Annotated in this window: 53 protein-coding genes and 1 riboswitch (1 of these 54 running past the window's edge); of the genes, 17 read left to right on the top strand and 36 right to left on the bottom strand. The window is 68.6% G+C overall.

The window, feature by feature from the left end; translation table 11 throughout:
• The 13 genes from QTI68_RS38375 to QTI68_RS38315 form a co-directional block, all read right to left on the bottom strand.
• On the bottom strand, positions 1-1,170 hold the 5' portion of the coding sequence (locus QTI68_RS38375) for an MFS transporter (RefSeq protein ID WP_286529546.1). It extends 522 nt beyond the left edge of the window; the window shows 1,170 of its 1,692 coding nt (coding positions 1-1,170); its start codon is at positions 1,168-1,170; the stop codon falls past the left edge of the window.
• Between the two features lie 144 nt (positions 1,171-1,314).
• Positions 1,315-1,959, bottom strand: a complete 645-nt coding sequence (locus QTI68_RS38370; RefSeq protein ID WP_286529545.1) for a 2-hydroxychromene-2-carboxylate isomerase — start codon at positions 1,957-1,959, stop codon at positions 1,315-1,317.
• Entirely contained in the window at positions 1,956-2,156 is a 201-nt protein-coding gene (locus tag QTI68_RS38365) for a DUF1289 domain-containing protein (protein WP_286529562.1), read from the bottom strand. Before QTI68_RS38365 ends, QTI68_RS38370 begins: the two co-directional genes overlap by 4 nt.
• Before the next feature lie 50 nt (positions 2,157-2,206).
• Positions 2,207-2,695, bottom strand: coding sequence for a YbaK/EbsC family protein (locus QTI68_RS38360; protein WP_286529544.1), 489 nt, complete (start codon positions 2,693-2,695; stop codon positions 2,207-2,209).
• Between the two features lie 89 nt (positions 2,696-2,784).
• Entirely contained in the window at positions 2,785-3,705 is a 921-nt protein-coding gene (locus QTI68_RS38355) for a hydroxymethylglutaryl-CoA lyase (RefSeq protein ID WP_286529543.1), read from the bottom strand.
• Positions 3,706-3,841: 136 nt separating this feature from the next.
• The gene (locus QTI68_RS38350) at positions 3,842-4,771 is read right to left on the bottom strand and encodes a 2-hydroxyacid dehydrogenase (RefSeq protein WP_286529561.1); all 930 of its coding nucleotides are present in this window, start codon (positions 4,769-4,771) and stop codon (positions 3,842-3,844) included.
• A 24-nt stretch (positions 4,772-4,795) separates the two neighbouring features.
• Complete coding sequence (locus QTI68_RS38345; protein WP_286529542.1) at positions 4,796-6,790, bottom strand: acetyl/propionyl/methylcrotonyl-CoA carboxylase subunit alpha; 1,995 nt, start codon at positions 6,788-6,790, stop codon at positions 4,796-4,798.
• The gene (locus QTI68_RS38340; RefSeq protein ID WP_286529541.1) at positions 6,783-7,454 is read right to left on the bottom strand and encodes a DUF4126 domain-containing protein; all 672 of its coding nucleotides are present in this window, start codon (positions 7,452-7,454) and stop codon (positions 6,783-6,785) included. The genes QTI68_RS38345 and QTI68_RS38340 overlap by 8 nt, the downstream gene beginning before the upstream one ends.
• A complete protein-coding gene (locus tag QTI68_RS38335; protein ID WP_286529540.1) occupies positions 7,451-8,245 on the bottom strand; it encodes an enoyl-CoA hydratase/isomerase family protein in 795 nt (264 codons plus the stop codon). Before QTI68_RS38335 ends, QTI68_RS38340 begins: the two co-directional genes overlap by 4 nt.
• Positions 8,242-8,754, bottom strand: a complete 513-nt coding sequence (locus QTI68_RS38330; protein ID WP_286529537.1) for a DinB family protein — start codon at positions 8,752-8,754, stop codon at positions 8,242-8,244. The genes QTI68_RS38335 and QTI68_RS38330 overlap by 4 nt, the downstream gene beginning before the upstream one ends.
• 5 nt (positions 8,755-8,759) lie before the next feature.
• On the bottom strand, positions 8,760-10,370 hold the full coding sequence (locus QTI68_RS38325) for a carboxyl transferase domain-containing protein (RefSeq protein ID WP_286529535.1): 1,611 nt from the start codon (positions 10,368-10,370) through the stop codon (positions 8,760-8,762).
• Positions 10,367-12,070, bottom strand: coding sequence for an AMP-binding protein (locus QTI68_RS38320; protein ID WP_286529533.1), 1,704 nt, complete (start codon positions 12,068-12,070; stop codon positions 10,367-10,369). Before QTI68_RS38320 ends, QTI68_RS38325 begins: the two co-directional genes overlap by 4 nt.
• A gap of 10 nt (positions 12,071-12,080) precedes the next feature.
• Positions 12,081-13,253 (bottom strand): isovaleryl-CoA dehydrogenase, encoded by a 1,173-nt coding sequence (locus QTI68_RS38315; RefSeq protein ID WP_286370134.1) that lies wholly within the window; start codon positions 13,251-13,253, stop codon positions 12,081-12,083.
• 130 nt (positions 13,254-13,383) lie between these two features.
• Between QTI68_RS38315 and QTI68_RS38310 the strand changes: the two genes are divergently transcribed.
• Complete coding sequence (locus QTI68_RS38310; RefSeq protein WP_286529531.1) at positions 13,384-14,436, top strand: AraC family transcriptional regulator; 1,053 nt, start codon at positions 13,384-13,386, stop codon at positions 14,434-14,436.
• A gap of 74 nt (positions 14,437-14,510) precedes the next feature.
• Entirely contained in the window at positions 14,511-14,714 is a 204-nt protein-coding gene (locus QTI68_RS38305) for a hypothetical protein (RefSeq protein WP_286529529.1), read from the top strand.
• Positions 14,715-14,717: 3 nt separating this feature from the next.
• Here the strand turns inward: QTI68_RS38305 and QTI68_RS38300 are convergent, their stop codons facing one another.
• The 12 genes from QTI68_RS38300 to QTI68_RS38245 form a co-directional block, all read right to left on the bottom strand.
• Positions 14,718-16,094 carry a patatin-like phospholipase family protein gene (locus tag QTI68_RS38300; RefSeq protein WP_286529527.1) on the bottom strand — a complete coding sequence of 459 codons (1,377 nt, stop codon included), beginning with the start codon at positions 16,092-16,094 and terminating at the stop codon, positions 14,718-14,720.
• 9 nt (positions 16,095-16,103) lie between these two features.
• A complete protein-coding gene (locus QTI68_RS38295; RefSeq protein WP_286529525.1) occupies positions 16,104-16,796 on the bottom strand; it encodes an HAD family hydrolase in 693 nt (230 codons plus the stop codon).
• A gap of 42 nt (positions 16,797-16,838) precedes the next feature.
• On the bottom strand, positions 16,839-18,719 hold the full coding sequence (thiC, locus tag QTI68_RS38290) for a phosphomethylpyrimidine synthase ThiC (protein ID WP_286529524.1): 1,881 nt from the start codon (positions 18,717-18,719) through the stop codon (positions 16,839-16,841).
• An 82-nt stretch (positions 18,720-18,801) separates the two neighbouring features.
• Positions 18,802-18,907, bottom strand: a riboswitch (TPP riboswitch).
• A 27-nt stretch (positions 18,908-18,934) separates the two neighbouring features.
• Positions 18,935-19,900, bottom strand: a complete 966-nt coding sequence (locus tag QTI68_RS38285) for a VTT domain-containing protein (RefSeq protein WP_286529523.1) — start codon at positions 19,898-19,900, stop codon at positions 18,935-18,937.
• Between the two features lie 35 nt (positions 19,901-19,935).
• Positions 19,936-20,775: a DUF3047 domain-containing protein gene (locus tag QTI68_RS38280; RefSeq protein WP_286529521.1), complete on the bottom strand. Its 840-nt coding sequence runs from the start codon at positions 20,773-20,775 to the stop codon at positions 19,936-19,938.
• A 220-nt stretch (positions 20,776-20,995) separates the two neighbouring features.
• Positions 20,996-21,436 (bottom strand): YchJ family protein, encoded by a 441-nt coding sequence (locus QTI68_RS38275; protein ID WP_286529519.1) that lies wholly within the window; start codon positions 21,434-21,436, stop codon positions 20,996-20,998.
• Positions 21,437-21,547: 111 nt separating this feature from the next.
• Positions 21,548-22,678, bottom strand: a complete 1,131-nt coding sequence (locus QTI68_RS38270) for an acyl-CoA dehydrogenase family protein (protein ID WP_286529517.1) — start codon at positions 22,676-22,678, stop codon at positions 21,548-21,550.
• A 10-nt stretch (positions 22,679-22,688) separates the two neighbouring features.
• Positions 22,689-23,936, bottom strand: a complete 1,248-nt coding sequence (locus QTI68_RS38265; protein ID WP_286529516.1) for a glutamate carboxypeptidase — start codon at positions 23,934-23,936, stop codon at positions 22,689-22,691.
• Positions 23,937-23,983: 47 nt separating this feature from the next.
• On the bottom strand, positions 23,984-25,168 hold the full coding sequence (locus QTI68_RS38260) for an acetyl-CoA C-acyltransferase (RefSeq protein ID WP_286529514.1): 1,185 nt from the start codon (positions 25,166-25,168) through the stop codon (positions 23,984-23,986).
• Positions 25,169-25,201: 33 nt separating this feature from the next.
• Positions 25,202-27,013, bottom strand: a complete 1,812-nt coding sequence (aceK, locus tag QTI68_RS38255) for a bifunctional isocitrate dehydrogenase kinase/phosphatase (RefSeq protein ID WP_286529512.1) — start codon at positions 27,011-27,013, stop codon at positions 25,202-25,204.
• A 15-nt stretch (positions 27,014-27,028) separates the two neighbouring features.
• Positions 27,029-27,730 carry a carbonate dehydratase gene (can, locus tag QTI68_RS38250; protein WP_286529510.1) on the bottom strand — a complete coding sequence of 234 codons (702 nt, stop codon included), beginning with the start codon at positions 27,728-27,730 and terminating at the stop codon, positions 27,029-27,031.
• A 46-nt stretch (positions 27,731-27,776) separates the two neighbouring features.
• A complete protein-coding gene (locus tag QTI68_RS38245) occupies positions 27,777-28,172 on the bottom strand; it encodes a MerR family transcriptional regulator (RefSeq protein ID WP_286529508.1) in 396 nt (131 codons plus the stop codon).
• Between the two features lie 97 nt (positions 28,173-28,269).
• Between QTI68_RS38245 and QTI68_RS38240 the strand changes: the two genes are divergently transcribed.
• The 4 genes from QTI68_RS38240 to QTI68_RS38225 all read left to right on the top strand — a co-directional run bounded on the left by QTI68_RS38240 (position 28,270) and on the right by QTI68_RS38225 (position 32,417).
• Entirely contained in the window at positions 28,270-29,331 is a 1,062-nt protein-coding gene (locus QTI68_RS38240; protein ID WP_286529506.1) for an MBL fold metallo-hydrolase, read from the top strand.
• The gene (locus tag QTI68_RS38235; protein WP_286529504.1) at positions 29,328-30,644 is read left to right on the top strand and encodes a leucine-rich repeat-containing protein kinase family protein; all 1,317 of its coding nucleotides are present in this window, start codon (positions 29,328-29,330) and stop codon (positions 30,642-30,644) included. The genes QTI68_RS38240 and QTI68_RS38235 overlap by 4 nt, the downstream gene beginning before the upstream one ends.
• A gap of 1 nt (position 30,645) precedes the next feature.
• The gene (locus tag QTI68_RS38230) at positions 30,646-31,548 is read left to right on the top strand and encodes a pseudouridine synthase (RefSeq protein ID WP_286529502.1); all 903 of its coding nucleotides are present in this window, start codon (positions 30,646-30,648) and stop codon (positions 31,546-31,548) included.
• 98 nt (positions 31,549-31,646) lie between these two features.
• Positions 31,647-32,417, top strand: a complete 771-nt coding sequence (locus QTI68_RS38225) for an SDR family oxidoreductase (protein ID WP_286529501.1) — start codon at positions 31,647-31,649, stop codon at positions 32,415-32,417.
• A 12-nt stretch (positions 32,418-32,429) separates the two neighbouring features.
• Here the strand turns inward: QTI68_RS38225 and QTI68_RS38220 are convergent, their stop codons facing one another.
• The 6 genes from QTI68_RS38220 to QTI68_RS38195 all read right to left on the bottom strand — a co-directional run bounded on the left by QTI68_RS38220 (position 32,430) and on the right by QTI68_RS38195 (position 39,008).
• Positions 32,430-33,311 (bottom strand): M48 family metallopeptidase, encoded by an 882-nt coding sequence (locus QTI68_RS38220; RefSeq protein ID WP_286529500.1) that lies wholly within the window; start codon positions 33,309-33,311, stop codon positions 32,430-32,432.
• A gap of 10 nt (positions 33,312-33,321) precedes the next feature.
• A complete protein-coding gene (locus QTI68_RS38215; RefSeq protein ID WP_286529499.1) occupies positions 33,322-34,089 on the bottom strand; it encodes a lysophospholipid acyltransferase family protein in 768 nt (255 codons plus the stop codon).
• On the bottom strand, positions 34,089-34,664 hold the full coding sequence (gmhB, locus tag QTI68_RS38210) for a D-glycero-beta-D-manno-heptose 1,7-bisphosphate 7-phosphatase (protein WP_286529498.1): 576 nt from the start codon (positions 34,662-34,664) through the stop codon (positions 34,089-34,091). The genes QTI68_RS38215 and gmhB overlap by 1 nt, the downstream gene beginning before the upstream one ends.
• A 12-nt stretch (positions 34,665-34,676) precedes the next feature.
• Positions 34,677-36,818 (bottom strand): glycine--tRNA ligase subunit beta, encoded by a 2,142-nt coding sequence (gene glyS, locus QTI68_RS38205; protein WP_286529496.1) that lies wholly within the window; start codon positions 36,816-36,818, stop codon positions 34,677-34,679.
• A gap of 3 nt (positions 36,819-36,821) precedes the next feature.
• Positions 36,822-37,727, bottom strand: a complete 906-nt coding sequence (gene glyQ, locus QTI68_RS38200) for a glycine--tRNA ligase subunit alpha (RefSeq protein ID WP_286529495.1) — start codon at positions 37,725-37,727, stop codon at positions 36,822-36,824.
• A gap of 213 nt (positions 37,728-37,940) precedes the next feature.
• A complete protein-coding gene (locus QTI68_RS38195; protein WP_286529493.1) occupies positions 37,941-39,008 on the bottom strand; it encodes an asparaginase in 1,068 nt (355 codons plus the stop codon).
• Between the two features lie 174 nt (positions 39,009-39,182).
• Between QTI68_RS38195 and QTI68_RS38190 the strand changes: the two genes are divergently transcribed.
• The 7 genes from QTI68_RS38190 to QTI68_RS38160 all read left to right on the top strand — a co-directional run bounded on the left by QTI68_RS38190 (position 39,183) and on the right by QTI68_RS38160 (position 45,639).
• Complete coding sequence (locus QTI68_RS38190) at positions 39,183-39,863, top strand: TetR family transcriptional regulator C-terminal domain-containing protein (protein ID WP_286529492.1); 681 nt, start codon at positions 39,183-39,185, stop codon at positions 39,861-39,863.
• A gap of 105 nt (positions 39,864-39,968) precedes the next feature.
• Positions 39,969-40,556: an NAD(P)H-dependent oxidoreductase gene (locus QTI68_RS38185; RefSeq protein ID WP_286529490.1), complete on the top strand. Its 588-nt coding sequence runs from the start codon at positions 39,969-39,971 to the stop codon at positions 40,554-40,556.
• A 23-nt stretch (positions 40,557-40,579) separates the two neighbouring features.
• Positions 40,580-41,446 carry a creatininase family protein gene (locus QTI68_RS38180; RefSeq protein ID WP_286529489.1) on the top strand — a complete coding sequence of 289 codons (867 nt, stop codon included), beginning with the start codon at positions 40,580-40,582 and terminating at the stop codon, positions 41,444-41,446.
• Between the two features lie 58 nt (positions 41,447-41,504).
• Positions 41,505-42,494: an ABC transporter substrate-binding protein gene (locus tag QTI68_RS38175; RefSeq protein ID WP_286529487.1), complete on the top strand. Its 990-nt coding sequence runs from the start codon at positions 41,505-41,507 to the stop codon at positions 42,492-42,494.
• A 39-nt stretch (positions 42,495-42,533) separates the two neighbouring features.
• Positions 42,534-43,370, top strand: coding sequence for an ABC transporter ATP-binding protein (locus QTI68_RS38170; protein ID WP_286529485.1), 837 nt, complete (start codon positions 42,534-42,536; stop codon positions 43,368-43,370).
• Between the two features lie 38 nt (positions 43,371-43,408).
• Entirely contained in the window at positions 43,409-44,275 is an 867-nt protein-coding gene (locus tag QTI68_RS38165; protein WP_503011807.1) for an ABC transporter permease, read from the top strand.
• A 5-nt stretch (positions 44,276-44,280) separates the two neighbouring features.
• Positions 44,281-45,639, top strand: a complete 1,359-nt coding sequence (locus QTI68_RS38160) for an FAD-binding oxidoreductase (protein ID WP_286529484.1) — start codon at positions 44,281-44,283, stop codon at positions 45,637-45,639.
• Here QTI68_RS38160 and lnt read toward each other — a convergent pair.
• The 4 genes from lnt to QTI68_RS38140 form a co-directional block, all read right to left on the bottom strand.
• On the bottom strand, positions 45,636-47,147 hold the full coding sequence (gene lnt / locus QTI68_RS38155) for an apolipoprotein N-acyltransferase (protein WP_286529559.1): 1,512 nt from the start codon (positions 47,145-47,147) through the stop codon (positions 45,636-45,638). The genes QTI68_RS38160 and lnt overlap by 4 nt on opposite strands.
• A 56-nt stretch (positions 47,148-47,203) precedes the next feature.
• Entirely contained in the window at positions 47,204-48,082 is an 879-nt protein-coding gene (locus QTI68_RS38150) for a CorC family transporter (RefSeq protein WP_286529482.1), read from the bottom strand.
• A gap of 81 nt (positions 48,083-48,163) precedes the next feature.
• Complete coding sequence (locus QTI68_RS38145) at positions 48,164-48,889, bottom strand: GNAT family N-acetyltransferase (protein ID WP_286529480.1); 726 nt, start codon at positions 48,887-48,889, stop codon at positions 48,164-48,166.
• 108 nt (positions 48,890-48,997) lie between these two features.
• Positions 48,998-49,471 carry an Lrp/AsnC family transcriptional regulator gene (locus QTI68_RS38140; RefSeq protein WP_286529479.1) on the bottom strand — a complete coding sequence of 158 codons (474 nt, stop codon included), beginning with the start codon at positions 49,469-49,471 and terminating at the stop codon, positions 48,998-49,000.
• A gap of 142 nt (positions 49,472-49,613) precedes the next feature.
• Here QTI68_RS38140 and hppD point away from each other — a divergent pair, with 142 nt between their 5' ends.
• Together hppD and QTI68_RS38130 are read left to right on the top strand one after the other, a co-directional pair.
• Complete coding sequence (gene hppD / locus QTI68_RS38135) at positions 49,614-50,741, top strand: 4-hydroxyphenylpyruvate dioxygenase (RefSeq protein WP_286505782.1); 1,128 nt, start codon at positions 49,614-49,616, stop codon at positions 50,739-50,741.
• A gap of 25 nt (positions 50,742-50,766) precedes the next feature.
• Positions 50,767-51,573: a transporter substrate-binding domain-containing protein gene (locus tag QTI68_RS38130; RefSeq protein WP_286529477.1), complete on the top strand. Its 807-nt coding sequence runs from the start codon at positions 50,767-50,769 to the stop codon at positions 51,571-51,573.
• Here QTI68_RS38130 and QTI68_RS38125 read toward each other — a convergent pair.
• Positions 51,566-52,453, bottom strand: a complete 888-nt coding sequence (locus QTI68_RS38125) for an esterase/lipase family protein (protein WP_286529475.1) — start codon at positions 52,451-52,453, stop codon at positions 51,566-51,568. The two genes, QTI68_RS38130 and QTI68_RS38125, sit on opposite strands and share 8 nt — an antisense overlap.
• Before the next feature lie 95 nt (positions 52,454-52,548).
• Here QTI68_RS38125 and QTI68_RS38120 point away from each other — a divergent pair, with 95 nt between their 5' ends.
• Positions 52,549-54,240: an AMP-binding protein gene (locus QTI68_RS38120; protein ID WP_286529473.1), complete on the top strand. Its 1,692-nt coding sequence runs from the start codon at positions 52,549-52,551 to the stop codon at positions 54,238-54,240.
• A complete protein-coding gene (locus QTI68_RS38115; protein ID WP_286529471.1) occupies positions 54,237-55,163 on the top strand; it encodes an MBL fold metallo-hydrolase in 927 nt (308 codons plus the stop codon). Before QTI68_RS38120 ends, QTI68_RS38115 begins: the two co-directional genes overlap by 4 nt.
• Positions 55,164-55,289: the final 126 nt, after the last annotated feature.

Here is a 55,289-nt window from a genome sequence, read left to right as displayed (position 1 = left end):
CTGCACCAGGTAGCGCTTGGCGATGTCGCAGGAGCTGCTGAAGTCGATCTCGCGCGCCACCGGATTGCCCTGGAACGAGCAGGAGCGGGGATCGGCCGTCACGACCACGCCGGCCGTCGCCTGGGCGCGGGCCAGCGCCGGGTTGGCGTTCTCGGTCAGCATCTTGAAGACCGGGAAGTAGGTCACCACGGCCAGCAGGCAGCCGGCCATGATGATCGGCTTGCGGCCGATCTTGTCGGACAGGGTGCCGAAGACGACGAAGAAGGGCGTGCCGATCAGGAGGGCGGCCGCGATCATCAGGTTGGCCGTCGTGGCGTCGACCTTGAGCTGCTGCGTCAGGAAGAAGAGCGCGTAGAACTGCCCCGAATACCAGACCACGGCCTGGCCGGCGGTCAGGCCGATCAGCGCCAGGATCACGATCTTGAGGTTCTTCCACTCGCCGAAGGACTCGGACAGCGGCGCCTTCGAGGTCTTGCCCTCGGCCTTCATCTTCTGGAAGGCCGGCGACTCCGACAGCGACAGCCGGATCCACACCGAGATGCCGAGCAGCAGGATCGAGACCAGGAACGGAACGCGCCAGGCCCATTCGGCGAAGGCGGCCTCGCCCACGCCTTCACGCACGCCCAGGATCACCAGCAGGCTCAGGAACAGGCCGAGCGTGGCGGTGGTCTGGATCCACGAGGTGTAGGCGCCGCGCTTGCCGTGCGGCGAATGCTCGGCCACGTAGGTGGCGGCACCGCCGTACTCGCCGCCGAGCGCCAGGCCCTGCAGCATCCGCAGCGCGATCAGGATCACCGGCGCCGCGACGCCGATGGTCGCGTAGCTGGGCAGCAGGCCGACGATGAAGGTCGACAGGCCCATGATCAGGATCGTGACCAGGAAGGTGTACTTGCGGCCGATCATGTCGCCGAGGCGGCCGAACACGATGGCGCCGAACGGGCGCACCAGGAAACCGGCCGCAAAGGCCAGCAGCGCGAAGATGAAGGCGGCGCCGGCATCGAGGCCGCTGAAGAACTGGCGCGCGATCACGGGCGCGAGCGACCCGTAGAGGTAGAAGTCGTACCACTCGAACACGGTCCCCAGCGACGAGGCGAAGATAACCTTCTTCTCCTCCTGGGTCATGGGCCGGGGCGCGTGCGACGCTCCTCGTGAATCTAGTGTGGCTGACATGTCGTCTCCTGTAGAAATTTCCGCCCACGGCGTGGGACGTATCGCATTCTTGGAGGGGCGACTGACCCGAGGCTGTCGCGAAACTGAACGTCGGCTGACGGTTTAAGGTGCAACCCGCGCCAGGCGTTTCAGATCATGGAAAAACTACGATTTGCTGCGCAGCAGCATGGAAGGACGCTGGTCGGCGGCGTCCCAATCGGGGCCGTCGAACCAGGGCTCGCCGTGCAGGTAGGCGCGCAGCATCGCCAGGCCGTCGAAGCCCCAGAACAGCCGGTCGTCGACCTCGAAGGCCGGCACCCCGAAGACGCCGCGCGCGATCGCCGCGTCGGTGTTGGCCTTGAGCTCGGCCTTGACCGCTTCGCCGCCGGGGTCGCGCTGCGGCCGCAAGGTGGCCGACAGCGCCGCCAGGCGCGCCGGGTCGCCGGGCTCGCCGCCGCTGCGCCAGACTTCGCGGAACAGGGTCTCGGCCACGTAGCGGCTGATGTCGCCGTCGGCGCTGGTCGCCAGCGCCAGCCGCAGGTGCGGCAAGGGGTTGTAGGGATGGGTGGCGGGCATCTGGATCGGGATGCCGTGGGCATGGCCGAGCCACAGCACATGGCGGTAGGTCCAGCTGCGCTTGGCCGGGATCTCGGCCGGGCCGAGCTGGCCGTGGTGCTTGAGCAGCGCGCCGAGCAGCACCGGCCGATACACCACGCTGTAGCTCAGGCCTTCGAGCGCCTGCGGCAGGTGCTCGAAGGCCAGGTAGCCATAGGGCGAGATGAAATCCAGGTGGCAGGTGAGGTGCTTCATGGCGTGTCTCCGGCGGCGACGCCGAAGCCGGCTTCGGCACGCAGCTCGATCGCGCGCCAGACGCTGCGCTTGCCGGCGTCGTCCATCCGGCTCCAGGCCGCGATCTCGGCGATGGTGCGCAGGCAGCCTTCGCAAAAGCCCGTGGCCGGCACCATCCGGCAGATCGAGATGCAGGGCGACGGCAGGTCGCTGGCCATGGCGCGCGCGGCCGCGGCGCGCGCCGGCAGGGTCGACAACGAAGCGACGCTCACACCACGTCCGCGACCGGCGCGCCGGTCAGGCCTTCGAGTTCGCGCGGATGCAGCCGAACCACCGCATGCGGATGGCCGGCCGCGGCCCAGATCTCCTCGAAGCGGAACAGCTCGCGGTCGATCAGCATTACCGGCGCCACGGCATGTGCGAACGGCGAGACACCGCCGATCGAGAAACCGGTCTTCGACTTGACGAACTCGGCATCGGCGCGGCCCAGCTTGCCGACCAGCGCCTCGACCTTCTTCTCGTCGACCCGCTTGTCGCCCGAGGTCACGACCAGCACCGCGGCGTCGTCCGACTTGCGGCGAAAGACGATGCTCTTGGCGATCTGCGCCACCTCGATGCCCAGGGCATCGGCCGCCTGCTGCGCGGTGCGCGCGGCGTCGTCGAGCATCTGCGGCGCGTGCGCGTGGCCCTTGTCCTGAAGGAGACGGGCGACGCGCTGCACGCCCTCCGGCAATGAAGTCAGCTCGGCACCGCACATGTCAGTGCCCGCCCGGCCGCCCGAAGGGCACTGAGCGCCCCCTCGGGGGGCAGCGATACGCGAAGCGATGAGCGTGGGGGCATTTCATGTCAGTTGGCCCGCTTGGTGCGGATCGCCTTGGAGGCCCGCGAGTTCGGCTCGCGCCCGAGCGCCTCGCTGATGTAGACGCCGGCGTCGATCAGCTTGTCGAGGTCGATGCCGGTCTCGATGCCCATGCCGTGCAGCATGTAGACCACGTCCTCGGTCGCGACGTTGCCGGTCGCGCCCTTGGCATAGGGACAGCCGCCGAGCCCGGCGGACGAGGTGTCGTACTGCCAGACGCCCATCTCGAGGCTGGCCAATGTGTTGCCCAGCGCCTGGCCGTAGGTGTCGTGGTAGTGGCCCGAGATGTCGTCGACGCCGTAGTGCTTCCGCGTGGCCTCGATGGCGCGCTGCACCTTCAGCGGCGTGCCGACGCCGATGGTGTCGGCCACGCCCACGTGCTGCACGCCGATCTCCTTCATGAGGCCGGCCAGCATGTCGACGCGCGAGGGCGCGATCTCGCCTTCGTAGGGACAGCCCACGGTGCAGGACATCGCGCCGCGCACGTAGATGCCGTGCTCGCGCGCCGCCGCCACCACGGGCCGGAAGCGCTCGATGCTCTCGGCGATCGAGCAATTGATGTTGCGCTGGCTGAAGGCCTCGCTGGCGGCGCCGAAGACCACGATCTCGTCGGGCCATTCTTCGCGCGGCGCGGCGATCGCGGCCTCGAAGCCCTTCATGTTGGGCGTCAGCACCGAATAGCGCACGCCGGGCTTGCGACGGATGCCGTGCATCACCTCGGCGTTGTCGGCCATCTGCGGCACCCATTTGGGCGAGACGAAGCTGGTGACCTCGATCTCCTTGAGGCCGGCGTCCTGCAGGCGGTGCACCAGACCGATCTTGATCTCGGCCGACACCGGTTGCTTCTCGTTCTGGAGGCCGTCGCGCGGGCCGACGTCGACGATCTTGACTTTGGAAGGGAGGTTCATGGGGCGCTCGTGGTCGGTGAGGAAGGTGCAGCAGCCATTTTCTCCGCATCCGGATCGGCATGGCGCTCGGTGGGATTTGGGTAGGCTATGGCCTTCTCCGTGGACAGGCGTGGATCATCTGCTGGCCGAGCAATGTTCAATACCCCCGCCCCGCGTCCACCACCCCCGCCACCGCCTCCCCCCGCTCCATCGCCCGGATCTTCCCAGCGATCTGCCTGATCGAGGTGTCGCGCTCGGTCCGCGCCGAGCCGTGCGGGGTCACCGTGATCTTCGGGTGCGACCAGAACGGATGCCTCGCCGGCAGCGGCTCGACGTTGAAGACGTCGAGCATGGCGCCCGCGAGCTGGCCGCTGTCGAGCAGCCGGATCAGGTCGTCGTCGACCAGATGGGCGCCGCGCGCCACGTTGATCAGGTAGCCGCCGGGGCGGCCGCTGTTCAACTTCGACAGCGTGTCGCGGTTCAGGATGCCGCGCGTCTCCGGGGTCAGGGGCAGCAGGTTCACGAGCACGCGGCTGGCGCCGAGGAAGTCGTCGAACCCGGATTCGCCGGCGAAGCAGCCGACCCCATGGATCTGCTTCGGCGAGCGGCTCCAGCCGTTGACCGGAAACTCGAACTGCGCCACGGCCTTGGCCACGCGCTCGCCGAGCACGCCGAGCCCCATCACGCCGACCGCGAAATCCTTGCGCTCGCGCGGCTTGCGATAGCTCCAGCGGCCGGCTCGCGCTTCGGCCTCGTAGGCGTCGAACTCGCGGAAATGCCGGATCAGCGCATGGCAGACGTACTCGGCCATCTGCACCGACATGCCGGCATCGTCGAGCCGGACCACCTGGGTCTGCGGCGCCACCTTGAGCTTGAGCAGCGCATCGACACCGGCGCCGATGTTGAACAGCCCGCGCAGTGCCGGCTGCTCGTCGAGGAATTGCTGCGGCGGCGCCCAGACCACGGCATGGTCGGCGGGTGCGGCGCCGGGGGTCCAGTTCTCCACCACGGCTTCAGGCAGGGCGGCGCGGAGGCCCTCGATCCAGGGATCGGGGCGGTTGTCGGTCAGGCAGACGGTGATTCGGATCGGGGAGGAAGTCATCGCCGGAGCTTAAACCGCGATGCGCAGCAACTCGGCCCCCTCGGCCACCTGATCCCCCGGCACGTACAGCAGCTCCTCGACAGTGCCATCCGCCGGCGCCGCGATCGTGTGCTCCATCTTCATCGCCTCCATCACGGCCAGCGGCTGGCCGCGGCTGACCTTGTCACCGGCCTTGACCGCGAAGGACACGACCTTGCCGGGCATCGGCGCAGTCAGCCGGCCGCCTTCGGCATGGGTCTCGCCCGCATGCGCGAGCCGGTCGATGGCGAGGATCCGGGTCGCGCCCTCGGCGCCGAAGACATAGGCCGTGTCCTCGTCCTGGTAGACGTTGAGGGTATGGCGCTGGCCGCCGAACTGCAGCTCGAGCTCGCCCGAGGGAAAGCTGCCGATCAGCAACGGGCCGGCCACGTCGCCGACCTGCAGCCACAGCGCGCCATCGTGCAGGTAGCGCAGCGTGGCGCTCTTCGGCTCGCCGCGGAACTCGAATTCGAAGGGCCGCGTCGCCACGCCGTGCGACTGCCAGCCATCGCGCCGGCTGAACGGATCGCCATTGGCACTCGCCGCTTCGGCCAGCAGCGTGCGCGCGATCGACGCCGCGGCCGCCAGCGGCAGGCCCAGCGGCTCCTGGTCGAACAGCACCGCACGCTCGCGCTCGATCAGCGCGGTGTCGAGTCGGGCATTGGCGAACGAATCGGTGCGCAGGATGCCGCGCAGGAACTGCACGTTGGTCGACACGCCGACGATGTGCGTCTGCGCCAGCGCCAGGTCGAGCCGCGCCAGCGCTTCCTCGCGCGTGGCGCCGTGCACGATCAGCTTGGCGATCATCGAATCGTAGAAGGGCGAGATCACGCCGCCTTCACGCACGCCGTCGTCGATGCGCACGCGGCTGCGCTGGAAGGCCGTGGCCTGCGGCTTGCGATAGACCCGCAAGGTGCCGGTGGCGGGCAGGAAATTGTTGTCGGGGTTCTCGGCGCAGATGCGCGCCTCGATCGCGTGGCCGTGGATCTGCAGCTGCTCCTGCTTCAACGGCAATGCTTCGCCCGAAGCCACGCGCAGCTGCCACTCGACGAGGTCGAGCCCCGTGATCGCCTCGGTCACCGGATGCTCCACCTGCAGCCGGGTGTTCATCTCCATGAAAAAGAAATTCATCTCTGCATCGCCGCGCTGCTCGACGATGAATTCCACCGTGCCTGCGCCGACGTAGTTCACGGCCCGCGCCGCCGCCACCGCCGCCTCGCCCATCTGCTTGCGCATCGCCTCGGTCATGCCGGGCGCGGGCGCTTCCTCGAGCACCTTCTGGTGGCGCCGCTGCACCGAACAGTCGCGCTCGAACAGGTAGACGTAGTTGCCTTGCGTGTCGCCGAAGACCTGGATCTCGATGTGGCGCGGCCGCTGCACGTACTTCTCGATCAGCACCGCGTCGTCGCCGAAGCTGTTGATCGCCTCGCGCTGGCACGAGGCCAGCGCGCCAGCAAAGTCGCCGGCCTTCTCGACCACCCGCATGCCCTTGCCGCCGCCGCCCGCGCTGGCCTTGATCAGCACCGGGTAGCCGATGCGGTCGGCCTCGCGCTGCAGCAGTGCCGGGTCCTGGTCGCTGCCGTGGTAGCCCGGCACCAGCGGCACACGGGCCTTCTCCATGAGCTGCTTCGATTCCGCCTTGAGGCCCATGGCCTTGATCGCCGACGGCGGCGGGCCGATGAAGACCAGGCCGGCATCGGCGCAGGCCTGCGCGAACTCCTCGTTCTCGCTCAGGAAGCCGTAGCCCGGGTGCACCGCCTCGGCACCCGTGGCCTTGGCGGCCTCGAGGATCTTCTCCCAGCGCAGGTAGCTGTCCTTGGGCGCGCTGCCGCCCAGGTACACCGACTCGTCGCAGGCGCGCACGTGGTTGGCGTGGGCGTCGGCGTCGGAGTACACCGCCACCGTCCGGATGGCCATGCGGCGCGCCGTCGAGGCCACTCGGCAAGCGATCTCGCCACGGTTGGCGATCAGGATCTTCTTAAACATTCGATGAGTCTCCAGGAGGATTTTTCTTGAACTGGAAGGCGGGCACCACGCCGGGATCGGACCGGCCGCTGAAGATCCGCGCCACACGGCCGAACAAGGACTTGAGGAAGCGCCAGCTCTTGCGGATCAGCCAGACGCTGAGCACCAGCACGGCGATGAACAGCAGCCCGAACACCAGCGGATGCGCCACCGCCAGCCACAGGCCGACCGGCACCGCGGTGTCCTCGACCAGCGAGGCGCCCACGTTGGTGAAGGGCTCGGGCGAGGTGTTGATCGCGGCCCGCGTGGTGGCCTTGGCCGCATGCGCGGTGGCCGCGAAGCCGCCGCCAAGCAGGGCCGCCACCAGCGCCATCGCGGCATGGTCGGCACCGAAGACGCCCGCCGCCAGCGCTGCCCCAGCCGGAATGCGGATCGCCGTATGAACCATGTCCCAGATCGAATCGAGGCCCGGGATCTTGTCGGCGAAGAACTCGACGAAGACCATGAAGCCGCTGGCCGCCAGCACCACCGGGTGCGCCAGAAGCTGCAGGCCGCTCGGCAAGGGAATCCAGCCCAGATAGCCGGCCAAGCCGGTCAGCAACACCACCAGGTACAGGCGCACGCCGCTGGCCCACCCCAGCGCAGCGGCCAGCGCGAGCAGTTGCGGCATGTCGAGCGAGTTCATGGATTCAACCAGGAAGGCTTGCGCTTCTGCAGGAACGACTGCACGCCCTCGCGCCCCTCGTCGCTGGCGCGGATGTCGGCGATGCCCTCGACCGTCTTCGCGATCAGCGCATCGTCGATCTCCCGGCCGGCGACATCGGCGATCAGCGTCTTGCAGGCCCGCACCGCGGCCGGGCTGGCACCGGTCAGCGCCTTCACAAGCTCGGCCACCTTGGCATCGAGCGCGTCGGCGGCCACCACCTCGTGCACCAGGCCGATGCGGTGTGCCTCGGCGGCCGCGAAGCGCTCGGCCGTGAGGAACCAGCGCTGCGCCGCCCGCGTGCCCATCGCGCGCAGCACGTAGGGGCTGATGGTCGCCGGCACCAGGCCGATCTTGACCTCGCTCAGGCAGTACCAGGCGCTGTCGACGCTGACCGCGATGTCGCAGGCGGCGACCAGGCCCATGCCGCCGGCATAGACGTCGCCCTGCACGCGCGCGATGGTGGGCTTGGGACAGTCGGCTATGGTGCGCAGCATCTCGGCCAGCTTGCCGGCGTCGGCGATGTTCTCGTCGCGCGTGTAGTCGGCCATGCGCCGCATCCAGTTGAGGTTGGCGCCGGCGCAGAAGGCCGGGCCGTTGGCGCCGAGCACGATCGCCCTGACCTGCGGCGCGGCACCGGCCTCGGTGAAGGCCTGCGTCAGCTCGGCGATCACGATGTCGTCGAAGGCATTGCGCGCCTCGGGCTGGTCGAGCCAGATGCGCGCGACCGCGCCGTCGATCGACAGCTTCAGCTTGGTGAAGGACGTGCTCATGAGGATTTCGCTTCCTGTTGCAGCAGATAGACCCAGTCGAGCTCGGGGCCGGGCCGGGCCATGGCGGTCAGCGCGGCGCTGAGCTGGCCGCGATGATGCGTCGCGTGGTTGAAGACATGGCCGAGCGCCGGTGCGAATGGAATGCGCACCGCGTCGCCGTTGTTGCGGGTGTAGGCGAGATCGCCGTCGAAACGCTCGGGCGCCTGCTCCGCCAGCCAGGGGCTCCATCGCTGCACGGCCTGACCCAGCGCATGGCAGGCCTCGCCGCGGTCCGCATGCATCTCGGTGTCCAGCGGCAGCCGCAGCGACCGGCCTTCGGCGAAACGAGCGAACCAGATGTCGTCGGTCACCAGAAGATGGTTGACGGTGCGGTGCACCGAGCGAAAGTAGAGACCGCATTCGCGGTGCCAGTCCGCATCGGACAGGCCCGCCAGGTTCGCCCCGATCAGCCGCTCGGTCGCCCACACGTGGTAGCGCGCGAGGCTGGCGAAGTAGTTCGCGAGCGTCATGGCGCTCACATGCGGAAGATGCCGAACTTCGGCTCGGGGATCGGCGCATTGCGCGACGCCGCCAGGCCCAGCGCCAGCACGCGCCGCGTGTCGGCCGGGTCGATGATGCCGTCGTCCCACAGCCGCGCGGTGGCGTAGTAGGGATGGCCCTGCACCTCGTACTGCTGGCGGATCGGCGACTTGAAGGCTTCTTCTTCGTCGGCGCTCCACTGCCCGCCCTTGGCCTCGATGCCGTCGCGCTTGACCGTGGCCAGCACGCTCGCGGCCTGCTCGCCGCCCATCACGCTGATGCGCGCGTTCGGCCACATCCAGAGGAAGCGCGGCGAATAGGCGCGGCCGCACATGCCGTAGTTGCCGGCGCCGAAGCTGCCGCCGATGATGATCGTGAACTTGGGCACGTTGGCAGTGGCCACGGCCGTCACCATCTTGGCGCCGTGGCGCGCGATGCCCTCGTTCTCGTACTTGCGCCCGACCATGAAGCCCGTGATGTTCTGCAGGAACACCAGCGGCGTCTTGCGCTGGCAGCACAGCTCGATGAAGTGGGCGCCCTTCTGCGCCGACTCGCTGAAGAGAATGCCGTTGTTGGCGACGATGCCGACCGGCATGCCCTCGATCTCGGCGAAGCCGCAGACCAGCGTGCTGCCGAAGCGCGACTTGAATTCGTGGAACTCGCTGCCGTCGACGATGCGGGCGATGATCTCGCGCACGTCGAAGGGCTTGCGGGTGTCGGTGGGGATGACGCCATAAAGCTCTTCGACCGGGAAGGCCGGTGCGCGAATCGCAGCCGCCGGCGCCGCCTCGGCAGCCGCCTTGCGAGCGTTCAGGTTGGCCACTGCCGAGCGCGCCAGCGCGAGCGCATGGAGGTCGTTCTGCGCCAGGTGGTCGGCCACGCCCGACAGCCGCGTGTGGACGTCGCCGCCGCCCAGGTCTTCTGCAGTGACGACTTCGCCGGTGGCCGCCTTCACGAGCGGCGGGCCGCCCAGGAAGATGGTGCCCTGGTTCTTGACGATGATGCTCTCGTCGCTCATCGCCGGCACGTAGGCACCGCCGGCGGTGCAGGAGCCCATCACGACCGCGATCTGCGCGATGCCCTGGGCGCTCATCTGCGCCTGGTTGTAGAAGATGCGGCCGAAGTGGTCGCGGTCGGGAAAGACCTCGTCCTGGTTCGGCAGGTTGGCGCCGCCGGAGTCGACCAGGTAGATGCAGGGCAGCCGGTTCTGCTCGGCGATCTCCTGCGCCCGCAGGTGCTTCTTGACCGTGACCGGGTAGTAGGTGCCGCCTTTCACGGTGGCGTCGTTGCAGACGATCATGCAGTCGACGCCGCTGACCCGGCCGATGCCCGCGATCAGGCCCGCGCCGGGCGCCGCGCCGTGGTACATCGCGTGCGCGGCGAGCGGCGCCACTTCGAGAAACGGGGTGCCCGGGTCCAGCAGCTGGGCCACGCGGTCGCGCGGCAGCAGCTTGCCGCGCGCCGTGTGCTTGCTGCGCGCGGCCTCGCCGCCGCCGGCCTCGACCTTGGCGAACTGCACGTGCAGGTCGTCGACCAGCGCGCGCATGGCGGTCGCGTTGGCCTGGAATTCCGCCGAGCGGGCGTTGAGTTGGGTCTCGAGCTTCATGCAGTCTTGTCCTCGTCCAGCCCGAGCTGGTGCTTCATTGCTTCGCGAATCTTGAACTTCTGGATCTTGCCCGTGACCGTCATCGGAAACTCGGTCACGAACTCGATGTAGCGGGGCACCTTGTAGTGCGCGATCTGGCCCTTGCAGAAGTCGCGCACCTCGTCGGCCGTCACGCTCTGGCCCGGCTTGGCGATGATCCAGGCGCAGAGCTCTTCGCCGTACTTCTTGTCGGGCAGGCCGACCACCTGCACGTCCTGCACCTTCGGATGGCGATACAGGAATTCCTCGATCTCGCGCGGGTAGATGTTTTCGCCGCCGCGGATCACCAGGTCCTTGATGCGGCCGACGATGTTGACGTAGCCCTCGGCGTCCATGGTGGCGAGGTCGCCGGTGTGCATCCAGCCCTCGGCGTCGATCGCCTCGCGGGTCTTCTCCGGGTCTTCCCAGTAGCCGTGCATGACCGAGTAGCCGCGGGTGCAGAACTCGCCCGAGCTGCCGCGCGGCACGATGGCGCCGTCGACCGGATCGACGATCTTGATCTCGAGGTGCGGCTGCACCGTGCCGACGGTCGACACCCGCTTCTCGAGCGGCGTGTCGGTCGAGCTCTGGCAGCTCACCGGGCTGGTCTCGGTCATGCCGTAGGCGATCGTGATCTCGCGCAGGTTCATCTGCTCGACCACCCGCTTCATGACCTCGGTCGGGCATGGCGAGCCGGCCATGATGCCGGTGCGCAGGCTGCTGAAGTCGAACTCCTTGAAGCGCGGATGGTCGAGTTCGGCGATGAACATGGTCGGCACGCCGTGCAGCCCGGTGCACTTCTCGTCCTGCACCGTCTGCATCACGGTGAGCGGATCGAAGCCATCGTTCGGATAGACGATGGTCGCGCCGTGCGTCAGGCAGGCCAGGTTGCCCAGCACCATGCCGAAGCAGTGGTAGAGCGGAACGGGGATGCACAGCCGGTCGACCGGCGTCAGCTTCATGCACTCGCCGATGAAGAAGCCGTTGTTGAGGATGTTGCGGTGGGTCAGCGTGGCGCCCTTGGGGAAGCCGGTGGTGCCGCTGGTGAACTGGATGTTGATCGGATCGCCGGCCTTGAGCGTCCTGGCGATCGCGGCGACCTGCGGGTCGTCGGCCCGGCCGCTGTCGTGCAGCGCCGAGAAGCGCAGCAGCCCCGGCAGCTCGCCCTCGTCGCCCGCGGCATCGATCCAGGCCACGGTGCGCAGGTGCGGCAGGCGGGCAGACTTCAAGGCACCGGGTGCCGCGCCAGCCAGCTCGGGCGCCAGTTCGCGCAGCATGCCGACGTAGTCGCTGGTCTTGAAGCGCTTCATCGTGACCAGCGCCTTGCACGCCACCTTGTTGAGCGCGTACTCGAGCTCCGAAGTGCGGTAGGCCGGGTTGATGTTGACCAGCACGATGCCGACCTTGGCCGTCGCCAGCTGCATCAGCACCCAGGGCGCGTTGTTGTGCGACCAGATGCCGACCCGGTCGCCCGGCGCCAGCCCCAGGCCCAGCAGGGCGCTGGCGAGGCGGTCGACTTCGCGCTGGAGTTCGCGGTAGCTGTAGCGCTTGCCCTCGTGCACGCTGACCAGCGCTTCGTGGTCGCCCTGCCGCGCGGCCATGTCGTCGAAGAAGTCGCCGAGGGTCTGTTCGATCAGCGGTGTGTCGGTGGCGCCCTGCGCCATGCTCAGCGTCGGGTTCATCGCGCCTCCGTCAGGCCGTCTCGGCGAACAGCTCGCGGCCGATCAGCATGCGCCGGATCTCGCTGGTGCCGGCGCCGATCTCGTACAGCTTGGCGTCGCGCCAGAGCCGCTCGACCGGGAAGTCCTTGGTGTAGCCCACGCCGCCCAGCGCCTGGATAGCCTCGCCGGCCATCCAGGTCGCCTTCTCGGCCGAGTACAGGATGGCGCCGGCCGCGTCCTTGCGGAAGGTGCGCGCGTGGTCGCTGCGGTCGCAGGCCTTGCCGACCGCGTAAACATAGGCCCGCGTGGCCTGCCAGGTCGAGTACATGTCGGCCAGCTTGCCCTGCATCAGCTGGAATTCGCCGATGCTCTGGCCGAACTGCTGGCGCTCGTGCACGAAGGGCAGCACCGCGTCCATGCAGGCCGCCATGATGCCGAGCGGGCCGCCGGAGAGCACGGCGCGCTCGAAGTCGAGGCCGCTCATCAGCACCTTGGCGCCCATGCCCTCGCCGCCCAGCACGTTTTCTTCGGGTACCTCGCAATTGTCGAAGTAGAGCGGGAAGGTGTTGGAGCCGCGCATGCCGAGCTTGTCGAGCTTGGTGCCGGCCGAGAAGCCCTTGAAGCCCTTCTCGACGATGAAGGCGGTCATGCCGCGGGCGCCCATCTCGGGCTCGGTCTTGGCGTAGATCACCAGCGTGTCGGCATCGCCGCCGTTGGTGATCCACATCTTGCCGCCGTTGAGCACGTAGCGGTCGCCCTTCTTCTCGGCCCTGAGCTTCATGCTGACCACGTCGGAGCCGGCATTGGGCTCGCTCATCGCCAGCGCGCCCACGTGCTCGCCGCTCACCAGCTTGGGCAGGTACTTCTTCTTCTGGGCCTCGCTGCCGTTGCGGTGGATCTGGTTCACGCACAGGTTGGAATGCGCGCCGTAGGACAGCCCGACCGAGGCCGAGGCCCGCGAGACTTCTTCCATCGCGACGATATGCGCCAGGTAGCCGAGCTCGGTGCCGCCGTATTCTTCTTTCACGGTCATGCCATGCAGGCCGAGGTCGCCGAGCTTCTTCCAGAGGTCGGCCGGGAACAGGTTCTCGCGGTCGATGTCGGCGGCGCGCGGCGTGATCTCGTGGGCGGCGAAGTCCTGGATCGCGTCGCGCAGGGAATCGATGGTGTCGCCCAGGTCGAAGTTCAGGCCGGGATCGTGCATGGGTTTGTCTCCTTGGTCGGTCAGGCCCGCGCCGGAAATTTCCGAGGCGGAAGTTCGCAGCTTACGCCGTGTGTCGGCGCATTTGGCGCCACAATGGTTGCAAATCACGCCAGCTGAACCCGACAGCGACATGTCCTCATCCCCGCTCCAGAGCACCCGCCGCGCAGCCACGCCGATGGCCTTCGTGCGAGCGATCGTTAGTGGCTACGAACGCTACGGCGTCGACCCGTCCGAGGCCCTGGCACAGGCACAGATCACGCCGCGCGAACTGGCCGATCCCCAGGCCCGCGTGACCGCGGCGCAATTCGAGGTCCTGTCGGGCTTCGCGATGCAGGAGCTCGACGACGAGGCGCTCGGCTGGTTCCGGCGCAAGCTGCCCTGGGGCAGCTACGGCATGCTGTGCCGGGCCTCCCTGGGCGCGCCCGACCTGGGGGTGGCGATCAAGCGCTGGTGCCGGCACCTGCGGCTCCTGACCGACGACATCACGCTCGAACTGTCGCAGGCCGACGGCCTGGCGACCGTGTCGATCACCGAACACCGGCCGCTGGGCGATTTCCGCGAGTTCTGCCTGGTGTCGAACCTGCGTTTCCTCCACGGCTATGCCTGCTGGGCGATCGATTCGCGGGTGTCCCTCGGCGCCACCGCTTTTCCGTTCGAGGCGCCGCCCCATCGGGAGGCCTATCCGCTGATGTTCGGCGGCAGCTTGCGCTTCGGCGCCGAACGCGCCAGCTACAGCTTCGACCCGCGCTACCTCGCGCTGCCGCTGCGGCGCGACGAGGCAGCGCTGCGCACCATGCTGCGCCGCGCCCTGCCGCTCACGGTGCTGCAGTACCGGCGCGACCGCCTGCTGGGACAGCGGGTGCGTGAACTGCTGCGCACCCGCGCCGCGGAGGCCACGACGGCCGAGGCCCTGGCGGCCCTGTTGAACCTGTCGACCCGCACCCTGCACCGCCAGCTGATGGAAGAAGGCGTGTCGCTGCAGGCCCTCAAGGACGAGATCCGCCATCGGACGGCGGCCGACCAGCTGCGCCGGACCGACCGGCCGATCAAGCAGATCGCGCTGGCGGTCGGATTCCGCAATGAGAAAAGTTTCTCGCGCGCATTCAGGGCTTGGTCAGGCGCCACGCCGGGCGAAGTGAGGCGCAACGGCCTGCCGCCGTCCAGCGGCACGGCGAATCCGTGAAATAGTGCGCTGCCGGGCACCCAATCAGTGCCTGTCCGACGCAAGGGGCACTGGGCTCGGCCTACGATCGCCGCATGCAGCAGACTCCTGACACCGACAGCTCCGCCTTCGCCGACCTGATGGACTTCATCGCGACCTCGGGCCGCACCCGCAACGCCGGTTTCGTGGCCGAGAACGCCGAGCAGCTGGTGTCGAGCATGTGGGCGGACCGGGCCCGGGCGATGGTGGCTTCGCTCACCACGATGGCCACGGCCACGCTGCCGCGCGGCAACGCCTGAGTCTCAATCGGGCGCCGCGCCCAGCGACCGCTTCAAGGCCTGGAAGTCGGGCGAGCGCTGCAGCACGCTGCGCCCCGCCGCGATCAGCCGCGTCACCTCGTCATCGCTGATCGAAAACGCGGTCGGCACCTGCATCAGCCGCTGACGCAGCTCGCCATCGGCGGCATCGCGCAGGTTGACCTGCACCACATGGATCTCGGCGTCGGGCGCGAACGCATCCGAGCCGTCGGCGCTGCGCGACTTGAGGTCCTCCCGCCATTGGCGCGCGGTGTCGAGCAGGAACTCCTGGGTCTCGAGCGTGGCGCGCGCGCCGGCACCGAACAGCAGCGTGTCGGCCACCGCGCGAACACCCGGCACCCGGTCGCTCTGGTCGATGTTGTTGGCCGGATCACGGGCCGAGTTGACGCTGATCACGATCAGCTTTCGCACGCTGCCACGCGGGATGCCGACCTCCTCGAAGCTCTCGCGCAGGCCGCCGCCGACCAGGGCGCGGTCGAGCAGCCGGCGCACCGCCAGGTTGTCGGCCACGCCGCCGTCGACCAGGTGGATGAAAGGGCGGCTCTGCGCATCGAGGTAGCTGTTGGCCTGCATGCGGAACATGCGGGCCCGGTAGTTGCCGCCGCCGCGCGCGGCGAGCCGCGGCACGATGCCGCGATCGCGGCACTCCTGCGAATAGTTCTTGAGCGTCAGCGGGCTCAGCAGGATCGGCACCGCCGACGAGGCCGCGACCGCGAACGACAGCGGCACGCTCTGCAGGTCCGAGCAGATCAGCTCGAACTGGTCGGCCGTGAATTCGAAGGACGTGCCCAGCGACATGTCGGTGGCCGCGATCACCAGCTGCGGATGGCGCGCGTTGCGCTCGATGTCGGCGTAGGTCTTGCCCTCGTAGATCTCGTCGAGCCGGCGCGCCAGCAGGTGGCTGCGGCCATACCAGGGCGAGGTCAGGTCATACAGGCTGCCCGGCCGCAGGGCCTGCAGGATCAGGCTGTTCTGGAAGTTCTGGCGCAGGAAGTCGCGCTCGAAGTCGGGCAGCTTGTCGGCACCGAAAGCCGCGTAGTAGGCCGCGAGGATGCTGCCGCCCGAGACCCCGCTGATCACGTCGGTGGCGTCGAGCAGGTCGGAGTGGCGGCCGTTCAGGTCGAACTTGGTGCGGCGCAGTTCCTCCAGCACGCCATAGCCGAAAGCGGCGGCACGCGCGCCGCCGCCGGAGAGCGTCACGGCGACCAGGATCGTCGGGTCGCGGCCCGACGCCGGCGCCATCAGGCTGGAGGTCGGCGGCGCCCGCTCGACCAGCGGCTCGTTGAGCCATGGCCGGATCGACGAACAGCCCGCCAGGCAGGCGGCGATCAGCAGACCACAGAGCGCGCGCAGGCCGGGCATGCGGTGGGTTCAGGCGAAGGCGGGGCGCCAGTCGGCCAGCAGTCCCGGCAGCTGCGCCATGTCGGTGAAGATCTGTGCCACGCCGACGGCCCGCAGCGCTTCGGGCCCGCTGTGGCCGAGATCGCTCGGGCTGTAGCCGAACACGGTGGCGCCGGCTGCGACGCCGGCCGTGGCCCCGGTGACCGTGTCCTCGACCACCGCGCAGCGCGCCGGGTCGACGCCGAGCGCCGCCGCCGCCGCCAGGTAGACGTCCGGCGCGGGCTTGGAGCGCGGGGTTTCGTGGCCGCTGAAGATCCGGCCTGCGAAGCAGTCCAGGATGCCGATCTTCTCGAGCTGCAGCTCGACCTTGTGACGATCGGCGCCCGAGGCGCAGGCAATGCGGCCGTCCAGCGCCGCGTGCAGCGCGCGCACCGCCAGGGCGGCGTTGGGAATCGCCAGCAAATCGCGCTCCAGCGCCTCGTTGCGGCGGCCGCGGAAGCCGTGCAGCCACTCGGGCGTGATCGCGAAGCCGGTCCTGGCCTCGATCAGCGCGGCTTCGTCCTTGACCGCCTTGCCGGTGAAGATCCGCATCGATTCCTCGGTGCTGATCGCCCAGCCGAGCTCGCCGAGCATCTCGGCGAGCACGCGGTTGGTGATGGGTTCGGAGTCGACCAGGACGCCGTCGCAGTCGAACAGGACGGCGTCGAAGGGAGGAGCTTTCATGGGAGCGATCGTAACAACGTCGCCCCACAGCGGCGTGACGACTCAGGCCGGCTGGATCGGAATGTAGATCTCGCCGCCGGCCGCCTTGAACTCCGCCGACTTGCCGGCCATGCCGTCCTCGACCGCGTCGGTCGCCTCGATGCCGCGCTGGGCGGCGTACTCGCGCACCTCCTGGGTGATCTTCATCGAGCAGAACTTGGGCCCGCACATCGAGCAGAAATGCGCCACCTTGCTGCTGTCCTTGGGCAGGGTCTCGTCGTGGAATTCGCGCGCGGTGTCGGGGTCGAGGCCGAGGTTGAACTGGTCCTGCCAGCGGAACTCGAAGCGCGCCTTCGACAGCGCGTCGTCGCGCGAGCGCGCACCCGGGTGCCCCTTGGCCACGTCGGCCGCGTGCGCCGCGATCTTGTACGCGATGATCCCCTGCTTGACGTCGTCGCGGTCCGGCAGGCCCAGGTGTTCCTTGGGCGTGACGTAGCACAGCATCGCGGTGCCGGCCCAGCCGATCATCGCGGCGCCGATCGCGCTGGCGATGTGGTCGTAGCCCGGCGCGATGTCGATGGTCAGCGGGCCCAGGGTGTAGAACGGCGCCTCGTGGCAGTGCTTCAGCTGCTCGTCCATGTTGGCCTGGATCAGGTGCATCGGCACGTGGCCCGGGCCCTCGATCATGGTCTGGACATCATGCTTCCAGGCGATCTGCGTCAGCTCTCCCAGGGTGCGCAATTCGGCGAACTGGGCCTCGTCATTGGCGTCCGAGGCGCAGCCCGGGCGCAGGCCGTCGCCGAGCGAGAAGCTCACGTCGTAGGCCTTCATGATGTCGCAGATGTCCTCGAAGTGGGTGTAGAGGAAGCTCTCCTTGTGGTGCGAGATGCACCACTTGGCCATGATCGAGCCGCCGCGCGAGACGATGCCGGTGCGCCGATCCGCCGTGAGATGGATGAAAGGCAGCCGCAGCCCGGCATGGATGGTGAAGTAGTCGACGCCCTGCTCGGCCTGCTCGATCAGCGTGTCGCGGTAGATCTCCCAGGTCAGGTCTTCGGCCACGCCGCCGACCTTCTCCAGCGCCTGGTAGATCGGCACCGTGCCGATCGGCACCGGGCTGTTGCGCACGATCCAGTCGCGCGTGGTGTGGATGTTGCGGCCGGTCGACAGGTCCATCACGTTGTCGGCGCCCCAGCGGATCGCCCACACCAGCTTCTCGACCTCTTCCTCGATGCTGGAGGTCACGGCGGAGTTGCCGATGTTGGCGTTGATCTTGACCTTGAAGTTGCGCCCGATCGCCATCGGCTCGACTTCCGGGTGGTTGATGTTGGCCGGAATGATGGCGCGGCCGCGCGCCACTTCGTCGCGCACGAACTCGGGCGTGATGATCTTCGGGATGCGGGCCCCCATCGGGTTGCCGGCCAGCCGCTTCTCGCGCGCCTCGTCGGCCATGTACTCGGCCATCCATTCGCGCCGGCCGTTCTCGCGCAGCGCGACATACTCCATCTCGGGCGTCACGATGCCGCGCCGGGCGTAGTGCATCTGCGTGACGTTGGCACCGGCCTTGGCGCGGCGCGGCGTGCGCTGCAGCGCGGCGGCGCCGGCGCGCAGCTCGGCGATGCGCTGGGCATCGCGGTCGGCATGGGTCGCGCCATCGTCCAGCGCGAGATGCAGGCGGCCCTCATAGCTTTCGGTGTCGTTGCGTTCGGAGATCCACGCATCGCGCACGCCGGGCAGCCCGCGGCGGACGTCGATGTCGGCCGCCGGATCGGTGTACGGGCCCGAGGTGTCGTAAAGAGACACCCGCTCGCCATTGGTCAGCGCCACTTCGCGCACCGGCACGCGCAAGTCGGGCCGGCTGCCGGCGATGGCGCCCTTGGTCGAGGCCGGGAAAGGCTCGCGCGTGAGCGTGAGCAGGGAAGCGAACTTGTCGCTGGCATTCATGCGGGGCACTCCAGTTCTTGAAAACAAAGGGTGCTCCGCGATGCCTCCGGACGGCATCGCTCCGGGAAAGGAAGTGGGGGTGCCGGGGAGTCGCAGCTCTTCTTACGCTGGTATGAACCAGATCAAGTTCGCGGGTTCGGCCGCTTGGCCATCTCAGCACGCATCTGCGTGCACCCCGGAGCGGGGCCGATTCTAGGTGCCTTGCGGCCCCGCGATCAAGCGGAGTGTGCCGCCGCCAGTGGCGGAACCGTCCGCATCGGCTCGGCGGCATGCAGCGCCACCCAGGCGTCGAGGCCGCCCGCCAGCACGCGCACGCGCGGCAGGCCGGCGCTCATCAGCACGCGCGCAGCCGCGATCGCCGTGGCGTCGTCGGGGCAATCGCAGAAGACGACCACTTCGCGGCCATCGGCGAAGGTCGAGAGCCGCTTCGGCAGCTGCTTCAGCCCGATGCCGATCGCGCCCGGGATCGCCCGGGCGTCGAGCGCGCGGGCCTCGTCCGAGCGGACGTCGATCACGGTCGGGCCGGCGCCCGCCGCCAGGGCCTCGCGCAAGGCTTCGACCTGGACGTGGACGATGTCGTCGACCCGCTGCGCCAGCCGGCGTTGCCGCCAGCGCCAGCCGATGAAGGCCGCCAGCGCCAGCACGCCGATCGCCAGCGCGCCCAGGCCGATGTTGGAGATCACCGCCAGCACGTCCTGGATCGCGGCATGGAAGATCCGGCCCACGAACAGGCAAAGCAGGGTCCAGATCAGCGCAGCCACGGTTTCGTAGGCCAGGAAACGCAGGTTCGACATGCCGAGGGCGCCGGCCATCGGCGGCGCCACCACCGAGACGCCGGGCACGAACTTGGCCGCGATCAGCGACCACCCGCCCCAGCGCCCGAGGATCGATTCGCTGCGCCGGACGCAGGAGTCGGGCGACAGCGAGATCCGGCACAGCAGCCGCATCACGCGGTAGCCCCAGCGGCGCCCGGCCAGGAACCAGACGCCGTCACCGAGGATGTTGCCGAGCACCGCGGCCAGCACCACCGCGACCAGGGACAGCTGCCCGCCGACCGTCAGCCCGCCCGCCACGACCAGGAACGGCACGGCCGGTACCGGCGCCCCGAGGCGCGTCGCGAGCGTGGCGGCGAAGACCAGGGCGACGCCCTGGCTGGCGAGGAGTGAAACGAAGTCGTTCATGGTTGTCGGAATGCGCAAGCCGGGCAGGCGAGTCCCTATTGGCCCTGGGCCGGCCGCTCGGCCGGCGCAGCGGCGGCCGGTGCCGCCACCGGCGGCGGGTTGCCGCGCAGGTCGAGCTCGGCGAAATAGGCGAGGCCGTGGCCGTGGGTATTGTCCGCGTCGGCCGAGATCGCCACCGCCGTCACGTCCGGCCGAATGTCGCCGGCCTCTTCACCGAAGGCACGGCGGTAGTCCGACAGCAGGTTGCGCCGCTCGCTGGTCCAGCTGCCCGGCTTGGCCGCAGCGCCGGATTCGAGCACCACCATGCGGATGCGCTTCGTGAACGCGTTGTCGAACGCGTTGCCCTTGGCTTCCTTGTTGTCCCAGACGTAGCACAGGGTCTCGGTCGGTACCGCTTCGCCGGTGGTGCGGCGCGCCAGCGAGAGGCGGGTACGCTCGCCCAGGGACAGCCGGTCGGCCGGGAAATCGAAGAACACGCAGACCTTGGCCGCGCCATCGTCGCCGGAACGCGTGCGCAGGTCGGCGCCCTCGACGAAAGACTCCACCCGCCAGCGCCAGGCCAGCGTGGCCTGCTCGTTGAGCTCGACCCGGGCCGGATGCACCAGATTCCCGTAGGAATTGTCGGCATCGACCTTGAGCACGCGCTGGCCGTCGAGCTGATCGACCTCGAAGCGGGTCGGCGACTTGTTGGGCAAGGTGGTGAAATGCCACGGCGCCGGCGGCTGGGCACCGGTCGCGCCCGAGAAGGGCGTGAGCAGGTTCTTGTCCTGCGCGCGCGCGTCCGGCGCGGCCACGAGCACCGCGGCCACGGCCGGCAGCGCCATCGCGGCGCACAGCCGCCCCCAATCCAGCGTGCGGTTCTTCCAGCTGCCCATGGTGCACCTCTTGGCCTGCGGCCGGTTGAGCGGATCGTCGCTGCGCCTTTGGCGCAACGCTCACAGGGTACGGAGTGTGAGGCAGGAGCGGCGCAAGATAAATAGCCCAAAAGGAATCGGACTGTCGCTGGAAGGGACACAATCCGTCGCGATCGCTATCAAATGAATAGCAATCGCTCCAGGCTGCATGCAGCTGATGGACTATTTTCGAATGGAACGGTCAGTGAAGGTCGCCGTCGACGTAATACCAGCGGGGGAGCAGCGTGTCATCCTCCTGGCGCACGAAGCGGCTGCGTTCGTGCAGCCGGCTCGCCACGCCGGCGCTGCTGCGCTGGCGGGCGACGAACTCGACCTCCGCGTGGTCGGCATCCAGCACCGAGCGCGAGCGGACGTCCAGGCCCAGCCATTTCACGGCGGGCTCGAAGTCGATGCTCGCCGGTCGGGTCGAGGCGTGCCAGGTGGCCAGCAGGTAGTCGGCGCGTTCGCGCACGAAGGCGGTGTAGCGCGAGCGCATCAGCGATTCGGCATCCGGTGCCGGCGTGTGCGCGAAATCGTCCACATAGCGGCCGCAGCACTGCGCGTAGGCCAGGGGCAGCTCCCGCCGGTCGCGGCGCCCGCAGGGGCAGGGGACACGGGCGGGGCTGGAGGGGGATGCGGACATGAAAAGGGCGTGGGCGACGGAAAGTTCCAGGGCGTATTGTGCAGAGCCCACTGATCCGTTGAGGACAGAGCAAGAATTGCGGCGCAATTTCTTGGTCTGTCCCGCAAGGTCTCAGGCCAGGGCCCGCTGGATCAGCAGCTTCTGGATGTCCGAGGTGCCTTCGTAGATCTGGCACACGCGCACATCCCGGTAGATGCGCTCGAGCGGAAAATCGTTGACGTAGCCGTAGCCGCCCAGCGTCTGGATCGCGGCGCTGCAGACCCGCTCGGCCATCTCGCTGGCAAACAGCTTGGCCATCGCCGCCTCCTTGAGGCAGGGCCGGCCGGCGTCGCGCAGGGCGGCCGCATGCCAGATCAGCTGCCGGGCCGCCTCGAGCTGGGTGGCGCATTCGGCGAGCCGGAAGCCCACCGCCTGCTGGTCGAAGATGCTGCCGCCGAAGGCCTGGCGCTCCTTGGCATAGGCCAGCGCCACGTCGAACGCGCTGCGCGCCATGCCCACGCTCTGGGCGGCGATGCCGATGCGCCCGCCCTCCAGCGCGCCGAGCGCGATCTTGTAGCCCTCGCCTTCCTGCCCGATCAGGTTCTCCCGCGGGATGCGACAGGCGTCGAAATTGATCTGCGCAGTGTCGCTCGAATGCTGGCCCAGCTTGTCTTCCAGCCGCGCCACGTTGTAGCCGGGCGCGTCGGTCGGCACGATGAAGGCGCTCATGCCGCGCTTGCCCGCGCCCTTGTCGGTGACCGCGATCACGATCGCGACCTGGCCGTTCTTGCCGCTGGTGATGAACTGCTTGACGCCGTCGATCACCCAGCCGTCGCCGTCCTTGCGCGCCGTGGTGCGCAGCGAAGAGGCATCGCTGCCGGCCTGCGGCTCGGTCAGGCAGAAGGCGCCGAGCATGCGGCCCTGCGCCAGCGGCTGCAGCCACTGCTTCTTCTGCTGCGCATTGCCGTAGCGCATCAGGATCGCGTTGACCGGGCAGTTGGTCACGCTGATCGCGGTGCTGGTGCCGCCGTCGCCGGCAGCGATTTCTTCCAGCACCAGCGCCAGCGTCAGGTAGTCGAGCCCGGCGCCGCCATCTTCCTCGGGCACGCAGATGCCGTAGGCGCCGAGCGCCGCCAGGCCGGCGTGGGCCTCCTTCGGAAAACTGTGCTCGCGGTCCCAGCGCGGCGCATGGGGCCAGAGTTCGGCTTGGGCGAAGGCGCGCACGGCGTCGCGGATGGCTTCCTGGTCGGCGCTGAGCAGCATGATGGCGTCCTTACTTTCCTTGACCGAGGTCCATGATCAGCTTGCCGGCCATGTAGAGCCGGCGCGGGATCGCGCTGGTGTCCACGTACTCGGCCTTGTCGCTGTGGTAGCCGAAGCCCGGCAGGCCCAGGCTTTCGATGACCGGCTTGCCCGCGAGCGCCGCATAGGCCGCGTCGGTCCCGCCGCCGGTGCGCTCGACCACCGAGAGTTCGCCGCCCGCTTCCTTGTAGTAGGCCACTGCCTTGTCGACCAGCTTGCGGCCGCCCTCGCCCGCGTTGAAGGCCGGACGGCCGCGCGTGACGAGCACCTTGACCTCGGCCTCAGGCAGCTTCTTCTGCTGCGCCTTGTGCTCGAGCGTCTTCATCGCGGCGTCGAAGTCTTCGTTCCTGGCGTAGCGCACGTCGGCATTCAGGGTGGCGCTGGCCGGGATGATGTTTGACACCGCGCCGGCCTTGCCGATGGTCCAGTTGAAGCGCAGGCCCTTGGACTTGTCGTCGATGTCCATCGTGCGCAGCACCAGGTCGGAGGCCTCGACCAGCGAATTGACGCCGAGCTCGGGCGCCGCGCCGGCATGCGAGGCCCTGCCCGTGATGTTGACCTGGACGTAGGCGATGCCCGAGGTGCCGAGCGAGAGGTCTTCCTTGCCGGCGCCGGTGGGCTCGAACGACAGCACGTAGTCGGCCTTGGCCGCCTCTTCCTGGATCAGGTCGCGCGAGCCGAAGGAGCCCTTTTCCTCGTCGGTGTTGAACAGCACCGTGATCGTGCCGAAGTCCTTGAAGCCGCGGTCCTTGAGCAGCTTGAGCGTGTGCACGACGACCGCGTTGCCGCCCTTGTCGTCGGCGATGCCGGGGCCGTAGGCCTTGTCGCCTTCGACCCGGAACGGCGCCTTGGCGAGGATGCCCTTGAGGTAGACCGTGTCCATGTGCGAGAGCAGCAGCAGGTTCTTGCCGCCCTTGCCCTTCAGCTTGCCGACGATGTTGTCGCCAACCACGATGCCGGTCGACTTGCTGCGCGTGACCGTGAAGCCGAGCGCCTTCAGCTCGGACTCGAGGTAGCTGCCGGCCGAGGCCATGCCGTCGCCGTCACCGGTGCCGGTCTCGATGTTGACCAGCGTCTCGAGCGTCTTGATGACGGCGGGCTTTTCGGCCGTGGCGGCAGCGAACAGGGCCTGGTCGCGGGTCTGGCTCCAGGCGGCGGGTGCGACGAAGGCGGTGGCGAGCAGCGCGGCCAGCGCGCTGCGGGGGAAAACCGAAGGCATCGAAAAGGAACTCCGAAAAAGAAGAAGAGGGATTCTAGGAAGGCGCGTCAGAGCAGCTCGATCGCCACCGCCGTGCCTTCGCCGCCACCGATGCACAAGGTCGCGACGCCGCGCTTCTTGCCGCGCTGCTGCAGCGCATGGATCAGCGTCACCATGATGCGCGCGCCGCTGGCACCGATCGGGTGGCCCAGCGCGCAGGCGCCGCCGTGGACGTTGACGATGTCGTGCGACACGCCCAACTCATGCATCAGCGCCATCGGCACCACCGCGAAAGCCTCGTTGACCTCCCACAGGTCGACGTCCTTGACGCTCCAGCCGGTCTTCTTGAACAGCTTGGCGACCGCGCCCACCGGGGCGGTGGAGAACCACTCGGGCTGCTGCGCATGGGTGGCGTGGGCGACGATGCGGGCAATCGGCTTCGCGCCGTTCTTCTTCGCGCCGCTCCCGGTCATCATCACCAGCGCCGCGGCGCCGTCGTTGATCGACGAGCTCGAGGCCGCGGTGATGGTGCCGCCGTCCTTCTTGAAGGCCGGCTTGAGCGTCGGGATCTTGTCCAGCTTGACCTTGCCCGGGCCCTCATCGATCTCGATCACGGTGTCGCCGCCGCGGCCCTTGACGGTGACCGCCGCGATCTCGGCCTTGAAGGCGCCGGAGCTGGTCGCCGCCTTGGCGCGCTCGACGCTGGCGATCGCGAAGGCATCCTGCTGCTCGCGCGTGAACTTGTACTTGGCCGCGCAGTCCTCGCCGAAGGTGCCCATCGAGCGGCCCGGCTGGTAGGCGTCCTCGAGGCCGTCGAGCATCATGTGGTCGAAGATGCGGTCGTGGCCCATGCGGTAGCCGCCGCGGCCCTTGAGCATCAGGTAGGGCGCGTTGGTCATGCTCTCCATGCCGCCGGCCACCATCACCTCGTGCGTGCCTGCCAGCAGCATGTCGTGCGCCAGCATCGCGGCCTTCATGGCCGAGCCGCACATCTTGCTGAGCGTGACCGCGCCCGCGCTGTCGGGCAGGCCGCCCTTGTAGGCCGCCTGGCGCGCCGGCGCCTGGCCCTGGCCGGCCATCAGGCAGTTGCCGAACAGCACCTCGCCGACGCTGTCGGCCGGGATACCGGCGCGCTCGACCGCCGCCTTGATGGCGACGCCGCCGAGGTCATGCGCCGAGAGGGATGAGAAGTCGCCCTGGAAGCCCCCCATCGGGGTGCGGGCGGCGCCGACGATCATGATCGATTCGCTCATGGATTTGCTCCTTCAGTGGTTGTCAGTCAGAAATCAGAAATAGGGGGTGGCGTTGTCGTGCTTGAAGCGCAGCGACTCGTCGTAGGGAAAGACGTCCAACATCTGCCCAGCCTGGATGCGCTGCTTGTGGCTCTGCCAGAAGGCAGCGTCGAGCAGGTCGGCATGGTGGGCCATGAAGGCCTCGCGCACCGCCGGGTTGCCGAGCAGGAAGGGCTCGAAGGTCTCCGGGAAGACGTCCTTCGGGCCGACCGAATACCAGACCTCGCCGCTCATCTCGTCCTCTTCGTTGCGCGGCGCCGGCACCTTGCGGAAGTTGCAGTCGGTGAGGTATTCGATCTCGTCATAGTCGTAGAACACCACCTTGCCGCCGCGCGTGAGGCCGAAGTTCTTCCAGAGCATGTCGCCCGGGAAGATGTTGGCCGCCACCATGTCCTTGATCGCATTGCCGTACTCGATCACCGCGTGCTCCAGTTGCTTGCTCGCGCGCCGCGCGTGCTCGGGCTGCGCCAGCAGGTCCAAGGACTCCTGCAGGAAGAGGTTCAGCGGGATCATGCGGCGCTCGATGTAGACGTGCTTGACCACGATCTCCATTTCCCCGTTGCCGTCGCGGTCGCCGATCTCGAGCTGGCTCGGCGCGAACTTGCGGATTTCCTCGATCAGCTCGGGCTCGAAGCGGTCGAACGGAAAGCCGACATCGCTGTACTCCAGCGTATCGGCCATCCGCCCCACGCGGTCGTGCTGCTTCACGAGCAGGTACTTGCGCTTGACCTGCTCGCGCGTGGTGTCCTTCTGCGGCGGGAAGAAGTCCTTGATGACCTTGAACACGTACGGAAACGACGGCAGGTCGAACACCAGCATCACCATGCCCTTGATGCCCGGCGCGATGCGGAACCGGTCGGTGGAATAGTTCAGGTGGTAGAGGAAGTCGCGATAGAACAGCGTCTTGCCCTGCTTGGCCAGGCCGAGCGCGTTGTAGATCTCGGCGCGCGGCTTGCGCGGCATCAGCGAGCGCAGGAACTGCACGTAGGCCGAGGGCACCTCCATGTCGACCATGAAGTAGGCCCGCGCGAAGCTGAACAGCATCTGCAGGTCTTCCTCGCCGAACAGCGCTGCGTCGACATGGAACCGGCCCTCCGTGTCGTGCAGGATCGGCAGCGCGAACGGCATCTCGATGAAGCCGTTGTTGATCTTGCCGACCACGTAGGCGCCCTTGTTGCGGTAGAACAGCCCCGACAGCACCTGCAGCTGGAAATTGGCGCGCAGCTTGACCTGGTGGAAGCGTCCGAGGATCGCCACCGCCACGCGTTCGGCGTCGCGGCGCCGGTCGGCATAGCGCCCTTGCAGCGCGTAGTCCTCGAGCATCCGCTCGACCGTGTCGGCCAGCGTGTCGCGTTCGGGGTAGTAGGCGCGGTAGGTCGGCGCGTCGCGCGGCTCGATGTACTCGGTGCTGATTGCCGGCCGCACGAAGATGAAATCGTTCTGGAAATAGGCCCGGTGCAGGATCTTGGTCGTGACCGAATTGAAGAAGGTCTCGGCCAGTTCCGGCTGGTGGTGGTCGACCAGCAGGCCGATGAAGTGCAGCTTGATCTGGTGCCAGACCTCCATCGGCTGCTCGCCGGCCTTGAATTCCTTCTCGAGCCGCGCCACCGCCTCGCCGACCCGCAGGTCGTAGAACTCGATCCGCTCGCGCTGGGCCCGCTGCTGGCCGTGCCAGTCGGCGGTCTCGAAGCGGTGCTTGGCGCGCGCCGACTCGGCGCGGAAGAGCCGATAGTGCCGATCGAAGCCGTCGCGCATCGCACGGGCGATGTCATAGGCGAGCGGCGAATCGAGGCGCTGCGGGAACATGGGACCGGTGCCGGACTACTTGATGTATTCGGACGTGCCCGTATCCGCCGGCTTGCTCCACTTGTAGCGGATGCGCTGCACGGCGGCGCGGTACTGGTTCTCCATCGGCTTGGTGCCGTCGACAGTGAGCTCCAGGTCCTGGATGAGGCCGTCGTGCACGCCGAAGGCCCAGCCGTGGATCGTGACCGACTGGTTGCGGCTCCAGGCGTCCTGCATGACGGTGCTGACGGCCACGTTGACCACCTGCTCCGCCACGTTCAGCTCGCACAGCGCATTGGCGCGCGCGGCCTCGGGCAGGCTGTCGATCATCACGTGGTGGCGGTCGCGCACGTCCTGGATGTGGCGCAGCCAGTTGTCGGCGATGCCGATGCGCGCACCTTCGAGCGCCGCCTGCACGCCGGAGCAGCCGTAGTGGCCGACCACCATGATGTGCTGGACCTTGAGCCGCTCGACCGCGAACTGGATCGCCGACAGCGCGTTGAGGTCGGAGTGCACCACGATGTTGGCGACGTTGCGGTGCACGAACACCTCGCCCGGCTCGAGGCCGGTGATCTGGTTCGCGGGCACCCGGCTGTCGGAGCAGCCGATCCACATGTACTTGGGGGTTTGCTGCTTCACCAGGCTGGTGAAGAAGCCGGGCCGGTCGCGCTCCATGCGCGACGACCAGGCGCGGTTGTGAGCGAACAGGTCCTCGAGGGAGTCGGGCTTGTTTTCCATGGTCTTTTTCGTGATGAAAGGGTTGGGGGAATGCTATCGGCAGGGCTCAGCGCGCTTTCGGCTTCGATGCGCGCGCCAGCGCCGCCCGGGCCTGCTTTTCCTGGGCCCGGACCTCGTCCAGGTTCGCCTGCAGCTCGGCCAGCTGGGCTTCGAGTTGCTCGCGGTGGGCGCCGAGCACGCCGAGGAAACGCTCCAGCTGCACGGCGGTGTCGCGCGGGCTGTCGTACATGTCGAGTATCTCGCGCGCTTCGGTCAGCTTCAGCCCGAGCCGTTTGGCCCGCAGCGTCAGCGTCAGGCGGGCCCGGTCGCGCGCGGTGTAGATTCGCTGCAGTCCGGCCCGGCGCGGCGCCAGCAGGCCCATGTCCTCGTAGAAGCGGATCGCCCGCGTGGTGAGGTCGAACTCCTTGGCGAGCTCGCCGATGGTGAAGGTCTGCGAAGGCATGAAAAAATGGGTCGAAGCGTGGGCGACAGCAAGGTCGGGCGGCACTGCCTACAATGTCGGCTCAAAGCCATGACGTTTACGTTAACGTCAATCGTACATGAACCTTCTCGAACGCGAACTCCATTACCCCCTCGGCGACACCCTGCCGGCGCCCGGCCAGACGGTCGAAGTGGCGCCCGGCATTCGCTGGATCCGCATGGCGCTGCCCTTCGCGCTCGACCACATCAATCTCTGGCTGCTGCGCGACAGCATCGACGGCGTCGAAGGCTGGAGCGTGGTCGACTGCTGCATCTCGCATGACGCGGCCCGCGCGCAATGGGAGCAGATCTTCGAGACGCAGCTCCAGGGGCTGCCGATCCTGCGCGTCATCGTGACCCACATGCACCCCGACCACATCGGCCTGGCGCACTGGCTCTGCGACCGCTGGAAGGCGCCGCTGTGGATCAGCTCGACCGACTACCACGTCGCGCGCGTGCTCACCACCGCCGGCGACACGCTGGCCGGCGGCGACGCGGCGGCCGACTTCTTCGCCTCGCACGGCCTGACCGACCCCGAGGCGGTCGCCAAGATCCGCGCCCGCACCAGCTACTACGCCAACATGGTGCCGTCGGTGCCGGCCAGCTTCGTGCGCATGCTCGACGGCGACGACGTCATGATCGGCGGCCGCGCCTGGCGCTGCATCAGCGGCTACGGCCACGCGCCCGAGCACATCGCGCTCTACTGCGACGAACTCAACGTGCTGCTCGGCGGCGACATGATGCTGCCGCGAATCTCGACCAACGTGAGCGTGCATGCGGGCGAGCCCGAGGCGAATGCGCTGCGGCTGTTCCTCGACAGCATCGAGCGCTTCAAGTCGCTGCCGGTCGACACCCTGGGCCTGCCTTCACACGGCAAGCCCTTCACCGGCATCCATCGCCGCGTCGAGCAGCTGCAGGAGCACCACCGCGACCGGCTGGCCGAACTGCTGGAAGCCTGCCTGGCCCGGCCGCACAGCGCCGCGGAGGGCCTGCCGATCCTGTTCAAGCGGGCGCTCGACCTGCACCAGATGACCTTCGCCATGGGCGAGACCGTGGCCCACCTGCACCTGCTGTGGTTCTCCGGCCAGCTGCGGCGCCGCCTCGGCGACGACGGCATCTACCGGTTCGGCGCGCTGGCATGAACGCAACGCTGGGTCGGCTGCGCGCAGGCGAGATGGCCGGGGCGCAGCGGCTCGACCTCAGCTGCGGCCTGACCGAGCTGCCGCCCGAGGTCTTCGGGCTGGCGGACTCGCTCGAGGTGCTCAACCTCTCCGGCAACGCGCTGCGCACGCTGCCGCACGACCTGCACCGGCTGCACCGGCTGCGCGTGCTCTTCTGTTCCGACAACCAGTTCACCGAACTGCCCGAAGCCGTCGGCCAATGCCCCCGGCTCGAGATGGTGGCCTTCAAGGCCAACCAGATCTCGCGGGTGCCGGCGGCGGCGCTGCCGCCCTTGCTGCGCTGGCTGATCCTGACCGACAACCGGATCGACGCCCTGCCGGCCGAACTCGGCGCGCGCGCGCGGCTGCAGAAACTCATGCTCGCCGGCAACCGCCTGCAGGCGCTGCCGGAATCGATGGCCGCCTGCCGGGCGCTCGAACTGGTGCGCATGTCGGCGAACCGCTTCGAGGCCCTGCCGGGCTGGCTGCTCTCGCTGCCGCGCCTGTCGTGGCTGGCCTTCGCGGGCAATCCCTTCGACGAAGCGCCCGAGGCCATGGCGATGGATGCGCAGCCGACCCGGGCCATCGACTGGCCATCGCTCTCGCTGCAGCACAAGCTCGGCGAAGGCGCCTCCGGCGTGATCCACCAGGCCGACTGGCGGCAGCCGGACGGCAGCCTGCGGCCGGTCGCGGTGAAGCTGTTCAAGGGCGCCGTGACCAGCGACGGCTGGCCGCACAGCGAGATGGCGGCCTGCCTGGCGGCGGGGCCCCATCCGGGGCTGATCCCGGTGCTGGGCCGGATCGCCCACCATCCCGACGCCAGCGCCGGCCTGGTGCTCGAACTGGTCGACCCGAGCTTCCGCAACCTAGCCGGCCCGCCGAGCCTCGCATCGTGCACCCGCGACGTCTATGGCGATGACGCCCGCTGGTCGGCCGAGACGGCCCTGCGCATGGCGCGCGGCATCGCTTCGGCGATCGCGCGGCTGCATGCGCACGGCATCCTGCATGGTGATCTCTACGGCCACAACATTCTCTGGAACGGCCGGGGCGACGCCCTGCTCGGCGATTTCGGCGCCGCCTCGTTCCTGCCGCGCGACGACGCGGCGCAGTCGCAGGCGCTGCAGCGCACCGAGGCGCGCGCCTTCGGCTGCCTGCTGGAGGAGCTGGCCGCGCGCTGCGAGGCGCCCGATGCGGCCACGGGGGCGCTGCTGGCCGGCCTCCAGGCGCGCTGCCTCGACGACGATCCCGCCCAGCGGCCGCTGTTCGACGAGATCGCCGCCGCCCTGGGAACCTGACATGGCCGCGCTGCCGCTGCCCGTGCGCGACGGCGTCGGTCCGAGCTGCGTCGCGCTGCCCGAGGACGGCAACTGGCCGACCATCGCCGAGTTCCTGGTCCAGCGCTTCGCGGCCATCCCGCGCGCCACCTGGGCGTCCCGCATCGAGGCCGGCGACGTGGTCGACGAGCACGGCCAGCGCGTGACGCACGCCCGGCCCTACCAGCCACGGCTGCGCGTCTACTACTATCGCGCGCTCGACGCCGAGCCGGTCATCCCGTTCCAGGAGCAGGTCATCCACCAGGACGCGCACCTGCTGGTGGTCGACAAGCCGCATTTCCTGCCGGTCACGCCGGTCGGCAAGTACGTGCAGCAGAGTCTGCTGGTGCGGCTCAAGCGCACGCTCGGCCTCGACCACCTGGCGCCGCTGCACCGCATCGACCGCGAGACCGCGGGCATCGTGCTGTTCTCGGTGCAGCCGGAAGGGCGCGGCCCCTACAGCGCGCTGTTCGCCGAGCGCGCCGTCCACAAGCGCTACGAGGCGATCGTGCCCTGGCAGGCCGGACGCGCGCTGCCGGCGGTGCGCCACAGCCGGCTCGCGCCCGACCGGCATTTCATGCGCATGGCAGAGGTTGCCGGCGCGCCCAATGCCGAGACCCACTTCGAGCTGCTGGAGGCACGCGGCGACTGGGCGCGGCTCGGCCTGTCGCCGTTCACCGGCCGCCGCCACCAGCTGCGGGTGCACTGCGCAGCGCTCGGCATGCCGATCCGCAACGACGCGATCTATCCGGTGCTGTTGCCGGAAGGCAGCGACGACTTCGACCATCCGCTGCAGCTGCTGGCGCGCGAGATCTCCTTCGTCGACCCGATGACCGGTGCCGAGCGGCGCTTCACGAGCCTGCGTTCGCTGGACCTGCCGGCCTGAACTGGCGCCAAGGTGACGCCCGCCGACGCCGGGCCGCACTAAGCTCCCGAAAGCCGCATCGTCCGGCCCCCGCACCGAACACTCAGGAGACACACCGCATGGACACCACCCAACTCTTCTCGCTCAAGGGCCGCACCGCGCTCATCACCGGCGGCTCGCGCGGCATCGGCCGGATGATCGCCGAGGGCTTCCTGGCCCAGGGCGCCCGCGTCTACATCTCGGCCCGCAAGGCCGCGGCCTGCGACCAGACCGCCAGGGAGCTGTCGGCCTTCGGCCACTGCGTCTCGCTGCCGGCCGACGTGTCGACCTTGCAGGGCGCGCAGGCGCTGGTCGATGCCTACGCGAAGCACGAAGGCTCGCTCGACATCCTGGTCAACAACGCCGGCGCGGCCTGGGGCGCGCCCTACGCCGAGTTCCCCGAGAGCGGCTGGGACAAGGTGGTCGACCTGAACCTCAAGACGCCCTTCTTCCTGACCCAGGCACTGACGCCGATGCTCAAGAAGGCGGCCACCGACCACTTGGCCAAGGTCATCAACATCGCCTCGATCGACGGCATCTCGGTCAATCCGCAGGAAACCTATTCGTACGCGGCCAGCAAGGCCGGCCTGATCCAGCTCACCCGCCGCATGGCGCTGCGCCTGGCGCAGGATCGCATCGTGGTCAGCGCGATCGCGCCGGGCGCCTTCGCGTCGGACATGAACAAGGACGCACGCGACCATGGGGAAGAGGTGAAGGCGCGCATTCCGGCCGGCCGCATCGGCGAGCCCGAGGACATGGCAGCGGCCGCGATCTACCTGGCTTCGCGGGCCGGCGACTACGTAATGGGTTCGACGCTGGTGGTGGACGGCGGCGTCACCCACGCACGGTAGCCCGCTTGCTGCCTACCAGCGCGGAACGGGCTCGTCCTTGAGCTGCCTGCGCAGCTGCTGGTAGTCGGGCATCACGCTTTCCACCGTGTCCCAGAAGCGCGGGCTGTGGTCCATCACGCGCAGGTGGCTCAGTTCGTGGGCCACCACGTAGTCGATCACCGACATCCTGAAATGCACCAGCCGCCAGTGCAGCCGGATCGCGCCATCGGCGCTGGCGCTGCCCCAGCGGGTCGAGGCGTTCGACAGCGACAGCTTGTTCCAGGTCACGCCCAGGCGCGGCGCGAAATGATCGAGCCGCTCGATGAAGATGCGCCGCGCCTGGCGCATCAGCCAGGCCTGTGCGGCATCGCGGATCTGTGGCGCGCCGGCGTTCTTGGCCAGCGCCAGGCGCAGCACCGGGGCCCCGCCACCCTCGGCCCCGGCGTCGAGCACACCCCCCACGCCGTCGAAAGCATGGTGCGGATCGAGCGCGACCGTGACTTGCTGGCCGAGGAACGGGAAAGCGACGCCGTCCTGCCATTCGATGCGTGCCGATTCCAGCCGCGCATGGCGCTGCTGGGTCTCGGCCAGCTTGCGCAGGATCCAGTCGCCCTTCTCCCGGACGGCGGCATCGACGTCGCGCAGCGCCACCCAGCGCGGCGCCCGCACCGACAGTCCCTCGGCGCCGACCAGGAAGCCGATGGTGCGCCGCTTGCCGCGGGTGAATTCGTAGGCGATGCGGGCATTGCCCAGCGTGACCTCGCGCGTGGCGCGCGGATGCACGAAGCTCGCGGGGCTCACCGCGTCGGCCAGCGTGATGGCCGGCGCGTGCGGCCCGGCGGGCGGCGGCAGCGGCGCCGGTTCGTCCGTCGACGCATCGAACAGGTCGAGCGTGAACTGCAGCAGGCCGCGCATGGTCAGCCCATCAGGCGGTGGTCGACGCCGCGGGCGCGGCTTCCGGCACATAGGCGTCCGGATCGAGCCGGTGCATCTCGGCCTCGATCCAGGCCTCGACCTCGCGCATCAGCTCGTCGGGCTTGCGGCCGACGCTCGAGATGGCCGGACCGATCGACACATCGACCACGCCCGGGCGCTTGATGAAGGCCTTGCGCGGCCAGACCTTGGCCGAGGTCACGGCAATCGGCACCACCGGCACGCCGGTCTCGCAGGCCAGCCGCGTGCCGCCGCTCTTGTAGTGGCCCTTCTGGCCGCGCGGAATCCGCGTGCCTTCGGGAAACATGATGATCCAGATCCCCTGCGCGAGCAGCTTGCGGCCCTGCACCACGACCTTGTTGAAGGCCTGCGTGCGCTGGCTGCGGTCGATGTGGATCATGTCGAGCCGCGCCATCGCCCAGCCGAAGAAGGGCACGTAGATCAGTTCCTTCTTGAACACGAAGGCCAGCGGGTGCGGCATCAGCGTGGGCATGAGAAAGGTCTCGTAGGTCGACTGGTGCTTCACGAGCAGGATGCAGCCGGCCAGCTTGTCGGTCGGCAGGTTCTCCATGCCGGTGACGCGGGTGCGGATGCCCAGCAGCACGCGGGCGCCGCCGATCGCCCAGTTGAGCCATGTCACGGCCATCCAGTACAGCGGGATGCCGCGCTTCCAGAGCGAGTTGACGCACATGATGATCCCCCAGGGGACCACGGTGACGAGCATCCACAGGGCGTGGATCAGGGAACGCAAAAAATCCATCAGACAGCCACTTTCAGCGCCGCGCGCGCTTCGCGCTCCAGCAGGAAATCGACGAAGGCCGCGAGGTCGTCATGCACGCGGGTGTTCGGCGGGTATTCGGGGGGCAGCGGCACGCCGCGGCAGGCCTGGCCCATGCCGGTCAGCAGCAGGTGCGGCTCGCAGCCCGCGGCCGCGCCGGCCTGCAGGTCGCGCAGGTTGTCGCCCGCGGTCGGCACGTTGGCGAGGTCGACGCCGTAGCGCTCGCCGATCTGCAGGAACAGGCCCGGCTTGGGCTTGCGGCAGTCGCAGCCTTCGTCCGGGCTGTGCGGGCAGTAGAACACCGCATCGACCCGGCCGCCCACGGCCGCCAGCATCTTGTGCATCTTGGCATGCATCGCGTTGAGCGAAGCGACATCGAACAGCCCCCGCCCGAGGCCCGACTGGTTCGATGCGATCACCACGTGCCAGCCCGCATGGTTGAGCCGCGCCACCGCCTCGAGCGCGCCGGGCAGCGGCGTCCACTCGAGGTCGCTCTTGACGAAGTCCTCGCGGTGGACGTTGAGGGAGCCGTTGCGGTCGAGGATGACGAGTTTCATGGGTGCTCCCGATCAGGCGGCCAGCCGCTCCAGCTGCGCCACCCGGTTCATCGCCGCATGCAGCAGCATCAGCAGCCCGAGCCGGTTCAGCCGCAGGTCGGCCTGCTCGGCATTGACCATCACGCCGTCGAAAAAAGCGTCGACCGGCCCGCGCAGCGCCGCCAGCGTCTGCAGCGAGGCGGTGTAGTCGCCCTTCTCGAACTGCGCGTCGGCCACCGGCACCACCTCGCGCATCGCGGCGTGCAGCGCCTTCTCGGCCGGCTCCTTCAGCAGCAGGTCGCTGACGTGGGCATCGGCCTCGGGCGATTTCTTGAGGATGTTGCCGATGCGCTTGTTGGCGGCGGCCAGCGCCGGTGCTTCCGGCAGCGCGGCAAATGCGCGCACCGCCGCCAGCAGCTTGGGCACCTCGCCGAGCCGCTGCGGACGCGGGGCCAGCACGGCGTCGACTTCCTGAGCGCTGGCGCCCTGCTCGCGCAGGCTGCCGGAGAGCCGGTCGTAGATGAAGGCCTCCAGGGCATCGGTGGGATCGTTCAGCGCCAGCTCCCCGCCCTTCGGCGCATGGAAGGCGGCGAAGGCACTGCCCAGCACCGCGCGCAGGTCGAGCGGCAGGTGGCGCTCGACCAGCATGCGGATCACGCCCAGCGCATGGCGGCGCAGCGCGAATGGATCGCGGTCGCCGGTCGGCAGGTTGCCGATGCCGAACATGCCGACCAGCGTCTCGAGCTTGTCGGCCAGGGCGACCACGACGCCGACCGGGTTGCGCGGCAGTTCGTCACCCGCAAAGCGCGGCTTGTAGTGATCTTCGATCGCGTCGGCCACCGCGGCGTCGAGGCCGTCGTGCAGCGCGTAGTAGCGGCCCATCGTGCCCTGCAGCTCGGGGAACTCGCCGACCATGTCGGTCACCAGGTCGGCCTTGGCGAGCTGCGCGGCCTGCGTGGCCTGGCGCGCCAGGGTGGCGTCGCCGAGCTGCTCCGCCAGCGCGCGCGCGATGCGCATCACGCGCTCGACCCGCTCGCCCTGGGTGCCGAGCTTGTTGTGGTAGACCACCTTGGCCAGCGATTCGACCCGCGAGGCCAGCGACTTCTTGCGGTCCTGGTCGAAGAAGAACTTGGCGTCGGCCAGCCGCGGGCGCACCACGCGCTCGTTGCCGCCGATGACCGCGCTGGCGTCGTCGGGGCGGATGTTGCTGACCACCAGGAACTTGTTGCTGAGCTTGCCCGAGGCATCGAGCAGCGGGAAGTACTTCTGGTTGGCCTTCATCGTGAGGATCAGGCACTCCTGCGGCACGTCGAGGAACTCGCGCTCGAATTCGCACACCAGCACATTGGGCCGCTCGACCAGCGCCGTGACCTCGTCGAGCAGGGCGTCGTCGTCGATCGGCTGCATGCCGCCACCGACCTTCACGGCCGCTTCGGCGAGCTGCCGTGCGATCTCGAGCCGGCGCGCCTCGAAGCCCGGGATGACCGCGCCCTGCTCGCTCATCTGCCCGGCATAGCTGTTCGCGTCGCGCAGCTCGATCGGATCGACCGCCGCCTCGAAGCGATGGCCGTGCGTCTGCCGCCCGGCCGTCAGGCCGAGCGCGGCGACCGACACGACCGCGTCGCCGTGGAGCGCCACCAGGCCGTGCGCCGGCCGCACGAAGCTGACGCTGGTCCAGCCCGGCAGTTCGCAGTTGGTCTCGAGCTGGTAGCTCATGACCTTCGGGATCGGCAGCTTGGCGATCGCCTCGGCCAGCGCCTTCTGCAGCCCCTCGGCCAGGGTCGCGCCCTTGGCCGTGCTCTGGAAGAACAGGGCCTCTGCCTTGCCGTCCATGGCGCGCTGCAGCCCCGGTACCGCGCCGACGTCAGCGCCCAGCGCCGCCAGCCGCTTGAGCAGCGCGGGCGTGGCCTGGCCCGTGGCGTCGAGGCCCACCGTCACCGGCATGAGCTTCTGCGAAACCGCCTTGTCGGCGGCCTGCGCCAGCACGTTCGTCAGGTGCGCGGCCAGCCGCCGCGGCGAGGCATAGGCCGTGAGCACCGAACCGGCATCGGCCAGCCCCTGGGCGATCAGCTGGTCGCGCAGCACCGTGGCAAAGGCGTCGCCGAGCTTCTTCAGCGCCTTGGGCGGCAGTTCCTCGACGAACAGTTCGACGAGCAGGTTGTTGTTCGTGGTCATCGCTCAGGCCGCCTTCTTCGTCATCTGTGCAACCCACTCGCGCGGCGCCATCGGGAAACCGAGCCGCTCGCGGCTCTCGTAGTAGCTCTGCGCGACGCTGCGCGCGAGATTGCGGATGCGGCCGATGTAGGCGGCGCGTTCGGTCACGCTGATCGCGCCGCGCGCGTCCAGCAGGTTGAAGCTGTGGGCCGCCTTGAGCACCTGCTCGTAGGCCGGCAGCGCGAGCTGCACCTCCATGAGGTGCTTCGCCTGCTTCTCGTTCGCGGCGAAGGCGGTGAACAGGAAGTCGGCGTCGCTGTGCTCGAAGTTGTAGGTCGACTGCTCGATCTCGTTCTGCTTGAAGACGTCGCCGTAGCTCAGGCCCTCGGTCCACTTGAGGTTGTAGACGTTGTCAACGCCCTGCAGGTACATCGCGAGCCGTTCGAGCCCGTAGGTGATCTCGCCCGTGATCGGCTTGCAGTCGATGCCGCCGACCTGCTGGAAGTAGGTGAACTGGGTCACCTCCATGCCGTTGAGCCAGACCTCCCAGCCCAGGCCCCAGGCGCCGAGCGTCGGGTTCTCCCAGTCGTCCTCGACAAAGCGGATGTCGTTCTTCTTCAAGTCGAAGCCGAGCGCCTCGAGCGAGCCCAGGTAGAGCTCGAGGATGTTGCTCGGCGCCGGCTTCAGCACCACCTGGTATTGGTAGTAGTGCTGCAGCCGGTTCGGGTTCTCGCCGTAGCGGCCGTCCTTGGGCCGGCGGCTCGGCTGCACATAGGCCGCCTTCCAGGGCTCGGGGCCGAGCGCGCGCAGGAAGGTGGCGGTGTGCGAGGTGCCGGCGCCGACCTCCATGTCGTAGGGCTGCAGGAGCGCGCAGCCCTGGGCATCCCAGTAGGCTTGGAGCTTGAGAATGATCTGTTGGAAAGTCAGCATGATGGGCCTGGTTGCCGCAGGAGGGCGAAGCGCCCGCCGAGGCGGCGAACCGGCCATTTTAAGAGCCACAACCCGACCGCAGGATTCGCCCCGCGCCAGCCGGGGCGTGTTCGTGAAATACCGCGGAACCGGCTCCGCCGGGCCGCAGGTATTGCCCCCCGGTCAGGGGGGTGGGCGCCCGGACACGAAGTGCCGGGCAACCTGGGGGGCGAGTCAATACTCCCAGAAAATGCGCTGCAGTTCCTTCGTATCTTTGGTCTTCGTCAGCGCCACCATCGTCAGGATCCGCGCCTTCTGCGGCCGCAGGTCGTGCGCCACCACCCAGTCGTACTTGTCGTCCGGCTGCTCGGCGTTGCGGATCACGAAGCCGTCCGGCACCCGCGAGCTGCGGATCACCAGGATGCCGTCGGCGCGCACCTTCTGCAGCACCGGCACGATCCGGTCGGCCACCGAGCCGTTGCCGGTGCCGGCATGCACCAGCGCCTTGATGCCGCTGGCGGCCAGGGCGTTGATGGCGGTGGGGGCGACGCCTTCGTAGCCCAGCGCGATCTCCACCGGGGGCAGCGCGTCGATGCTGTCGATGTCGAACTCCGACTGCATCGTGTGGCGCTTCACCGGCGCGCGGAACCAGTAGTTGCGGCCCTCCACGATCATGCCCAGCGGACCCCACTGGCTCTTGAAGGCCTCGGTCTTGATGTTGACCGTCTTGCTGACGTCGCGGCCGCTCTGGATCTCATCGTTCATCGTCACCAGCACGCCTCGGCCGCCGGCATCCTTGCTGGCCGCGACGTTGACCGCGTTGAACAGGTTCAGCGCGCCGTCGGCCGACAGCGCAGTGCCTGGACGCATCGAGCCGACCAGGATGATCGGCTTGGCCGTGTGGACCGTCAGCGTCAGGAAGTAGGCGGTTTCTTCCAGCGTGTCGGTGCCGTGGGTGATGACGATGCCGTCGACGTCGGCCTGCTTCGACAAGGCGGAAACGCGCTTGGCCAGGGTCAGGAGGTTGTCGTTGGTGAGGCTTTCGGAGGCGACCTGGAACACCTGCTCGCCGCGCACGTTCGCCACCTTGGACAGTTCGGGCAGGCCCGCGATCAGCTTGTCGACCGGCACCTTGGCGGCCGAGTAGGTCGCGCTGTTGACCGCCGAGGCACCGGCGCCGGCGATGGTGCCGCCGGTGGCCAGGATCACGACGTTGGGCAGCGACTGGGCCTGGGCGATGGCGGCGGCGGCCAGCAGCGCGGCGGCGCCCGCCAAGCTGCGGAATCGGGAAGCGAAGTACATGGAGACTCCTTTTGGAGGTGTGGTGCGGAGGGCCGAAAAGATACCGGATCGCGGCCATTCCGGCGCAGGCCGTCGATGCCGTGCACGCATGCGGTCATGCCGGCCAGCCCGACCTCGTGGCGCAGCAAGATCCGGGCAAGCGCTACCATCCCCGGGCGGCACCCGCCGAAAACGATGACCTCCGAGACCTTCTCTTCCGAGTCCCCGGCCGCGCAGCAGATGCCGGCCCCCAGCGGCCCGCTGTCGCGCGCGCGGCCCGGGCGCGAGCGCATCCTGGCCGCGATCCGCAGCGCGGCCATCGCCGAATTCAGCCTGCACGGCCTCAAGGGCGCCTCGACGCAGGCGATCGCCGCCCGCGCCGGGCTCACCAAGCCCCAGTTGCACTACTACATTCCCGGCAAGGAAGAGCTCTACGAAGAGCTGTTGATGCAGGTGCTGCACGACTGGAAGGTGGTGTTCTCGTTCGAGGACCATGCCGGCGCGCCCGGCGCGGTGCTGGGCGACTACATCCGCAAGAAGCTAGACCACGCCTTCGACAGCCCCGAGATCTCGCGGATCTTCACCCGCGAGGTGCTCGACGGCGGCCGCAACCTCGAGCGCTACTGGCCCAACGCCAGGCTCTGGACGCAAAAGAAGGTCGACATCATCAACGGCTGGATCGCGCGCGGCCTGATGCGCCCGCTCGACGCCCGGCTGCTGCTGATGCACATCTGGGCCATGACCCAGAGCTATGCCGACTACGCGCTGCAGACGCGCGTGATGCTCGGCCTGCCGCCCGACGCGCCGATCGACCGCGAGCCGATCGCGCGCGAGTTGGTCGCCTTCGTCCTCGGCGGCTGCGGGATCAAGCCCTAGCTTCTCCCCTGCCTGCTCGCCGGACGTCCCGCTTTTGGTGCGGAGGCCCTGGCACGTCGCTTGCATAACCTGACCACTTGCTCTGATTAAGCGGTCAAACACACCATGCGAGTGCTCGTCGTCTATTGCCACCCGGTCGAAACCAGCTTCCACGCGGCGCTGCACCAGGAGGTGCTGCGCAACCTGCGCGCCGCCGGCCATGAGGTTGATGACTGCGACCTCTATGCCGAGGGCTTCGACCCGGTGCTGTCGCGCGAGGAGCGCCTCGGCTACCACGAGGTGCCGAGCAATCAGCTGCCGCTGCAGCGCCATGTCGAGCGGCTGCAGTGGGCCGAAGGCATCGTGTTCTGCTTCCCGACCTGGTGCTTTGGCCTGCCGGCGATGCTCAAGGGCTATTTCGACCGGCTCTTCATGCCCGGCGTCGCCTTCGACCTCAGCGACCCGAAGAACGTCAAGCCGATGCTCACCAACATCCAGCGCATCTCGGCCGTCGTGACCTACGGCCGCCCGCGCTGGGTCGCCTGGTACATGGGCGACCCCCCGCGCAAGATCGTCACGCGCTACATGCTGCGCCTCACCGGCAAGCAGGCGCGGGTCGACTACCACGCCCACTACCACATGAACGTGGCGACCGAGCCGCAACTCAAGCGCTTCATGCAGCGCGTGGGCAGCGCGATGGCGCGCTTCGCTTGATCCCTTCCCGTCACAGGACTCCCATGCTCCACGGCTATATCCCGCCCCACCGCTTCCTGCCCTACCTGAGCTGGACCGAGATCGACGCGCTGCCCGACCGCGAGAACACAGTCATCGTGCTGCCCTGCGGCGCCATCGAGCAGCACGGCCCGCACCTGCCCTGCTCGGTCGACAGCGTCATCGCCTCGGGCGTGATGGGCAAGGCCCTCGAACGCCTGCCGCCCGAAGTGCGGGCCTTTGCCCTGCCGACCATCACCTACGGCAAGTCGGAAGAGCACCTGCACTTCCCGGGCACCATGACCTTGACCGGCACCACCCTGCTCTCGACCGTGATCGAGATCGGCGAGTCGGTCTACCGCTCGGGCTTTCGCAAGCTGCTGTTCGCCAACGGCCATGGCGGCCAGCCGCAGGTGCTGGAGATGGCGGCGCGCGAGCTGCGGCTGCGCCATGGCGACTACGTGGTCGTGCCGCACGGCGTGTCGCGGCTGCCGAGCGCGGCCAGCAAGCAGGTGAGCGACCAGGAAAAGCGCCTCGCGATGCACGCCGGCCATTCGGAGACGGCGCTGATGCTCGCGCTGGCGCCCGACACGGTGCACATGGAACGAGCCGCCGCCAATTTCCCGCCGCCGTTCCCGATCAAGCTGCTGTCGCCCGACGGCCGCCCGGCCTGTGCCTGGACCGCGCGCGATTTCGGCCCCAGCGGCGTCATCGGCGATCCGACCAGCGCCACCCGCGAGCAGGGCGAGGAGATCCTCGACACCCTGGCCGCGAGCTGGGTGCAGGCGCTGACCGAGCTGCACGCCCTGCGCTGGGTGGTGCGCGACGAAGCCACCTGGGGCCGCGGCCACGAACAGGGCTTCATCCAGACCGCCGCCGCAGCCGCGGCCTGAGGCCCGCTCCTTGCATCCGATTCCGCTTCGACTCCAACCCCACAGAGAGGTCCCCACCATGCGCCTTCCCCTCGCCCTCCGTCTCGCCCCCCTGGCCGCAGCCCTCGCGCTGGCCGCCGCCGCGCCGGCCCAGGCCCAGGACAAGTTCACCTACATGACCAACTGGTACGCGCAGGCCGAGCACGGCGGCTTCTACCAGGCGGTCGCCCAGGGCATCTACAAGAAGTACGGCCTCGACGTCACGATCAAGATGGGCGGGCCGCAGGTCAACATCACGCAGATGATGGCCGCCGGCCAGGCTGACTGCATCATGGGCTCGAGCGACATCCAGATGATGCAGGTGCGCGAAGGCGGCGTGCCGGTGGTCAACGTGGCGGCCTTCTTCCAGAAGGACCCGCAAGTGCTGATCGCCCACGACGACGTCAAGAAGTTCGAGGACCTCAAGGGCAAGACGATCCTGATCGGCGCCCAGGCCAACCGCGGCTACTGGCCCTGGCTGAAGGCCAAGTTCGGCCTCACCGACGAACAGACGCGCCCCTACACCTTCAACATCCAGCCCTTCGTCGCCGACAAGAACACGGCGCAGCAGGGCTACCTGACCTCCGAGCCCTACGCGATCCAGAAGGCCGGCGTGAAGAGCACCGTGCTGATGTTCAGCGACCACGGCTTCCCGGCCTATGCGACCACGGTCTCGTGCATGGACAAGACCGTGAAGGAGCGCAACAAGCAGGTGGCGGCCTTCGTCAAGGCCTCGGCCGAGGGCTGGAAGAGCTACCTCAATGATCCGGCGCCCGCCAATGCGCTGATCAAGAAGGACAACCCCAACATGACCGACGACCAGCTCGCCTACAGCGTCGCCAAGCTCAAGGAAATGGGCATGGTCACCGGCGGCGACGCGGCCACCCAGGGCATCGGCGTGATCACCGACGCACGCACCAAGGCCAGCTACGACTTCCTGGTCTCGGCCAAGCTGCTCGACCCGGCCAAGGTCGAGATCGCCAAGACCTACACCACTGAATTCGTGAAGGACGCGAAGGTCCTGCCCTGACACACCGGGCGCCTCGGCGCCCCTCTCGAAAGGCTCTGCATGAACGACACCGAATCCGCCGCCTACACGCTGCCGGCGCAGCCCCGGCTCACTGTCCCCGCCGTCGAGGTCCTGTCCGCCGAGAAGACCTATCCGAACGGCACCCAGGCGCTGCTGCCGGTGGACCTCCGGATCGCCGAAGGCGAATTCGTCACCCTGCTCGGCCCCTCGGGCTGCGGCAAGAGCACCTTGCTCAAGATGGTGGCCGGCATGCTCGAGCCGACCGACGGCCGCCTGCTGGTCTGGCGCAAGCCGGTGGCGCAGATCGACGAGAGCGGCCGCCGCATGGCCTTCGTGTTCCAGTCGCCGACGCTGATGCCCTGGGCCAGCGTGCGCACCAATGTGCGGCTGCCGCTCGACCTCGCCGGCGTGCCGCGCAAGGAGGCGGAAGACCGCGTCGCCGAGGCGCTCGAACTGGTCGGCCTGGACAAGTTCGCGAGCGCCCTGCCGCGCGCCCTGTCGGGCGGCATGCAGATGCGGGTGTCGATCGCGCGCGGCCTGGTCACGCAGCCCGACCTGCTGCTGATGGACGAGCCCTTCGGCGCGCTCGACGAGATCACGCGCCACAAGCTCGACGCCGAACTGCTTGAGCTGTGGCAGAAGAAGAAACTCACGGTGATCTTCGTGACCCATTCGATCCACGAGGCGGTGTTCCTGTCGAGCCGCGTCGTGATGATGGCCGCGCGGCCGGGCCGCGTGGTCGAGCAGTTCCGCATCGACGAGCCCTACCCGCGCCGCGCCGACTTCATGGTGTCGCCGCAGTTCAGCCGCTACGCCAAGACCTTGCAGGACAGCCTGCTGCGCGCCAGCAGCGCGCACGACGAGGTGCAGGCATGAGCGCGTTGGCACCTACAACCGCCGCCGGAACGACGACGATGACCTCCTCCGCAACACCAAGCAGGTCGCGCCCGGCGCCGAAGCCGACGCTGAAGAACCAGCCGACCCGCATTCCGCTGCTCCAGCAGCCGCACGTGCAGCGCGTCATGTATCCGCTGCTGGTCGGCGTGGTGCTGATCGGGCTCTGGCAGGGCCTGGTCACGGCGATGGAGCTGCCGCCCTACCTGGTGCCCTCGCCCTACCTGATGATGCAGACGCTGGTCACCGACTGGGTGCCGCTCGGCATGGCCCTGATGGTGACGCTCAAGATCACCGTGCTGTCCTTCGTGGTCGCGACCATCGCCGGCGTACTGATCTCCTTCCTGTTCGTGCAGAGCAAGCTGATCGAGACCGCGCTGTTCCCCTACGCGGTGCTGCTGCAGGTGACGCCGATCGTCGCGGTCGCGCCGCTGATCATCATCTGGGTCAAGAACCCGACCGCCGCGATGGTGGTCTGCGCCGCGCTGGTCGCACTGTTCCCGATCATCAGCAACACCACGCTCGGCCTGCGCAGCATCGACCCCGACCTGCAGAGCTACTTCAAGCTCAACCGCGCCACCCGCTGGCAGCAGCTGGTGCGCCTGCGCATCCCGAGCGCGCTGCCCTACTTCTTCGGCGGCCTGCGCATCTCGAGCGGGCTGGCGCTGATCGGCGCCGTGGTCGCCGAATTCGTCGCCGGCACCGGCGGCTCGGGTGCCGGCCTGGCCTACCAGATCCTGCAGGCCGGCTTCCAGCTCAACATCCCGCGCATGTTCGCGGCCCTGCTGCTGATCTCGCTGACCGGCGTCGCGCTGTTCGTGCTGATGGCCTGGCTCACCAAGCTCGCGCTCGGCTCCTGGCACGCGAGCGAACTCTCCCAAGACTGATTCCGATGAACGCACCCATGACCTCGATCGAGCGCCTGCACCTCGAACTGCCCGAACTCGACTGGATCACCGACCCGAGCCGGATCGCGCGGCTGTCGCAGGACTTCGCCTGGTTCAGCCCCGTGCTCGACCGGCAGCTGAAGGACAAGCGCGCCGACGCCGTCGTGCGCCCGCGCACCGAGGACGAGATCCGCGCCCTGGTCGGCGCCTGCGCCCGGCTCGGCGTGCCGATCACGATCCGCGGCAGCGGCACCGGCAACTACGGCCAGACCACGCCGCTGGCCGGCGGCGTGGTGCTCGACATGACCGGCTACAACGCGCTTCTGTGGGTGCGCACCGGCGTCGCCCGGGCGCAAGCCGGCATCCGACTCGGCGAATTCGAGAAGCACACCCGCCCCTCCGGCCAGGAGCTGCGCTGCATTCCGTCGACCTACCGCAGCGCGACGCTCGGCGGCCTGTTCGGCGGCGGCTTCGGCGGTGTCGGATCGATCAACTACGGCCCGCTCGGCGCTCCCGGCAACGTGCTCGGGCTGCGCGCCATGACCATCGAACCCGAGCCGCAGATCGTCGAGCTGCGCGGCGCCGAGGCGCTGCGCATGCACCACCTGTGGGGCACCAACGGACTGGTGCTCGAGCTCGAAGTGGCGCTGGCGCCGGCCCATCCCTGGCTGGAAAGCCTGGTGGTGTTCGACGCCTTCGCCCCGGCGCTGGCCTTCGCCGATGCGCTGGCGAACGCCCCCGGCATCGTCAAGCGCGAGGTGGCCTTCTTCGCCAGCCCGGTGCCCGACCACCTGGCGCAGCTCGCCGAGCATCTGCCCAAGGGCTGCCACGCGGTGCTGTCGCTGGTGGCGGAGTCCTCCGAAGACCCGATGCGCGCGCTGGCCGACACGCACGGCGGCCGCATGACCTACCGCAAGACCGCCGACGAGGTGAAGAAGAGCAACCGCACGCTGATGGAGTTCACCTGGAACCACACGACGCTGCACGCGCTCAAGGTCGACAAGTCGCTGACCTACCTCCAGAGCAGCTTCGTCCCGGGCCGGCACGTGGCGCAGATCACCGAGATGGAGCAGCGCTTCGCCGGCGAGGTCCTGATGCACGTCGAGTTCCTGCGCGGCCTCGACGGCCTCCTCACCTGCAGTGCGCTGCAGCTGGTGCGCTTCACGACCGAGGAGCGGCTGGACCAGATCATCCGCCTGCATCGCGAGCACGGCGTGCGCATCAACAACCCGCACGTCTTCGTCGTCGAAGACGGCAAGGCCGGAGGCGCCTTGCCGCCCGAGATCGTCGAGATGAAGAAGCGCTTCGATCCGCGCGGGCTGCTGAACCCGGGCAAGCTGCGCGACTGGCCCGTGAAGCCCTAGGCAGAACGGCGGCGGCGGACGATCGTCGCGGCGACCACGGCCAGCGCCAATCCCCACAACGGCCAGAGCCCGAAGCGCGACACCCACACCGCAAACGGCGTGCGCCCGCCCCGCCCTTCCACCTCGGCCTTCAGCACGCCGCGCGTGAGCCGCGGCAGTGAATGCGTCACCTGGCCGCGATGGTCGATCACGACCGTGGCGCCGGTGTTGGTGGCACGCACCATCGGTCGCTGGAACTCCAGCGCCCGCATGCGCGAGATTGCCAGGTGCTGGTCGATCGCGATCGAGTCGCCGAACCAGGCGATGTTGCTGACGTTGAGCAGCACCGTCGGCGCCTCCTCGGCGCTGCGGAAGTTGGCACCGATCTCGTCGCCGAACAGATCCTCGTAGCAGATGTTCGGCGCGATGCGCTGGCCCAGCCAGACGAACGGCGCCTGCGCCAGCCCGCCGCTGCGGAAGTCGCCGAGCGGGATGTTCATCATGTCGGTGAACCAGCGGAACAGGCCCGGGATGAATTCGCCGAAAGGCACCAGGTGGTGCTTCTCGTAGCGATAGGGCGCCGCCTCGCCCGGACGGAAACCCAGCACGGCATTGCTGTAGGAACGGCCATCGCCCATCGGCAGGCCGACGATGGCGGCCTGGGTGCCGCTCGCATAGCGGGCCGCGATCGCCTCCAGGTAGCCCGGCGGCAATTGCGAGGCCAGCAGGGGCAGGGCCGTCTCCGGCGTGATCACCAGCGGCGCGTCGGCATCCCGCAGCTGCTCGCCGTACCACTGCAGCGCGGTCGCGATGCCGCCGCCCGGAATGAACTTCTCGTCCTGCGGAATGTTGCCCTGCAGCAGCGCGACGGTGATGCGGCCGCGCGAACGGGCCGCATCGTCGGCCGGCACGCCGCGCGCCAGCGCGATCAGCGCCGGAACGCCGAACAGCACCAGCGCCAGCCCGACGGGCAGCGCAAAGGCGCGCCCGCGCGCATGGCGCATGGCCAGCGGCACCAGCGTCGCGATGCCGGCAGCGATCGCGCCGATCCCGTAGACGCCGACCCAGGGCGCATAGACCGCCAGCGGCCCTTCGACGTGGGCATAGCCGCCCGCGCCCCATGGAAAGCCCGTGAACCAGCTGCCGCGCAGCAGTTCGGCCAGGGTCCACAGCGCGGCGAAGAAGGCCGCCGCGCGCAGCGGGCTCGCCGGGGCGAAGGCCACGTACAGGGCGCAGCCGAGCGCGTAGTAGAGCGACAGCGCGGCCGCCAGCGCGAACACCGCCACGGCGGCCAGCGGCGCCGGCAGGCCGCCATAGGTGTGCATCGAGATGAACAGCCACCAGAAGGTGCCGCAGAGCCAGGCGGTCGCGAACACCCAGCCGAGCAGCCCCGCCGCGCGCCAGGGCCGGGGCCCGGCGGCCGGCGCATCACCGCCGGCGGGACGCAGCGCGTCCAGCTGCCAGACCAGCGCGGCCAGCGACAGCAGCTGCAGCCACCACAGCGGCTGGCCGTTCCAGGGCGCGGCCATCGAAGCCGCCTGGGCCAGCCCCGCGAGCCCGAAGCCCAGCGCGCGCAATGGGGTTTTCAATCGGCCGAGTCGTCGCCGCGCGCCGGCGAGACCTTGAACCAGCGCACCGCGCCGCCCTTGGTGTGCAGCACGACGAAGTCGAAGGCGCCGAGCGCATAGTGCTCGCCGCGCTTGGGCACGTGACCCATCTCGTGCGCGATCAGGCCGCCGATGGTGTCGAACTCCTGGCTCAGCGCCTCGTCGTCGAAGGTGATGCCGAAGGCCTCGGCCACCCGCTCGATCGGCGTGTCGCCCGCCACCCGGTAGGTGTGGTCGGCCAGGCCGAAGATGTCGCCCTCGTCCTCGGGGATGTCGAACTCGTCCTCGATCTCGCCGACGATCTGCTCGAGCACGTCCTCGATGGTGATCAGGCCGGCGACGCGGCCGAACTCGTCGATCACCACCGCCAGGTGGTTGCGGTTGCCGCGGAACTCGCGCAGCAGGTCGTTCAGGCCCTTGCTCTCGGGCACGAAGGTCGGCGGCCTCAGCAGCGCGCGGATGTTCAGCCCCGGCGCGCGCTGCAGCTTGAGCAGGTCCTTCGCGAGCAGGATGCCGATGATGTTTTCCTTCTCGCCCTCGTAGACCGGAAAGCGCGAGTGGGCGGTGTCGATCACCAGGTGCAGCAGCGCGTCGTAGGGCGCGTCGATGTTGACCAGGTCCATCCGCGGCGCGGCCACCATCACTTCGCCGGCGGTCATGTCGGCCATGCGCAGCACGCCTTCGAGCATCACGCGAGACTCGGCGCCGATCACGTCGTTGTCCTCGGCGTCGGCGAGCGTTTCGATCAGTTCGTCGCGGGAATCGGGCCCGGGATGGATGAATTCGGCGAGCTTCTGAAGAAAGCTGCGCTTGTCTTCGCGTTCGACGGGCGCGCGATCAGGGTGAGGGTCGGCCACTGCAGCAGGGCGGAGTTGGGGAAACGCAAGGATAACCCACCCCCGGAGCCTGGCGCTGCGCGGCCGGACTTCGAGGCGGGTTCAGGGAGCGGACTTCTCGCGCGCGGCGCGCACGCCGCTTCGGATTTCCTGCAGTTCGCCCAGGAAAGACCAGAACTGCTTGGCCCGGGTCTTCAGCTGGTAGTCGATCTGCGCGAAGTGCTGCAGCGCGATTTCGCTCATGCGGCTGTCGAAGGTGGCGGCCGGCAGTTCGAGGTGGGCCTCGGACTCGGAGCCGCTGCGCACCACGGTCGCGCCGGCATTGCGCGCGATTTTCAGCATCGCGGCGTTCTCGCTCAGGGCGTGGATGAACAGCATGCCGACACCTTCGTTGCGCGCCACCACCACGGCGCGCTCGAACAGGCGCGCGCCGTAGCCGCGTCCGCGGGCGTGGACGGCCACGGAAACGCCGAACTCGGCGCAGTCCTGCTGCTGGTCGGCAGGGGCGAAGGCCAGGTGGGCCATCGCGATCAATTCGAGCCGGCGGTTGTAGATGCCGAACAGTTCGTCGCGCTCGAAATCGAGCCCGTCGACATAGCGTTGGACTTGTTCGTCGGAGGCCGCATAGCCGAACCGCAGGTAGCGGTCGTGCTGCGGCAGGGCCAGCAGGTGCTGCGCGATGCGGTCGCGCTCGCGCGGGCCGATCGAGCGGATCGGCACCATGACGGGGTGCGGCGCGGCGGCGCGCGGTTGCGCCTCAACCATCGGCGCCTTCAAGAACGAGCCGACGCCGAGTGAGGCTAGAAAGAGGGCCTTGGCGGTAAGCATGCATGGAATATAAGGGTTTTCCCTAGACCCTCAAGGGGGCGGGGTCTGCTCCCAGACGATTCAGTGAACAATTTCCGCTCCTGCCTTATCGGCAGCCGACGCACGTTGTTACAGGGGCACGGCCGTCGTCGCCTTGACCCGGTCGAGCACGAAGCTGGTCTTGCAATCCTGGACGCTCGGGTGCTTCAGCAGGGTGTTCATGATGAAGCGGCTGTAGTGCGCCATGTCGGCCACGACCACGCGCAGCAGGTAGTCCATCTCGCCGGTCAGCGCCGCGCATTCGACGACCTCGGGCCAAGTTTGCACGCTCGCCCGGAACAAGTCCATCGGGTTGCGCTTGTGGCTTTCAGTGAGCTTTTCGAGGCGCACGTTGAGGTAGGCGGTGAGCCCCAGGCCGACCGCCTCGGGCTTGACCAGAGCGACATAGCGGTCGATCACGCGGCTTTCCTCCAGCCGCTTGACGCGCCGCAGCACGGCACTGGGCGACAGGCTGACCTGCTCGGCCAGCTGGTCGTAGGTGGCGCGTCCGTCGGACTGAAGCGTGCGCAGGATCTGGCGATCTATCTTGTCAAGTGCATCCATTGCTGGATTTTTACAGCTTTCCTGCGTGAGGCAACCATTCGATGCCTAATAACGCCGAAATCATGAAGGCCCGCGCTTTTACAGTTCCATACCGACACCGCGTCGCCGCGGCCGCACACTGACTTCCCACGGAGATCACACCATGAGCACCACCGACACTGCCGCCTTCACCCCCTGGGAGAACCCGATGGGCACCGACGGCTTCGAATTCATCGAGTACGCGGCACCGGACCCCGCCGCCATGGGCCGCGTCTTCGAGCAGATGGGCTTCCGGCCGATCGCCAGGCACCGCCACAAGAACGTGCTGCTGTACCGCCAGGGCACGATCAACTTCATCATCAACTCCGAGCCCGACTCGTTCGCCCAGCGCTTCGCGCGCCAGCACGGCCCCAGCATCTGCGCCATCGCCTTCCGCGTGCAGGATGCCAAGGCGGCCTACGAGCGCGCGATCGGCCTCGGGGCCTGGGGCTTCGCGCCCGGCGCCGGCCCGGGCGAGCTCAACATCCCGGCGATCAAGGGCATCGGCGACAGCCTGATCTATTTCGTCGACCGCTGGCGCGGCAAGAACGGCGCGGCACCCGGCGACATCGGCAACATCGGCTTCTACGACGTCGACTTCGAGGCCCTCCCGGGCCTCTCGGCGGTCGAGGCGCTGGCGCCCGAAGGCCATGGCCTGACCTACATCGACCACCTGACGCACAACGTGCACCGCGGGCGGCTCAAGGAGTGGGCCGATTTCTACGAGCGGCTGTTCAACTTCCGCGAGATCCGCTACTTCGACATCGAGGGCCAGGTCACGGGCGTCAAGAGCAAGGCCATGACCAGCCCCTGCGGCAAGATCCGCATCCCGATCAACGAGGAAGGCAACGAGAAGGCCGGCCAGATCCAGGAGTACCTCGACAGCTACCGCGGCGAGGGCATCCAGCACATCGCGATGGGCTCGCGCGACCTCGCGCACTCGGTCGATGCGCTGCGCGCCTCGGGCGTCAAGCTGCTCGACACCATCGACACCTACTACGAGCTGATCGACAAGCGCATCCCAGGCCATGGCGAAGACGTGGCGGCGCTCAAGCAGCGCAAGATCCTGGTCGACGGCAAGAAGGGCGCGCTGCTGCTGCAGATCTTCAGCGAGAACCAGCTCGGGCCGATCTTCTTCGAGTTCATCCAGCGCAAGGGCGACGACGGCTTCGGCGAAGGAAACTTCAAGGCACTGTTCGAGAGCATCGAGCTCGACCAGATTCGCCGCGGGGTGCTGGCCGCCGCACAATAGGCGCCCCAATCCACCTGGAGCCTCCATGCGCCTGCCGACGTCGTCCCCGCTTCGTTCCCTACCCTGGATCGCCGCCGCGGCGCTGGTGCTCGGAGGCTGCGCCACGGCGCCACCCCAGGCGACGCCGGTGTCCCGCCTGGACGCCGTGCAGAAGGCCGGCGTGCTGCGCATCTGCACGCCGGGCGACTACAAGCCCTTCAGCTTCCAGAAGCCGGACGCGGGCTACGAGGGCATCGACGTCGACCTCATGACGGGCTTCGCCGCCAGCCTCAACGCCCGGCCGGAGTGGATCAAGACCAGCTGGGCCAACCTGATGCCCGACCTCACTGCGGCCAAGTGCGACATGGCGGTCGGCGGCATCTCGGTGACCACCGACCGGCAGAAGCTCGCCTTCTTCAGCAGCGCCTACATGGTCAACGGCAAGACGCCGATCGCGCGCTGCGCCGATGTCGCCAAGTACCAGACGGTGGCCCAGATCGACAAGCCCTCGGTGCGCGTGATTTTCAACCCGGGCGGCAGCAACGAGCGCTTCGCGCGCGCCAACTTCAAGCAGGCCAAGCTGACCCTGCACGGCGAGAACGTCACGATCTTCGACGAGATCCTGGCCAACCGCGCCGACGTCTTCGTCACCGAGTCGGCCGAGGCCATCACGCAGCAGAAGCTCAAGCCCGGCCTCTGCGCGATCAATCCCGACAAGCCGCTCCAGTACGGCGAGATGGCCTGGCTGCTGCCGCGCGACGACGTCGCCTTCAAGTCCTATGTCGACCAGTGGCTGCATCTGTCGCAGGCCGGCGGCGAGTTCCAGCGCGTGATGGACCGCTGGCTCAAGTAGCGTCGAGCAGCGCCAGGACCTCGCGCCGGACGGGCGCGTCGAAGGCCAGCTCCACGTGGCCGCGGCCGGCCGCGAGCCGGTTGTCCGCGCCCGGCAAGGTGGCCACCGAGGTCGGGAACACGATGTTGTCGCTGTTCGAATACCAGCAGCTGAAGGGCACCTGCTGCACGCTCGTGCGCTCGCCGTCGATGCGTCGCAGCCATTCGCCGCCCATCCGCATCTGGCGGCCGTTGGCGGTGCGGCCGAAGCGCGCCAGCCAGGTGCCGCGATGCGGCGTGCCGAGGGTCGCGATGCGATGTACCCGCGCGCCATCCGCATCGCGCAGCCAGGCCCGGGCCGCGAGCCCGCCCATGCTGTGGCAGATCAGGAGCGGCGGCTGGCCGGTCGCGGCGGTCACGCGCACGATGGCGGCGTCGATCGTCTGCACGTAACTGTCGATCGAACCGAAGACCGGCTCGAGGTCGACCGCGACGAAGGCACGGTCGGCAGCGCGCAGTTCGCGCAGCCAGGGCGTCCAGAACGCGCGATTGCCGACGAAGCCGTGCACCAGCACGACGCCCCGCCGCGCTGCCTGCGGCAGGTGGTCCGGAATGGCGCGCCACCGAAAGGGCTGGTACCAGCCGAAGACGCTCGGCGCCGCGATGCTCTCGGCCAGCCAGGCCTTGAAGAACTGCCAGCCGCTGGCACGCGGCAGCGGGTCGCTGTCATCGACGCGCCAGGCCAGCACGAACTCGAACGCGAGGAAGACCGCGTGGGAGCCACTGAGCACCAGCAGCCCCGCGATCGCCAGCGCCGGCGAACGGCTCCACCAGGCGGCGGTCCACGCCACCGCGGCGACCAGCCAGGCCAAGACCAACCAACGCTGAGCACGTGCAACCATCCGTCAACTATCGCACGCGCGACCCGCGCTCCTAGGACAAGCCCGCTGGCGTCGGGTGGCGGGTCGCTCCGACAATCCGCGCCAAAGGAGATCGAATGCAGACATCAGTGCTTCAGAGTTATCCCGCCGGCGTGCCGCATGAAGTCCATCCCGAGCAGTACGGCTCGCTGGGGCAGTTGTTCGACGAGTCGTTCAAGCGCTACGCCGAGCGCCCCTTCTCGGTCTGCATGGAGCAGTGGATGACCTATGGCGAGGTCGACGTGCTGTCGAAGGCCCTGGGCGCATGGCTGCAGTCGCTCGGCCTCGAGCCCGGCGCCCGCGTGGCGGTGATGCTGCCCAACGTGCCCCAGTTCGCGGTCACGGTCTGCGGCGTGCTGCGTGCGGGCTACACCTGCGTCAACGTCAATCCGCTCTACACCGCGCGCGAACTCGAGCACCAGCTCAGGGATTCGGGCGCCACCACGATCGTCATCCTCGAGAACTTCGCCACCACGCTCGAGCAGGTGATCGAACAGACCGCGATCAAGCACGTGGCCGTGACCTCGATGGGCGACCTGCTCGGCGGCATGTACGGCGCCTGGATCACCTTCGCCGTGCGCCATCTCGCGAAGATGGTGCCGCCCTACAAGATCGCGCTGTCCAACGGACGCACCGTCACGCCGTTCAAGGATGCGATCGCAGCCGGTCGCGGCCGCACGCTGGCGGCCGATCCGAGCACCCTCGATTCGATCGCGTTCCTGCAGTACACCGGCGGCACCACGGGGCTGTCGAAAGGCGCGGTGCTGACCCATCGCAACATCGTCGCCGCCACCCTGCAGGCCGAGGCCTGGTTCACGCCGGCGCTGGGGCGGGCGGGCGACCTGTCCAAGGTCAACAGCATCGCCGCCCTGCCGCTGTATCACATCTTCGCCCTGACGCTGCTCCTGCTCGCGATCCGCCAGGGTTCGCACCTGACGCTGGTGCCCAACCCGCGCGACATCGGCAAGTTCGTCGCGGTCCTCAAGAAGCGGCCGTTCCACATGCTTCCCGCGGTGAACACGCTCTTCAATGCCCTGCTGGTCCATCCGGAGTTCAAGAGCGTCGACTTCTCGCAGCTGTTCGTCTCGCAGGCCGGCGGCATGGCGGCCTCCGAGGGCACGGCGCGCAAGTGGTTCGAGGTCACGGGCTGCCCGATGATCGAAGGCTGGGGCATGAGCGAGACCTGCGCGATCGGCACCAACAACCCGGTCACCAACACCCACTACAGCGGCAACATCGGCCTGCCGCTGCCCGGCATCGAGATCGCGATCAAGGACGACCAGGGCCGCTCGCTGCCGGCGGGCGAGCCCGGCGAACTCTGCATCAAGGGGCCGAACGTGATGGTCGGCTACTACAACCAGCCGGCCGAGACTGCGGCCGCCTTCACGGCCGACGGCTTCATGCGCACCGGCGACATCGCGGTCATGCAGGAAGACGGCTACAGCCGGATCGTCGACCGCAAGAAGGACATGATCATCGTCAGCGGGTTCAACGTCTTCCCGAACGAGCTCGAGAACGTGATCTCGCTGTGCCCCGGGGTGGTCGAGTGCGCCGCCGTCGGCGTGCCCGACGAGAAGCAGGGCGAGGCGATCAAGGTCTTCGTGGTCCGCAAGGATCCGGCGCTGACCGAGGAAGCCGTCATGCGCTATTGCCATGACCAGCTGACGGGCTACAAGCGGCCGAAGCAGATCGAGTTCCGCGACGCGCTGCCGAAGACCAACGTGGGCAAGATCCTGCGCCGCGAACTGCGCGTGGGCGCGACGGGTTGACATCGGCGACGGACGGCCTGCCCGCGGGACTTCAGGTCTTCGAGCGCGGCTGGCTGTCGGCCAACAACCTGCTGTTCACCGGCCGCGCGCAGACGGCCGTGGTCGACACGGGCTACGCGACACATTCGATGCAGACGGTTGCGCTGATCGACGCCGCGCTGGGGCCGCGGCCGCTGGACCTGCTGCTCAACACCCATCTGCACAGCGACCACTGCGGCGGCAACGCCGCGCTCCAGTCGCGACATCCCGGCGTGCGAACGTTGATCCCTCCCGGCGAAGCTGCGGCGGTGGAGGCCTGGGACGAAGAGGCCTTGAGTTTCAAGGCCACTGGCCAACGCTGCGACCGCTTCCGCTTCGATGGGCTGCTCGCCCCGGGCACCGAGATCTTGCTGGCCGACCTCCCGTGGCAGGTCCATGCCGCCAAGGGACACGATCCGCATTCGGTCATCTTGTTCGAGCCCGATTCGAGGACCCTGGTCTCGGCCGATGCGCTCTGGGAAAACGGGTTCGGCGTGGTCTTTCCGGAATTGTTCGGCGAACCCTCGTTCGACGAGGTCGAGGCCACGTTGGAGCTGATCGAATCGCTGGCACCACTGCACGTGATTCCCGGCCACGGGCGCGTCTTTCACGATGCGCCCGCAGCCTTGCGGAAGGCTCGCAGCCGGCTCGAAGGCTTCCAGCGGCAGCCGGTCAAGCATGCGCGCCACGCGCTCAAGGTGCTGCTGAAGTTCAAGCTGCTCGAATGGCAGAGCATCTCGCGCGAAGAATGGGCCGCCTGGTTGGCCGCCACGCCGTATGTCGAGACGGTGCGGGCGCGCTTCTTCACTACCTCGCCATTGGGCGACCTGGCCGGGGAGATTCTTGACGAACTCGTGGCCGTCGGTGCGGCGGCCACAGATGGCGCGCGCATCTTCAATCGTTGAATATTGCTTGCGCGTCGCGCACAAAGCAAAACGCCCAGCCTTTTGAGGGGCTGGGCGGTTTGGGCTGTAAGAGCCTGACGATGACCTACTTTCACACGGGAACCCGCACTATCATCGGCGCTGAGT

The organism is Variovorax sp. J31P207 (genome assembly GCF_030316965.1).
Lineage (GTDB): Bacteria > Pseudomonadota > Gammaproteobacteria > Burkholderiales > Burkholderiaceae_C > Variovorax > Variovorax ginsengisoli_B.
This window is presented reverse-complemented; position numbering and strand designations above follow the sequence as displayed.

What these genes read in the sequence shown, in the direction of transcription:
- QTI68_RS38370 (WP_286529545.1), bottom strand. Translation starts at nt 1,959, where the DNA reads ATGAAGCACCTCACCTGCCACCTGGATTTCATCTCGCCCTATGGCTAC.
- QTI68_RS38365 (WP_286529562.1), bottom strand. Translation starts at nt 2,156, where the DNA reads ATGGCCAGCGACCTGCCGTCGCCCTGCATCTCGATCTGCCGGATGGTG.
- QTI68_RS38360 (WP_286529544.1), bottom strand. Translation starts at nt 2,695, where the DNA reads ATGTGCGGTGCCGAGCTGACTTCATTGCCGGAGGGCGTGCAGCGCGTC.
- QTI68_RS38355 (WP_286529543.1), bottom strand. Translation starts at nt 3,705, where the DNA reads ATGAACCTCCCTTCCAAAGTCAAGATCGTCGACGTCGGCCCGCGCGAC.
- QTI68_RS38345 (WP_286529542.1), bottom strand. Translation starts at nt 6,790, where the DNA reads ATGTTTAAGAAGATCCTGATCGCCAACCGTGGCGAGATCGCTTGCCGA.
- QTI68_RS38340 (WP_286529541.1), bottom strand. Translation starts at nt 7,454, where the DNA reads ATGAACTCGCTCGACATGCCGCAACTGCTCGCGCTGGCCGCTGCGCTG.
- QTI68_RS38335 (WP_286529540.1), bottom strand. Translation starts at nt 8,245, where the DNA reads ATGAGCACGTCCTTCACCAAGCTGAAGCTGTCGATCGACGGCGCGGTC.
- QTI68_RS38330 (WP_286529537.1), bottom strand. Translation starts at nt 8,754, where the DNA reads ATGACGCTCGCGAACTACTTCGCCAGCCTCGCGCGCTACCACGTGTGG.
- QTI68_RS38325 (WP_286529535.1), bottom strand. Translation starts at nt 10,370, where the DNA reads ATGAAGCTCGAGACCCAACTCAACGCCCGCTCGGCGGAATTCCAGGCC.
- QTI68_RS38320 (WP_286529533.1), bottom strand. Translation starts at nt 12,070, where the DNA reads ATGAACCCGACGCTGAGCATGGCGCAGGGCGCCACCGACACACCGCTG.
- QTI68_RS38315 (WP_286370134.1), bottom strand. Translation starts at nt 13,253, where the DNA reads ATGCACGATCCCGGCCTGAACTTCGACCTGGGCGACACCATCGATTCC.
- QTI68_RS38310 (WP_286529531.1), top strand. Translation starts at nt 13,384, where the DNA reads ATGTCCTCATCCCCGCTCCAGAGCACCCGCCGCGCAGCCACGCCGATG.
- QTI68_RS38305 (WP_286529529.1), top strand. Translation starts at nt 14,511, where the DNA reads ATGCAGCAGACTCCTGACACCGACAGCTCCGCCTTCGCCGACCTGATG.
- QTI68_RS38300 (WP_286529527.1), bottom strand. Translation starts at nt 16,094, where the DNA reads ATGCCCGGCCTGCGCGCGCTCTGTGGTCTGCTGATCGCCGCCTGCCTG.
- QTI68_RS38295 (WP_286529525.1), bottom strand. Translation starts at nt 16,796, where the DNA reads ATGAAAGCTCCTCCCTTCGACGCCGTCCTGTTCGACTGCGACGGCGTC.
- thiC (WP_286529524.1), bottom strand. Translation starts at nt 18,719, where the DNA reads ATGAATGCCAGCGACAAGTTCGCTTCCCTGCTCACGCTCACGCGCGAG.
- QTI68_RS38285 (WP_286529523.1), bottom strand. Translation starts at nt 19,900, where the DNA reads ATGAACGACTTCGTTTCACTCCTCGCCAGCCAGGGCGTCGCCCTGGTC.
- QTI68_RS38280 (WP_286529521.1), bottom strand. Translation starts at nt 20,775, where the DNA reads ATGGGCAGCTGGAAGAACCGCACGCTGGATTGGGGGCGGCTGTGCGCC.
- QTI68_RS38275 (WP_286529519.1), bottom strand. Translation starts at nt 21,436, where the DNA reads ATGTCCGCATCCCCCTCCAGCCCCGCCCGTGTCCCCTGCCCCTGCGGG.
- QTI68_RS38270 (WP_286529517.1), bottom strand. Translation starts at nt 22,678, where the DNA reads ATGCTGCTCAGCGCCGACCAGGAAGCCATCCGCGACGCCGTGCGCGCC.
- QTI68_RS38265 (WP_286529516.1), bottom strand. Translation starts at nt 23,936, where the DNA reads ATGCCTTCGGTTTTCCCCCGCAGCGCGCTGGCCGCGCTGCTCGCCACC.
- QTI68_RS38260 (WP_286529514.1), bottom strand. Translation starts at nt 25,168, where the DNA reads ATGAGCGAATCGATCATGATCGTCGGCGCCGCCCGCACCCCGATGGGG.
- aceK (WP_286529512.1), bottom strand. Translation starts at nt 27,013, where the DNA reads ATGTTCCCGCAGCGCCTCGATTCGCCGCTCGCCTATGACATCGCCCGT.
- can (WP_286529510.1), bottom strand. Translation starts at nt 27,730, where the DNA reads ATGGAAAACAAGCCCGACTCCCTCGAGGACCTGTTCGCTCACAACCGC.
- QTI68_RS38245 (WP_286529508.1), bottom strand. Translation starts at nt 28,172, where the DNA reads ATGCCTTCGCAGACCTTCACCATCGGCGAGCTCGCCAAGGAGTTCGAC.
- QTI68_RS38240 (WP_286529506.1), top strand. Translation starts at nt 28,270, where the DNA reads ATGAACCTTCTCGAACGCGAACTCCATTACCCCCTCGGCGACACCCTG.
- QTI68_RS38235 (WP_286529504.1), top strand. Translation starts at nt 29,328, where the DNA reads ATGAACGCAACGCTGGGTCGGCTGCGCGCAGGCGAGATGGCCGGGGCG.
- QTI68_RS38230 (WP_286529502.1), top strand. Translation starts at nt 30,646, where the DNA reads ATGGCCGCGCTGCCGCTGCCCGTGCGCGACGGCGTCGGTCCGAGCTGC.
- QTI68_RS38225 (WP_286529501.1), top strand. Translation starts at nt 31,647, where the DNA reads ATGGACACCACCCAACTCTTCTCGCTCAAGGGCCGCACCGCGCTCATC.
- QTI68_RS38220 (WP_286529500.1), bottom strand. Translation starts at nt 33,311, where the DNA reads ATGCGCGGCCTGCTGCAGTTCACGCTCGACCTGTTCGATGCGTCGACG.
- QTI68_RS38215 (WP_286529499.1), bottom strand. Translation starts at nt 34,089, where the DNA reads ATGGATTTTTTGCGTTCCCTGATCCACGCCCTGTGGATGCTCGTCACC.
- gmhB (WP_286529498.1), bottom strand. Translation starts at nt 34,664, where the DNA reads ATGAAACTCGTCATCCTCGACCGCAACGGCTCCCTCAACGTCCACCGC.
- glyS (WP_286529496.1), bottom strand. Translation starts at nt 36,818, where the DNA reads ATGACCACGAACAACAACCTGCTCGTCGAACTGTTCGTCGAGGAACTG.
- glyQ (WP_286529495.1), bottom strand. Translation starts at nt 37,727, where the DNA reads ATGCTGACTTTCCAACAGATCATTCTCAAGCTCCAAGCCTACTGGGAT.
- QTI68_RS38195 (WP_286529493.1), bottom strand. Translation starts at nt 39,008, where the DNA reads ATGTACTTCGCTTCCCGATTCCGCAGCTTGGCGGGCGCCGCCGCGCTG.
- QTI68_RS38190 (WP_286529492.1), top strand. Translation starts at nt 39,183, where the DNA reads ATGACCTCCGAGACCTTCTCTTCCGAGTCCCCGGCCGCGCAGCAGATG.
- QTI68_RS38185 (WP_286529490.1), top strand. Translation starts at nt 39,969, where the DNA reads ATGCGAGTGCTCGTCGTCTATTGCCACCCGGTCGAAACCAGCTTCCAC.
- QTI68_RS38180 (WP_286529489.1), top strand. Translation starts at nt 40,580, where the DNA reads ATGCTCCACGGCTATATCCCGCCCCACCGCTTCCTGCCCTACCTGAGC.
- QTI68_RS38175 (WP_286529487.1), top strand. Translation starts at nt 41,505, where the DNA reads ATGCGCCTTCCCCTCGCCCTCCGTCTCGCCCCCCTGGCCGCAGCCCTC.
- QTI68_RS38170 (WP_286529485.1), top strand. Translation starts at nt 42,534, where the DNA reads ATGAACGACACCGAATCCGCCGCCTACACGCTGCCGGCGCAGCCCCGG.
- QTI68_RS38165 (WP_503011807.1), top strand. Translation starts at nt 43,409, where the DNA reads ATGACCTCCTCCGCAACACCAAGCAGGTCGCGCCCGGCGCCGAAGCCG.
- QTI68_RS38160 (WP_286529484.1), top strand. Translation starts at nt 44,281, where the DNA reads ATGAACGCACCCATGACCTCGATCGAGCGCCTGCACCTCGAACTGCCC.
- lnt (WP_286529559.1), bottom strand. Translation starts at nt 47,147, where the DNA reads ATGGCCGCGCCCTGGAACGGCCAGCCGCTGTGGTGGCTGCAGCTGCTG.
- QTI68_RS38145 (WP_286529480.1), bottom strand. Translation starts at nt 48,889, where the DNA reads ATGCTTACCGCCAAGGCCCTCTTTCTAGCCTCACTCGGCGTCGGCTCG.
- QTI68_RS38140 (WP_286529479.1), bottom strand. Translation starts at nt 49,471, where the DNA reads ATGGATGCACTTGACAAGATAGATCGCCAGATCCTGCGCACGCTTCAG.
- hppD (WP_286505782.1), top strand. Translation starts at nt 49,614, where the DNA reads ATGAGCACCACCGACACTGCCGCCTTCACCCCCTGGGAGAACCCGATG.
- QTI68_RS38130 (WP_286529477.1), top strand. Translation starts at nt 50,767, where the DNA reads ATGCGCCTGCCGACGTCGTCCCCGCTTCGTTCCCTACCCTGGATCGCC.
- QTI68_RS38125 (WP_286529475.1), bottom strand. Translation starts at nt 52,453, where the DNA reads ATGGTTGCACGTGCTCAGCGTTGGTTGGTCTTGGCCTGGCTGGTCGCC.
- QTI68_RS38120 (WP_286529473.1), top strand. Translation starts at nt 52,549, where the DNA reads ATGCAGACATCAGTGCTTCAGAGTTATCCCGCCGGCGTGCCGCATGAA.